The following is a 57,671-nucleotide window of genomic DNA, read 5'->3' as shown; positions in this document are numbered from 1 at the left end:
ATGTCTATTCGAATATAACGATGGTCGGTAGAAAGGCCGAAACCCGCAGCAAAAACCAAATCGAGTACATCTGTACTATTACTTATAACAACATGACCATCATTATTATAATCAGCATCAGTTAACGCTACTTTAGCAAATTTTAGACTTTCTGTAGTAGCAAGCTCAAAAGGCGCCGCTTGAATTGACGTGACAAAGCTAACAAGTATAGCCCCCAATAAAGAGATTCCAGTTTTCAATATAATTCCCTAATTTTAATTATAACCACTATAAAAGTTTAAAATTAAGCCCACTCGTAAAGTTAACTTACTTATAGCAGTTATTATCATTGAAAATTTGCCAAAAAAAAACCCCTGCATAAATGCAGGGGTTCAAATTAATTAACTAACTAATTAATATTATTTAACTTCTAATACTGTTGTATCAGTACCACTGTTAGTCAAGTTAACAGTCTGACTTGTAGCTAGAATATTATCTAACTCAGCTTCAATTTCAATTGTAGCTGAAGTACGAGTCTTACCGGTTAAAGTAACAAGGTCAGTAGCTTTAATAGTAACCATTTCACCAGCTGGGACTACACCAGTAGCCTTAGTTCCAGCAGTTGCAGTCACACCGGCTTCACTTACGAATGAAGTTGTGTAGCTTGCATCTTGAGAACCAGAGTTAACAATGTATAGACGCTGGTTATATGAAGCGAAAGTAGTTAGATAAGGAACTACAATAGCTGTTGTATCATAAACAATTGAACCAATAGTTTCAGTTGCAGAGAAATCAGCAGCAGTACCGATGGTGTATGATAAGCCGTCAAGCATAGCTGAGTAGCTACCTTTAAGAGCAACATCAGCAGCAGTAGCATCACCAGTTGTTACGTCAAGAGTTTCACCTTGAACATAATCAACTGTAACAGTTCCGTCAGTGTTTATTGTAGGAGTACCAGCAACAACAACTAGATCACCATCTGCGTCATAACCCCATTGATCAGCACCGTAAGTCCAAGTACCGAAAGTAAAGTTTCCAGAGAAAGTAACTTCAGTTGCAGCATTGTCAATGTTAGCAGCTGTCCAAGCAGCACCAGCTGAGTTAACTAATCCAGCTGTAATTAGGTCGTCAGTATCAGTTGCACCCATAACGCCAGTGTAAGTAGGACCAGTGAACTGTTTGAAGTCTTCTGCAACTAACGCTGTAAGAGCAACTTTAGTAGCGAAAGTACCAGTCATACCGTCAGAAACTTCTGCCAAATCGCCAGAATCAGTCGCCAAACCAGTACCTGCGTCAACCGCGTCCTGCGCAGTTTCATACAACGTATACTTGATAGTTGCTTTAGCAGTAGAACTTAGGTCAAAAGTTGAAGTTAGCACTAAATCGTGAGTTTGAGCTAAGTTAGCACCAGCTGCAACTTCATAAATAGCGAAAGATTCACCGTCACCACCAGCTGACAAAGTAGCTGTTACGTTAACACCACCTGCTAATGAGGTAATGGTATTAAACTCACCGTTAGTAAGATCATAACGTACATACTTGCTTGTACCGTTTCCGATAGAAAAACCAAGATCAGTCGTAACAGTCTGACCAGTTAGCGTGTACATACCAGAAGTAACAGTTAAGCTTTGTGAAGCAACTTCAAGCTCTGGATAAACTGGATCAACCAAAGTATCGTCTGCAAGTACATTTGTTGAGAAAGCTGTAGCAACGGCTACGGCTAGTAATTTTTTGTTTAACATTTATAAACTCCTGCAAGAGTAATTAACTATAGTTTTTTAATTTGTATGGCCAATGCCACCAAGTCCTCGGTGATCATTCACCACACGACCCCTAATAAGCTACAACACAAGATTGTAGTAATCAACATTTTTATATTATTTTTATCAGTATTAACACCAACTTAGCTTCAAAAAATTATATTTAATTACTAAAGGTTAATATTGAAGACCTCAATATAGAGCAATTACACTAGCTACACAATATTTAAAATAACACCTAAGGCCTATTTCGCCCCTTTTTTTATACCATTGGCATAGTTAAAGGTATTGGCCTTAATATTCAGGTATCAACTAGTATTCGCCACACATGCCCATAATTAATTAATTAATTCATATGGCTGATTAAGCCCCTCACTAAGTCTAATTTTATATTGATGAGATTCTCGATTCATTTTAAGTCTTAGTATAAAACGCTGCCCCCCCAATAATGAGTAGTAATCATCATTTACAGTTGCAATGCTAGGTTCCACTTCAATAATTGTTGCCGCAGCAGTAAACCATTGGTTTTTTAGTCTATTAGAAAAAACTTTATCGAATGAATTAGGCCATAATACTTTCCACAATAGTTTGGGCACTGCATTAAGATTTAACGTCTCACCTCTGCGTGTACTGCAACTGTTAATAAAGTTTGAGTATCGATTTAATACGTATGGCCAACTATGTACCCGCCATAATTCATTGCAGGATTGTAATAGGAAATTTCGAGCTTGCTGGATATGCGGACTGTTTTGATATTGGCTAGCTTCAGCTCCTGAAGCTCTGCGTACATTATCTGGGTCTGCATAATCGGCTAAGGTATCGGCCATTTTATTCTGTTCTGAAAGAGTAAAACCCTTAGACTTAAACCATCTTTTTAACCAAGTTTGATCAGGAGAATTAATAGCAATTAAGCCAGCAGTATTTTGAATACTATATTTTAATCCAGGTTCTTCTTGATATTCATGCCCGTCTGTACGAATTTCGTCGCCTATCGGTAAAAAGGACAACCCAAATTCTTGTTGTTCAATTTCGGGCACGAATTTACCTGGACTCACCCCCGCAACTGTATGGCGTTGAGTGGCCAGTAAATAAATCAGTTCGCTACGCTTGGCAAACATTTGCGCATGCTGTTGCCAACTATCTTTAGAGTCTTGCGCTAATTGAATTCGACTTTGCAATAAACTTGAGGCCACGCCCATTAGTATTACCAAAACCAAAGCCACAACTAATACAGCTAATAAAGCCGCGCCTTTTTGCTGCTTATATATAGTAGAAGTAAAGTTAGGCCAAACCATTAGAATTCGTACTGCCCAAATAATAGTAGCTCAGGCGGCATATCAGCTATTTCTGGCCTACTCGGCTGTGCAATAACAAAAACTTGTTCACCAGTTTTAATTCTAACCGCTCGTGGCAATCTAGAATCTTCAGGCGCAAAACTTGTTTGCCAGCTGCCCTCTTGTAAATACTCAAAATAAGTGGGTTGTGAAAAGCGTTTTACTTTTACTGGCTGTGCAGTAAATTCACTTAGATAACTTAATGTCCACAGGTTTTGTTCGGCTTGTATAAACCATGTTAAAGACTGAGGAATGTGTTTAGCATCGTGCGGCACATTGTTACTAATAAATTCAAAACGATTATCTGTGCCATGAACCACCGGATTATAAGGATGATACAAAACAGCTCCGCTGACACTTTGAGCAAACCAATTTACCGGTAATTGCGCTGTGCTAGAGAGCGAATCCCGCGAACTTAGTTTTTCAAAGTTTCGCCAGGTATTAGACAAGCCTTCACTTAATAAGGTGGTGGTGATACCTAAAATAACTAACACCACTAACATTTCTATTAATGTAAAGCCTGGTGATTGTGGTTTGATTATTGTCATTCATCAAACCCTGGTGGCTCAACATAATTAGGATCACGCCACTGCCTAACTGTTTTAGTGCTAAAGGCACTGACTAGTTGTTGGTTTTTAAGGATCTCACCTTGCACAGAAAATAGGGTAACTATCCAAGCGGGCTGACGACGATAGTTTTCTTGATCAGATTGCCTTATGGGTTGCGACGACCAGTTTATAACATACTCTCCCACCACAACCTGACCTTGCTGAACGTCCTTTAAAGGCTCTAACTCTAGATGCACTAAAAACTGCGAAAACACTTCGGGCAAAGCAACCGCAGCATCTATTTTATTGGTTGACTTAGTTGCCGTGCCAAACCAGCCCCACACAGCGGTAAAAACTAAGCTTAATACCACCAAGGCCACTATGGCTTCCACCAATGAAAAACCGCGCTTATTGGTTTTCACTAAGTACTACCTCACAATAAGGCGCCAAAACCTCAAATTTGGTCACCCTTTGATTTTGATTAATACTCAGCTCCCCTCCCATACAAAAGCCATTGGCTAAAATTTCTATTGGTTGCTCAAAAACAATATCTATGTGCGCCAAATCAAGCTGACTAGCATTAGTTATAGTTAACGCTTCACCCTTACGGTTAACTTGCAAAGGTAACATGGCTAACTTGCTGCTAATTGCCATGCGTGTTGCAGCAGCATCGCGCGAGCTTAACCAAGTATTAACATTGGGTGCAACAAAAGAGGCCACTAGGCCTAACAAAACCAAAGTGACCAACAGTTCAACCATAGAAAAACCAAAGCTTAGTGGTTTAGTTGTTTGGAACATAACCTATATCAGCATTTAAGTTTTCGCCGCCTTCGGCTCCATCAGCACCTAAGCTATATAAATAAAAACCTTGCTCAGCGCTTGAGTCTAAACGATACACATAGTCTTTATTCCAAGGATCTTTTGGCAGTTTTTCATCTAAATAAGGCCCATCCCAAAAACCCGACACATCTGCGGGAGCACTACTTAAACTGGCTAAATCTTTTGGATACTGCCCTACGTCTAGGCGGTAGGTTTGCAACGCCATTTTTAACATTTTAATTTGCGTTTCGGCCGTACGCACTTTAGCACTGTCTACTTTGCCAAAAAACTGTGGCCCCACTAAACCGGCCAACAAACCTAAAATTACTAACACCACTAGCAGCTCAATCATTGAAAAGCCCGCTTGACGATTTTTTTTCATAATTCCTCTTAAATTAATTTTTTATTTTTTGATTTATATATATTGTTTTTTATCTATTTACTTCGCCATTACTGTTTTATTTGACGTTCCTGTACTTTTTGTCATTCCAGCTTTTTCCGTCATTCCTGCGAAGGCAGGAATCCACTGTTTATTCACCTACACCAAACACAACAGCCCATAAGTATGGTTCCCTGCTAACTACATGCAGGGATGACGATAGACTTGTGATATTCAAAATCAACTTCCCTTTGTCACTCCTGCTTTATTTCCGTCATTCCTGTTCTTTTTTGTCATTCCTGCGAAGGCAGGAATCCACTGTTTATGCACCTACCCCAAACATAACAGCCCAAAAGCATGGTTCCCTGCTTACTACATGCAGGGATGACGATAGACTTGTGATATTCAAAATCAACTTCCCTTCGTCATTCCTGCGAAGGCAGGAATCCAATTTACACTGCTCACAGTAAATCCAGATACAAATCATTCCATTGTGGGTTGTTCTTTTCAATCAATGCGACTTTCCAAGCTCGCTTCCATTTTTTTATTTGTTTCTCTCGCAGAATCGCTTCTGACATATCTGTATGTTGCTCAAAATATACTAAAGAATGAATTGAATATTTTTGGCTGAAACCTTTAACTAAATTGTTCTTATGTTCCCAAACTCTTTTAATTAAATCACTGGTTACACCTGTGTACAAAGTGCCGTTCTTTTTACTAGCAAGTATATAAACGACTGGAGCTTTCAATTTATTAATCCTTTATTTGAAATAAACTACTAATAATCATAGTTCCATGGGCCTAACTGTCATATATAGCATCTAGATCATGCGGCCTTTTTCGGCACTACTATTTTTTTATCATTCCTGATTTTTTTTGCCATTTCTGCTTTTTTTTGCCATTTCTGCTTTTTTCGTCATTCCTGCGAAGGCAGGAATCCACTGTTGTTTATTCACCTACACCAAACATAACAACCTAAAAGCATGGTTCCCTGCTAACTACATGCAGGGATGACGATAAGCTTGCGATATTTAAAATCAACTTCCCTGTGTCATTCTTGCTTTATTTCCGTCATTCCTGCGAAGGCAGTAATCCATTATGTATTCACCTACCCCAAACACAGCAGCCTAAAAGCATGGTTCCCTGCTAACTACATGCAGGGATGACGATAGATTTGTGATATTCAAAATCAACTTTCTTTTGTCATTCCTGTTTTTTCGTCATTCATGTTTTTTCCGTCATTCCTGCGAAGGCAGGAATCCATTATTTTCTCATTGCCTAAATCGCGATATCAGTTGACGCGGTAATGGCCAGTACTACGCCTAATATAATCACGCCTAACATGGCGCCTACTACTAAAATGGCGATAGGCTCAACTAAGGTTAACACTTGCTTCATGCGTCTTTTGCAAGACGCATCGTGCAATGCTGCAACCGACTTTAACATTTCGGCGAGTTGCCCGGTTTTATCGCCTACAGATACCAAGTTAAGAGAGGTATTTGGCACTAACCTAGCCCGCTCTAACGCTTCGGTGAATGACACTCCGGCCTCAACATCATTGATCATGGTGTGAGCGCGATTTCGGCGTTTGGTAAATTCGCAAGATTGTGCGGCTAATTTTAATGCCGCAACTAAATTCACTTTTGCAGTTAACATTGCTGAACATAATGACGCCCACCTTGCTGCGTCTTGCTCTGCTAACCACGGACCAACCACTGGCAATTCTAAAGCAAAATCCATTAACCAGCTTTGCACTTTGGGGTTGGTTAATATCACAACTAAACCAAACACTAAGGCCAATACAAAAGCTAAAATAGTATAAGGTGATTCGTTAGCATATTGCCCTGCACTTAATACTATATAAGCTAATGTTGGCAACTCTTTATCATCATTGAGCAAATGACTAAACTTAGGAACCACAGCAAAAAAGATAATTAACATTGCCCCTAAACCGGCGCTAATTAAAACCAGTGGATAGGTAAGCGCACTGCGAATGTCATTTTTAACTGATTGTTCGTAGTTTAATTGTTCAGATGCTTTATTCAGGGCCATGGCCAACTGGCCGCCTAATTCACCAGCACTTACTAGATGTTCAACATATTTAGGAAAAGGTAAGCCAGATTCGCGCAGCCCTTCAGATAGACTACTTCCCCCTTCAATGCGGCTAGCAATTTTCATAAAGCCTTTAGCGAGATTAGGGTGTTCTTTATTTTTTGAAAGTGCTCGCACTGCGTCAATCAGAGCTACGCCTGAGGCACTTAAAGTAGCGAGCTCTTGTAATGGAATGACCAAGTCGGCCACTACCACTTTTTTGCCTTTACCTTGGTGTTCTTCTAGCTGGTTTACCGCAAAAGCTTCAATGCGTTTATCTGCTAATAATCTAACCGCTTCTTGATGACTTAAGGCATCAATTTCACCTTCTACTCTTTGTTTAGATGAAAGCTCAATGCCTGAATATTTGTACTTCACGTTTCTGGCTCTTCTATACTACATACCCTTAATACTTCTTCTACGCTTGTTATGCCTTTGGCCGCTTTAATCAGACCGTCGTCTAGTAACGAGCGATAACCATTTTTTCTGGCCATCTCTCTAATTTCGGCTACAGGTGCCTGTTGGGTAATTAAGTCGCGCATACTAGCTGTAACTTCAATCATTTCGTAAACCCCAACTCGACCTTTAAAACCGCGGCCATGGCAATGACTGCAGCCTACGGGTTTACGCCAATTACCTTGGGTATGTTGTTTGGTAATAAAGGTTGGGGCGTCGGTAGGCTGGCTGCATTTGCTACAAAGTTTTCTAACTAAACGCTGAGCTTGCACACCTTGTATAGTGGCAGCCACCAAATAAGGAGCCACGCCTATATCACTTAATCGAGGAAACACAGAACAAGCATCGTTAGTGTGTAGGGTAGACAAAACCAAATGCCCAGTTAAAGACGATTGCACTGCAATATCAGCGGTTTCTTTGTCTCGTATTTCCCCCACCATAATCACATCGGGATCTTGTCTCAAGAATGTACGAAGGGCTTTAGCAAAGGTATAACCAATATCGGCCCTGGCTTGAACTTGGGTTATGCCCTCTAATTGGTATTCAACAGGATCTTCTACCGTAACTATTTTTTCAGCACCGGTTTTTATATCGGCTAATAAACCATACAAAGTGGTAGATTTACCCGAACCAGTCGGCCCTGTCACTAACACTATGCCATTTGTTAACTTGCCCCAGTTTCGAATTAACTTTAGGTGGTCATCTTCAAAACCTAAACCATCAATTGATAGTTCATCACGCTTTTTGGGTAACAAACGCATAACGATTGACTCACCATGCACATCTGGCGCGGTTGATACCCTTACATCATATTCACTTTGCCCAGCGCGTGCGGTAAAACGTCCGTCTTGTGGCAACCTTCGCTCTGCAATATCTAATTGTGATAACAATTTAATTCGAGAAGAAATAGCTGGAAACCTAGCCATAGGTTGTTGCATAAATTCAGACATGCGCCCGTCAACTCTAAAGCGCACTAACATATTTTTAGCACCGGCTTCTATATGAATATCCGAACTGTCTGCTTGAATGGCCCGCTCAATAATACTATTAACCAAATTCACCACAGGTGCTTCTTCGGCTAAAGCAGCAATATCGGTATTCGCCTGACCAAATAATTCTGATACCGCTCTTTCTCGCGATACATCGTCGCTAACACTTGCCGACATTGCTGGGGTTAATAAAAAACACCCAATGCTGCGCTTAGCGGCAGTATTTTTAACCACTTCTAATTCAAATAAAGCAGTGGGATCATCGGTATACACCTTCATTTTGTCGCCATCAACTAGGCAAAACACATTGTGATCTAAACACCAGTCTATGTTTAGACCTAGTTCTACACATGACATCAAAATATTGTGTGCGTCTGGACACTCAGCAACATTAGCCACTAATGGCCAATCGACTATATTAGCTATGGTTTCGAATACTGTGTCTTCACCACATAATGCCAGTCTTGAAACCGCCTGAGAAATAGAGCAGCCCAAATCTTTGGCTGTTTTTTCAACCAAATTTTTCTGGGATGGATTTAAAGGCACCTTTTCAGTTAGCGCCGCTAATAATTGTTGATCTAAAACAGAGGTTTCAGTGTGAAGTTTGCCAGTCAAATGAATGCAGATCTCTTGTTAAAATATACAAAGTGCGTGTCTTTTTATTCAATAAAAAGAAGGAATTAAACAATTAAGCTTATTAGGGTATATTACACCATAGAATTATTAAAATTGAAGTGATTTTACCTTGTCGAGTGTTTCCCTACAAAAGATGCCTAATCAATTTGATGCTTGGTTGTCCAAGTTAAATCGATTTTTTTGGCCAACTGAACAAAGTGTTGACGATAATTCAACTGCATTTTATGTATTTAAACCTTTTCCCAAAAACTTAAAGAAAAGTGAAATAAAACCCTGGGCAGAATTACAAACCAATACCTTATCACCCTTTTCAAAAGGCGATAAATATCAGTTTATTAGCCGAGAAGGTTTGCACTTGTGGGTGTCAAACACCAAGTTAAGTGGCGTTCCCGAAACTGCTGCCCAAACTCAACTCAATGATGGTGAACACTATATAAAAGGAAAGTTTCATACATACCTGCAAAATTGGCAAGGCGGTTTAATGCAAACCTGTGTTGCCGTAGAAGATACAACTATTAAATCCAACGCCGTTAAAACTATTCAATTAGACGCCCACACACCTTGGGCAGTAGAAAGAAAAATTGACACTAAAATCAAACAACCCTCCACTTGGCTGGCCTTATGTTTTTTTATTGGCTTATGTGGTTTAGCCTGGGGCATATTTGGTTATGCTACTTTGTATTTTCAATCTACATTGGCCGAACAGCAGTCGAATGCATTATCAGATTCAATTGGCGATAAACTAAGCCTACAAAATACACTAAGAAACAATCAACAAATAGTATCTCAATTACAAAATTGGCATACTGCAGCAGGTTTTTTTCCTGAATCATTTACTGCAGTTGCAGAAAAGTTAAGTCAACAGGGTGAATGGCAAGTAAACACTGTCATTTGGCAAAATAAAATCATTGAGTTGGAGTTTGTGTCTAAGCAGGTCGATATCACTTCATTAGTAGGTGAGTTAGAAAAGCTGACTCTATTGGAGCAAGTCAACATTAGACCACATAACGCAGAAAACACTTGGATATTGGAAGCAAAACTAAAGTGATAGTGAAACAAAAATTAGCTCAAAGCCAATTAGTCAAAGAATATCAAGCCAACAAACGCCTGCAATGGATGGTGGTAGGCATTGGTGTAATTTTGTTATTGTCTTTTCTTAAGCAGATATCAGTAGTTTTGAGTGACAAACAAGCTGAAATTCAAACCCAATTAAAGCACTTTGCCAAACTAAAAAGTGTGGCAAATCAAACCTTTGACTCAAACTTAATGCAATCTATTCAGGCTCAAGTTGATTCAACCTTAGACAATTTTATGTCTGTGGCATCTTCTAGTACCGCCGAAGCCCAAGGCTTGCAAGATATTGATAACAAAATAGGTAAATACGTAAAACGTAAACGCCTTAATCTAATTGGTTCTGAACAAGTGTTAGCGGGTAACCAAGAGATGTGGTCGGTCAGAATTGAAATTGCAGGTCAGGTGTCGGAACAAGACTTTGTTAAAATATTAAGCCATTTTGATGCAAGCCAAACCACTACTCGCATCGCTTCAATGCAATATTCACCTAAAACCTCTGATTCATTTAGTTTAGTTACCGACTTAATTTACAAGCGAGGCAACCATGGCTAAGCCTTTGTTAAAAGTCAGTTTATTTACACTTTTTATTATTGCTTGTTTAGCGATTTTGGTTAACTTCCAGCGCGTGACAATGGACCACAATAATGAACAAAACATACAAACAATTAAGCCAAGCCAAAATAGCATAGATTGGAAAACTACATTAGAACAGCACCCTCAATTTAAATCGACTACAAAGGTTAAACAAGCCACTGTTGTTGAAGACAAACAGCAATCTATTTTAGATGCACAATTAGTGGGTATAGTGGCAGACGAGCCAAGTTCGGTGTTACTTGCTATTCCATCTACAACCAATAATGAATTAACTCAGTTATCATTAGGCGATGGCTGGCTAGAAAACTGGACAATTGAAACCATACTGCCAGATGCTGTGATATGGATAAATAATAAAACCAAACAAACACTCACCCAATCCTTATTCGATGCTTCTACCCATAAAAATGTCGAGTCTAAAACGAAAAAAAGTGGAAAAAAATAAAACATGTTACTTGAAAATACTCCTCATAGCGGTCTGTACCGCAAGACCATCACTACTTTAGTGTTTGTGGCTAGCTTGACTGCCTGTTCAAGCTTAAAAGGCCCCGCTTACCAAGCTGCGACTCAAGACGACAAAGTGTTTAACACCCCATTAAGAGCAGCCAAAAAAGAAGCAACTAATAATGGCGCCACATTAATTGAGCAAAAAGCGGCAGCAGAAACTCATTTTGAGGTATTACCTACCCCAACCTTAAGTGTTGAACAAGCTGCAGAGCAGGCCACAGAAACTGTACTCCCTGTATTAGAAGACAAAACCATTAGCCGATTGTCTTTTAATAATATGCCAGTAGGGGCCTTTATTAATGAAGTATTTGGCAATCAGTTAGGGTTAAATTATGTAGTAGAGCCTAGCGTTAAAAATACCGCTGATTTAGTTACAATGCGATTAGCCAGTACAGTAAAACAAAAAGATTTATACGAATTAGCCACAGAAACCTTAAAGTCTTACGGCGTAACGACTTCTATTAAAAACAATGTGTTATTGTTTGATTTTTCTGAAAATGCCAGCAATGGCGACATTCCGTTTTTAGTTAGTGGCAGAACCTTACCTGAGGTGCCTTCTAATAGTCGTCCGATATTTTTTGTTTATCCGCTGCAGTCAGTTAACACACCGCAGGTGCGAGGCTGGCTATCACAAATGTTTCCGCGTAAAGAGCTAGACATTAAAGAAGATATTAATCGAAATGCCCTTATTTTTAATGGTGCACCTCGAATTATTAATCAAGCTTTAGCGGCAACTAAACTACTCGACCAACCCGCAATGCAAGGCATGTATAGCCGTATTATTCGCCCTAGCTTGAGTTCAGTTTCAGAGTTAGCAGAGAATTTAGAACAGGTTTTAAAATCTGAAGGTTACTCAGTTAGACAAGCTGACAGTGGCTCTGCAGCAATTCGGCTATTACCCCTTGAATCCGTGGGTCAACTTATCGTTTTTTCACAATCTTCTGAAGTGCTAAATCACATAATTGACTGGGCAAAAACCCTAGAAACTGAACGCCACAGCACAGTAGAGCAAGGGTTATTTAGCTATCAAGTTAGGGGCACTCAGGCAACACATATTGTGGATATTTTAAATAGCTTAGGTGTAGCAGACTATCAAAGCACTGCTAATGATGGGTCTAGTAGTGCTTCTACCTCTAATTCTCCTTCAGCTACTCCGAGAACAAATACTAGATCAGTTAACCCTAACGCCAAAGGCCGTTATGCGGTAGATGAACAACTTAATACTATTTTATACAGCGGCAGTGGCAAAGATTGGCTGCAAGTTTTACCTGTAATTAAAAAGCTAGATAAACCTGCACCATCTGTCATGGTGGAAGTGATTTTGGCAGAAGTTCAGTTAAATGATAACGAAGAAACTGGCCTAGAGTGGTTAGCTAAATCTACCTTAGGTAAATATGATTTAGCCTTTGCTTCTAGTGGCGCAGGTTTAGTGACTACTCTGTTAAATAACACCCTGGGCACTACAGTAGATACAGCGGGGCAAACCCGGGCAATATTAAATGCCTTTTACGAAAACAAAAAAGCCAATATTCGTTCTCGTCCAAGAATTATGGTTAAAAGTGGTGGTGAAGCCTCGATAGATGTTGGTAACGAAATACCTGTTATTACCCAATCGAGCCAAAGCACGTCAGATAGTAATGCGCCGGTAATAGAAACCGTAAGTTACCGAAAAACTGGGGTTATTTTAAAAATAAAACCCACTGTTCATGCTTCGGGTTTTGTGGATATTGAAATAGATCAAGAACTCAGTGAGTCAACTGGTGGCGGCCTAACCCCTACTATTTTAAATCGTAAGTTAACCACCACAGTGACCTTACGCGATGGTGGCTCAGTGTTACTAGGGGGCTTGATTTCGTCTTCAACCAGTAAAGGCCAAACAGGAGTACCTATACTCGGCCGTCTTCCTGTTATTGGTAAGTTATTTAATACAGATACCGACAGCCAAGACCGTACCGAGCTAATGATAATGATCATCCCTTATGTATTAAATTCGCCAGACGAAGCTGAAAAACTGACAGACGAGTTACAGCAAACCAGAATAGAAAATTTATCTGCAGACATAGTTCCGCAAGAAAACTAATTATCCATCAAATTTAGTTAAAAACTGGGTTTTACAAACTTATAAAATTTTTTAAAATCCAGTTTTTAATCTGCTTTGCTTTCTAGAGGTATTAAGTGAAAAAATCTATGTTTTTGGGGCTGTTAATAGCTCCTGCTCTAAGTGTTTCTAGTCAAGTTATTGGGGCTGAACAAGCACAACAGGCAAAACCAACCACTACTGCTATTAATGTGATGCAGCTAAGTGGGTTTGAATGTGCTGATGAGTTGCTGGCCTCTATTGCAATTTTAGGCAGAGGCGATGACTTTCCTAATTTTCTGGCACAAGATGTAGAAACTGAGCTAAAACGCCAAAGTAAAACCAGTAAATTACTGGCGTTAACCTGTACAGGAGAGCCTGTAATACAAATGGCTTCTGCCGAGGTGCTAGATCAAGGTGAGCAAAAACAGGTGTTATCGACTTTGTCTGTGACTTTTCCACTTAATGCTCAAGTGAAAAATGGCAAACAAAAAATAGAATTAAACCTAGAACAAAACTATTTAGTAGAAAATTTAGATAAACCTGGTCAACAAAAAGTCACAAAAAACTTTATTGTTAAAAACTAAAGCTTAATTTTAACGCGTTATTGCGCCGCTTTTGCCTAGCTCAAGCGGCGTTTTTATTTGTGCAGATAAGCTTATTAACGCAACTCACTAGCCGTAGCTATAACAATGCGGCCAATACCAAACAGCATTAATGTAACGGCCAAAAATAGGCTAATGTTGTATAGCACTCTGGGATATTTAGCTTCTTGTGGATGGGTAGGCGACTCTACTGTAACTAAGTATTTAAGTTGACGGTACGCTTCTATACGCGACTTTTCTAATGAGACTTGCGAAGAGGTAAAGGCCTGAAGGGCTAGCTCCATATTAATTTTATAATCACTAAATTTAGCCAATACTTGCGACACACTAAGGTTTCGTTCTTCTGCTGGTAAAGATTCATTACCTAGGTTTTCACTGGTTAAACGCAAACGTTCTTTTTCTAGTTGTTCGGTCAAGCTTTTGAGTTGAGATCTCGCTTGTATCACCTGCGGGGCGTTGTCACTCATGCTGTTCTTCAGTGCATTGAGCTCTGTTTGTTTAACCGCAATCTCCCCTTCAAGGCGATAGGTTATTTGCTGTAAAGCCATACCTTCTGCTTGTGGGTCGAGAAGATTATGGCGTCTTTGAAAGTTTAATAATTCGGTTTTGGCGGTTTGTAAGCGTTTTTCAACTAATTCATGCTCTACCTTCACAAAGGCCAATTGCTCTTTGGCGAGGTTATGCCCTACTTCATTAATATACCATTCTGCTCTTTTAACTATGGATTGACTCAATAATCTAGCGAAATCTGGTTCAAAGGCTTTGACTTTTAGACTAATCACTTGCGAGGTTTCGTCAATATCGATTAATACCTTACTTAAATAATACTTAAGCAAGTCTTCACGACTGGCATCGCTGGCTAAGCGGCTGAAAACATCATATTGGCTGTCACTATAGTGCTGTGAGAGCGCCAAGTTGTTTTCTAGGTAGATCACCATGTCATTAGAATAAATAAAGGCTTTAACCAGCTCAGTATCTAAATTGCTAGAGCCTACCCCAAATCCCGCCATAATCGCCATAGTGGGGTCGAGCGTGGCCATGCCGTCAGGCTCTCGTACTATTAACTTAGCCTGACTTTCAAATTGTGGGCTGGCAAGTAACACTTGGTAAAAGGTAAATAATAAAAATGGAATTAACACACATACCGAAAAAGGCTTTTTTAATTTTGCCAAGCGAGCATCGCTCATTAAGCCACTCACTTTTACTTTTAGATCTTGAGCATTAGGTAACAGCTTGCCTTTAGTTTGCGACTCACTAGACGAATGCGTGGCTAATTCTGGGCTGGCTGCTAAGGCTTGTTTTTTTAACTCTTGTAACCGGCTTTGATTCTCGTCACTGGGATTTAGATTTTTAACTCTTTGCATTAACCTAAAGGCCAAAGCTTGGTCTGTGGCCTCTAGTTCATTGACTTTTTCTAACAAAAACGTGGCGTCAGTCCATTGCCCTTGAGTCAGAGAGTCTTTGAGTTGACTAAATCTTTGTTCCAATTTCATTTGTGCCTGTTGTGTCATTTTTATAATGCCTGATATTGTTCGATCCCTTGCTCGAGATCGTTATAAAACGTTAATTCACCCTGGTGCAACACTATGGCGCTATCACAGAACTGCCTGATTTCGTCCATATTATGACTTACCATAATTACATTGGCTTTCTCGCTACGTTCAAGCAGCGCGGCTTTGGCTTTTTTACGAAACTTTGCGTCACCCACAGAGGTGACTTCATCAATTAAATACAGATCAAAGTCTATGCCTATAGAGCATGCAAAGGCCAATCTTGGTTTCATCCCACTAGAATAGCTTCTTACTGGCAAGTCGAATTTGGCACCAAGTTCAGCAAATTCTATAACGCGTTTTTCGTATTCATCTAAATCAGCAATTCCGTTTATTTTGCCAATAAAGCGGGTGTTTTCTCTGCCTGTCATTTGCGGATGAATACCAGTAGACAATGCCACCGGCCAAGAAATACTGAGGTCGGTTATCACTTTACCTTTGTTGGGATATTCACTGCCGGCCAGCAGTCTAAATAAAGTCGATTTACCTGCGCCATTAGAGCCCAAAATGCCAATATTATGGTTGGCGGGAATATCAAAATTCAGGTCTTTGAAAATATATTGATTACCCAATCTAGAAGGATAATATTTGGTGATATTGTCTAATTTTATCATCGACTAATCGCCTGCTTCCAAAACACCTGATAAATAGCTAAAGATAAAAAGCTACACACCAAGGTGACCCCGGCTAAATACTGCAAACTTACCCCATAACCACCATAAGTTGCGTACACTGCAAAACGCGATAGTTCTATAGCATGTAATATTGGGTTCCAATCGAGCAGGGGCCAGTATTGTTTAGGAAAGTCTTGCAGCGAAAAGAATACCCCAGAGATAAAAAACAATGGCCGAGAGATCAATTCTCTTAACTTGCCAATTTCGGCAATAAATAACTCAGCTATGCCAAAAAATAACCCTAAAGCCACAGCTAACACCCAGAGTAATAACAAACAACTTAAAAAAAGCAGCGGGTCGCTAATGGTTATTTCCATGTTTAAAAAATACATAATAATAATAATGCCAATAAACACGAAGACTTTAACCAAGAGTTGAAATACCGCGCCGGCTAATACCGCACTTATGGGTTGTACCTGCCTAAAGGCAAATAGCGCTTTATTCTTTTTAATGGAGCGAGCAGAATTGCTAAGGGTTTGTAAAAAGCTTTGGATCAACAAAATACCAATGGCCATAAAAGTAAAAGTAGGCATGCCATGGGTTTCGCCTCCGCCTAATCGGCCGCGAATAAAAGACAACACAAAAATAAACACAATAGGGTTTAACACTGCCCAGCTTAAGCCAAACTTATCGTTAAAGCCTGTGCGTATTTCTCGGGCAAAAAGCGCAAAGATCACATCTTTCCAAATGACCCAAGGGCTGCGCTTTGTCACTGTTGTCATAATCAGATAACTTCAGTTAGGCTAACGCAAAGTGCTAATGTTATTTAACAACATTAGCGGCTATGGCAATTTGATACACAATTTGCGTAATATCTTTTACCGCTTGTAAAACTTTAGTATCAATTTTAGGTAGCACTAAAATTTGGTCACCGGCTTGTAGTTGATGGTTTTTATCATCGCCATACCAACTGCTATCGGCATCGTAAAATACGGTTAAGCCATTGGCTTTTACTACAGCTATACGTTCGTCGTTAGCTCTTTCGCTAAAGCCCCCTGCCCATGCCACATAATCTCTAATACTGGCTTTAGGATTAAACACTATGGCTTGTGGCATTAATACTTCGCCCGATACCTGAATCAGATCTGAATTAGCGGGGATCACAATTTCATCGCCTTGCTCAAGCCTGATATTGGCCACTTTGCCATCTTCAGCCACTATCACTTTACCTAAAGGCTTAATGCTTCTGGCGCGCTCAACAAACTGGGTAACAAGTTGTGCTTCTTGGGCACGAATGCCGGCTTCGCCACTAGAAGAAGCTGGCGCGGTAAATATGCTACGCTCTAATCGATTAAGTGATTCTTCTATTAACAGCTTTTGCTGCTCGGCTACACTTTTGCGTTTGATATAAATCGCGCCGAAATTAGCTTGTTTAGGATCAATTTCAACATGGTTCAATAAATCCATTAAACGCGTGTTGGTTTTCACTGTATAAAAGGATGGGCCTAAGTAACTACCAGATAATTGCACACTGATCACTTGGGGGCGGATGTCGTCATTAAACAGCACTACATCACCGTCTACCATTTTAAAGTCATTAAACTCATCAAGAGGAATATAAACCGAAATAGGGCCGTTATTTCTGTTGCCAGTAATAGCCACATGGCTAGTTTTTTCCAGTGGACGTGAGAAGTAGATTAAATCTGAGCCGGCATTTTTACTCGGCTCTAATTCAAATCTAAAAGGATACCTAGCCGCGCCCTCTACTGTCACCATAGCGCCTTGTTCTTGCACAAAAATCACGTCTTCATCTTGAAAAGAAAACGAGCTTAATTTGCCAGACTTTAAAAAGTCGTACAAATCGTATTCAAGCACCACTTCTTTATTGCGTAATACCTGGATATTTCGGTAACTGCCACGATAAGGATCTATGCCCCCTGCCCGTTTTAAATAAAACAATACAGAATCTGAGGCCAAACCAGCGTACTGACCTGGGCGTACAGCAGGCCCTGCCACATACACACTCACAGGGGTTGAGGTTAATAAGTTAACGTAAATACTCACGTTATTCGTATAAATAGCTTTAATATTTTGCGTAACAACTTGGTTAATGCGGTTGGCTGGCACCCCTTGTACTTTTATTGGCCCAACATTGGGAATAAAAATATTGCCTTGGTTATCTACTGTTACCACCTCAGCACTATTCACCGTACCCCACATTTGCACAGATATTTTGTCTCCGGGAGCCACTAAATAAGCACTATTAAGCCCATCACTGCGTTCAGATTCAAAACCACCTTGAAATAAGTTAGCGCCAAAAGGAGGTGGTAAATCTTCTTCGCCAGCTGGCATAGGGCCGGCATTAGATGGAATGTTTATAGCTTGATTGCGCCCAGTATCTTTACCGTTAGATTGAATATATTGCGACAAATCTACTTTATTACTTGAGCTAGCTTCTCTGGCTTGTTGCATTTGACTTTCACTAAGGTTTTGCTGCGCCATAGCCAACCCAGAAACAAGCCCAAACAATAAGCATGCAGTTAATCCATAACCTTTTCTGATGATATTCATAACTTCGCCTCTTGCATCACTTCGCCTTTATATTCAGACAGGACTTGTTTGACTTTAAACCAGTTGCCCTTAGTGTTTTGGCAATAAATTTGGTGCTGAATTTTTGAAGATAATTTACGGCACACTAAGCCAGTGGCGGCAAAGTATTTTGGCCCCAAAGCCACATTTTGCCCTTGTATAGTAAAAGAGTCAGTAGGGGGATTAGTAGATAACTGTGTATTTAAGGAAGAAACGATTTGACTGTTTGGGGCAAGATAACCTTGTTCAACCAAAGGTCTAGATGCAATAGGCTGCGAAACTGTAGTACAACTTAGCAAAAAAGCGCTGGAAAGGGCGAGTAACACTATGTTTTTCATAGAATAAATATGTCATTAACTTATTTACTAAAGTCTACCCTTTGAACTGGCAAAAGCCAACCACAGCTTAACTTAATTAGCGCTAGCGGTTTGCCTTAAACTTTGCGCCAAGTACGCACTACTCTGAGTACTGTCCAGATGTTATTTAGGGTCCATGTGTATCCAATTAAGGTTAACAAGAAGCCCCAAAACATTACATATTCTGGTACGGCATAAAGCTCACCTAGAATACCCACAACAGCAAAGCTGCTGCCCAGCAGCAATATAGCGGCTAAAGAGCGACGTGATGAAAATCCCGCACGCATAAAAATATTGTGTAAGTGATGTCTATCTGGCTTTAACATAGACTTGCCTTTTTTGGCACGTCTGTACATAACGGCAGCCATATCTAATAAAGGTAAGCCAATGATCCACACTGCAGAAATTGGACGCATAGCCGCTTCTGCACCTTGAGTAAAATCAACCAACAACCACACTATAGTTAAACCAACAAACATACTGCCGCTGTCGCCTAAAAAGATCTTATTGCCTTTAAAACCACGCCAACTTAAGTTAAACGCTAAGAAAGGTACAATAGCCGCAACCACCATCATAGGTGCCATAATGGCTTGGGTATTGTTAGAAGCCATCAATAAAAATACAACAGCCAAAAGCACCACTAAGCTCATGCCGCCTGCTAATCCGTCTATGCCGTCTATCATATTAAAAGCGTTAATCACCCCAACCACACAGATTAGCGTGAAGAAATACCCTTCTAAACCAAAGCTTGCATCGCCAAAGCCAAAGATATTTCCCAAAGAAGTAATGTAGTTTTGTGCAGCCAACGCCATGATACCCGCTACACCAAACTGGCAAATTAAGCGGCCCTTGGCACTTAAATCAAACTTGTCGTCTAACATGCCTAACAACACGATAAAGGTCGCAGCGGTAAAAAATAATGAACCGTTTTTAAACCACACATCTGTCACAAAACTGGCAATAATCACGGCACCATAAATAGCCACACCACCAGTAAGGGGTACGATTCCGGCGTGCACTTTACGACCATTAGGCTCATCAACTAAACCCAGTTGATGGGCAAATGGGGTCATAACAACCAAAAGTCCTAAGGCCACAAAAAAGGCAGTAAAAACAGGTAAAAAATCCAAATGACTAAACATTAACCTTCCCAGAAGTCTTTTGTACCTTGACCATTGTTTTATATTTCATAAAGTAAAAACCAATAATGTGTTGAGCTAGTTTTATTCTTAGATGTAGTGTGATTTTTTAAAACACTTTTTTAATTTATTAAGCCGAAAATAGGCCCTAAGTAGAAAGCGCTTTAATTTAACCGCGCAATCTTACCAAACTTGGCCATTGAATGACTAGTTAATTAGTTTTTTTTATTTTTATACAAAGTGTAAATCTTATTGAATTTAAAAAAGAATCTTAACCCGAGTAAAGACTTATAACTGTAAAAATTAGTAACTCAGATTTTTACCCCAAAAAAGGTTCATTAAATGTGCATTTTTTCTGCCCTGTTTGGCTAAATATTGTTGACTAATTTAGGTAAAAATACCACACAGTCATCTAGGTTTTGTATAAGAATATCCCGCAAAGGCTGCTTGTTTTCTTGAGTTGTGCTAACGACTCTAGTATAAACAACTCGTCAAAATAACAGACACTCAGCAAAAACTGCATGTAATGGCACTAGCCTAGGCCGGTAACAAAACAGACAAAGTTTGCAAACGCTTGAATATATTAGGACTTTCAGGGGAAACCTAATTCTCAATAGCGCTTTTTAAAGTGTCAAATACTATAAAAACAAAGGTAAATTGAATGACAACTAAAACCAAAGACTTTTTAGGTCACCCAGGTGGATTAAGCACCTTGTTTGTGACAGAAATGTGGGAGCGCATGAGTTATTACGGCATGCGAGCCATGCTAGTACTTTTCATGACTGCAGCAATTCAAGAAGGCGGACTCGCCATTACTGTAGCTTCGGCCACAGCCATTTATGGCTTATATACAGGCTCGGTTTACTTAATGGGCTTACCTGGTGGTTGGATGGCCGACCGCTTAATAGGTGGACAAAAAGCCGTATGGTACGGCGGTATCATTATTATGTGTGGCCACATTGTTTTGGCTATTCCTAGTGAACATACTTTTTTCATTGGTTTGATTTTAGTGGTATTAGGTACGGGTCTACTTAAGCCTAACATCGGCGCCATGGTAGGTCAGCTATACTCTAGCGATGACCAAAGACGTGACAGTGGTTACACCTTGTACTATCTAGGTATCAACTTAGGTTCGTTAATTGGTTACGGTGTGTGTGGTTATTTGCGCATTAACATGGGCTGGCATTGGGCCTTTGGTGCCGCAGCTGTAGGTATGGCTATTGGTCTATTAACTTACCGCGCTACACTACACAAATTAGAAGGTGCTGGTGCAGAGCCTACAGTGAAACTTTCACCAAAAGCTGAAAAAATCAGCTGGACTGTGATTGGATTATTTTTACTGGGTATTGTGGCAGTAACTTACATGTTGATGAACAACATGATGACCTTTCAACCTGTTGTTGTAGCAGAAAATTTTGCCATCATAGCGACTATCTTATTCTTAGTGTACTTTGCTGCAGTGTTTTTCTTAGGTAACAACAACCCATCAGAAAAACGTCAACTAGGTGCATTATTTTTAGTCTGTATTGCCTCTATCTTTTTCTGGACAGGTTTTGAGCAAGCTGGCTCTTCATTAAACCTATTTGGTCAAGATTACACTGACCGTATGATAGGTGCATTTGAAATTCCGCCGGAGTGGTTACAATCCGCTAACTCGTTTTTCATCATCCTTTTGTCGCCTTTCTTTGCAGCTTTATGGATTAACTTAGCCAAAAGAATGATTACCCCTAGCTACGGATTAAAATGTGCCCTAGGTCTAATCATTATGGCAACCGGCTTTTTAGTGATGTTCTTTGCAGCACAAATTGCCGCATCTGGCCTTAAAGTTGCGCCTTATTGGTTAATTGCTACTTATTTCTTACACACTGTAGGTGAGTTGTGTTTAAGCCCAGTGGCATTAAGTGCGGTAAGTAAATTGTCACCTAAGCGTTTTGCTGGTCAAATGATGGGTGTTTTTGTATTAACTTACTCAATAGGAAACGTAATAGCGGGTCTATTGGCCGGTAACTTTGATCCTAACAATGTTGATCAAATGCCTAACCTTTACCTTCAGATCAGCTTGTTCACCATTTCTATTGGTATCATTATCTTCTTGTTTACTTTCAAAACTAAGAAGTGGGAAAAACTAGCTGAGAAACCTGCAAACTAGGCTCCATCAGTTAAACATTAAGCCTTGCTGTCTTAGGGCAGCAAAGCAGTAACCCAAAGCCCAATTTTATTAAATATATCATTGGGCTTTTTATTATTTGTTCTGGGCAACACCTATATGAAATTTTATTTTTCCACCAAACACATTCCACAATTACAAGGCTTAAGTTTGACCCAAAGGTTAGACGCCATGCAAATGGCAGTAAAAAAACTGACTGGCCCAGAGAAACTATTACTGAATGTATTAAAAATGTGTGTGGTTATACCGGCCTTTGTTTTAATTTTACAAGTAGCCTCGAATTGGCTAGCCATAGTGTGGGCTTTGTTAGTAACATTATTATATCCAGCCATAGTGAAACCCATTCAATATGGCCTTTGTGCTAAGTACCTAGCACAATCACATCAACATGGAGACGAATGATGCAGACAATATTGGTAACAGGTGGCGCAGGCTACATAGGTAGCCATACGGTTTTACAATTACTAGAAACCGACACCCAGGTCATAGTGTTAGACAATCTATGTAATTCTTCGCCAGAATCACTTGCGCGTGTAGAAGCCCTCACCGGAAAATCCGTGATTTTTGTGCAAGGGGATATTCGCGACCATACCATATTAGAACTGTTATTTTCCAAGCACTCCATTAATGCAGTCATCCATTTTGCAGGATTAAAAGCTGTGGGTGAGTCGGTAGAAAAACCCTTAAATTATTACAACAACAATGTATATGGCACCCTCACACTTTGCGAAGCCATGAAAAAGTTTGGGGTCAAGAATTTAGTCTTTAGTTCTTCGGCTACTGTCTATGGCGACCCAGTTTCTTTGCCTTTACGTGAAGACATGCCTACTGGCCAACCCACTAACCCATACGGTATGTCTAAGCTTATGGTGGAATTGGTACTAAGAGATCTCTATCAGTCTGACAATAGCTGGAACATAGCTTTATTACGTTACTTTAACCCTGCTGGGGCCCACCCATCTGGAAAAATTGGTGAAGATCCTAACGGCATTCCTAACAATCTAATGCCCTTTATTACCCAAGTGGCCACAGGCAAGCGTGAACAACTGTCGATTTTTGGTAACGATTACGACACCCCAGATGGCACAGGGGTACGTGACTATATTCATGTTGAAGACTTAGCAGCTGGGCATTTAAAAGCCTTAGAAAAATTACAAACTCAACCAGGCTTAGTCACCTACAACCTAGGAACAGGCCAAGGCTACAGTGTATTAGATATGGTAAAAGCCTTTGAACAACAAAGTGGTCAAAAGGTACCTTATCAATTTGTTCCAAGACGCAGTGGTGATGTGGCGGCCTGTTATGCAGATCCAACCACAGCCAAAGAAGAACTAGGCTGGCAAGCAACCCGTGGTTTAGAAGAAATGTGCCGCGATGCTTGGAATTGGCAATTTAATAACCCTAATGGTTACAAATAGCCTTTTTGAACTGCATAAAAAAACCCTGCCATTTAGCAGGGTTTTTACTTTTACAAATCCATTAATTACAAGTCGTTTAAAAACGCATCAATGTCGTCTTCAAGTGCGGCTTCTTCTGCAGACTTTTCTATTTTTCCGTCTTTGACTTTAAATTCTAAATTTTGAAAGTAGGCACTTTTTACAAAGCTGTAAGGATCCGCTGAGTTTTCTAATTGTTGTTCTTGTTGTATTACAGAGGCGCGGCTTTCAAGGGCCTTAATTCCTACTCTTAGCACACTAAAATAAAAGTTAAGTCCGTCTATTGGCAAATAAGCGCTGTCTACAAAGTCTCCTACTGAGCTACGCACATCAGAAGGGCCTCTAGCAGGGATCATTAAATAAGGGCCAGTGTTTATTCCCCATTTACCTAGTACCTCTCCAAACTCTTCTTCTTGCTTGCTGAGGCCGATTTCGCTAGCAACATCAAATACCCCTAACAAACCTACAGTACTGTTTAATAAAAACCGCCCTAGACTGACCACACTGCCTTCAACCTTACCCTGCAGCAAATTATTTAAACTGTTAGACGGCTCTTCTAAGTTTTCTGCCATATTGTACAAGCCTGTTCGCGCAGCTTGTGGCATATAATCTACATAGGCCACTGTCACTGGACGCAGAATATACTGGTCTAAAACATCATAGTTAAAATCCCACATAGCGCGGTTTAACGGCTCTAAGGGATCTTTAGGATCTTGATATTGTTGCGCCTGTTGTTGGTTGCTTGACTGACTGGCACATCCCCCCAATAGCAAAATGCTTAGGGTGATAAACAGCATACCGACTTTGTTCATTGTATTTCTCTATTAATGGTAAGGGTTAACGCTTGAGTATTATCTGCATCTAATTCAATCAGTTGTTCGCCTTGAAGCTCACCTGGGGCAAGGGCAACGTTTTCATCTTGTGAAATCCGCGCCACGATTTTAGCTTGTTTTAATTGCGATACAGTATAGTTTGCCACCATAGCATTTTGGTTTGATAACACTAAGGTTAAAGGAAACTGAGATAAAGGTTGTTTAACTACCGCAGCTGGCATTTTAATTTGTCCGTCAGCCGCCTGAGCAAACACAAACAGCATCCCTTGTTTGGGTAATTTTTCTATTAGAGCTGGGCTAATTTCTACTGTGACTTCAAGTTTAGGCGCTTGGCTAAGCCCCTTAGCTGTTCGCTCAGCTTGATTTGCATCACTGGCTAACATTGATTTACCTAACTCTGCCTGCAGCTGAGCAATACGCTCTTCTATGGCCTGATAGTTTTGGTCAGACTTAGGGATAAAGGGCAATAACCTTTGCCAATTTTCGAGGGCTAATTGTCTGTCACCTAATTCAGAGGCCACTATGGCTAATACTCCCATAGCATTAGTGTTATCTGGCTCCAAAGCTAATAGGTGCAGTAATACCCGTTTAGCCTGTAACACTTGTTGTTCTTGCCCTGTCATTAACAAGGCTTGGGCGTAACTTGCCAAAGTGCCGGTATTGTTTGGATCAAACTGCAAAGATTTTTCAAAGGCTTGTATGGCGCTATCAACACGCTTTAATGCCCCAGATACCCGACCTAGCAGCATCCAGCCCATTGGATCTTCTGGACGGCTAGCCAGCTTAGTACGCAAACCTAGAGCAAAGTTTTGTAAGTCTTGTATTTGTAGACTTTCATCCCCTTGCAGCATTCTTTTACCTAGTTCAGCTGTGTTATTTTGTGCTTCTTGCCATTGTTGAATTAGGCTAATCTGATTAGCGTAAACATAGACACTGGCCCCTAGCACTATACTCACCACCGCACCAATCATAATTGGCCAATGACTGCTATTAGTTTGGCTAGTTTCAGTCTTTTGCTCAGCTAATAAAGCCAAGGTAATTTCATCTTTTGCCAATTGTTTATCTGAGTCAGATAACAAACCTTGTTGTACTTCACTGTCTAATTCACGTAAACGATCTTTAGTGAGGTTTTGGTTATCTAAACTAAGGTTATTGTTGTTTTCTGTATGCACCAACCAAGGATAAATAACAAAGCCCAATACCACTATCAGACAAAGTGCCGCCCCCATATAAAAGCCCATCATTGGTCACGCTCCAAAAGCGCTTTAGCTTTAGCAAGCTGGGCTTGATCTAGGTCTTTAGCTTGAGATTTACGGCTGATAACAATGCCTGCAGCGGCAAGTAAAATAAAGAGTACAGGCAATGCCCATAGCCAAATAGTCATCATATTCACTGGTGGCTGATAATGAACAAAATCACCGTATCTTTGTTTCATAAAATCAATCACTTGCTCTTTATCCTTGCCGCTTTTCACTAACTCATAAACCTTACGTTTTAGATCTATGGCAATCATGGCATCAGAATCTGCAATATTTTGATTTTGGCATTTAGGGCAGCGCAGTTCTTGAGTCAACTGTAAAAACACTTGCCTTTGCTTAGGGTCTTCAAAGTCAAACTGCTGTTGTGCAGCTAAAGCCCCCAAACTCAAAAATAATAAAACTAGGCTTAAATTAAGTATTAATACGCGCTTCATTCTTGCACCAACTCTGCATATTTATTGGCGAACTTTTTATTCCAAACCCGTTGATTTAAATCGCCTATATGGTGCACTTGGATTTTGCCCTGTTGATCGATTAAAAAGGTTTCGGGCGCACCAGTTACCCCTAAATCGAGAGATAAATCACGCTTTACATCAAAAATATTAAAGGCATAAGGATTGCCTAACTGCCTTAGCTTGTCTTGCACTTCTTGCTGAACACGGGCCACAGTTTTTATGCCAAAGTCGGGATCGATATCTTGGTCGTAATACAAACCCACTATATGTTTGCCAGATTGTTGCAACTCAAGTAAATAGGGGATCTCCACGGCACAAGTTACGCACCACACTCCCCACACATTTAATAAGGTTAATTTGCCCTTAAACACCTCTTGGGTATAGATGTGTTCAGGTTGCATCAAGTCTGGCAAGGCAAAACTCGGCACAGGTTTAGCCAACAAACTCGATTGATGGCTACGAGGATCAGAAAACAAACCCTTAAATAAAAACACTATTAAGCCTAAAAATAACACTAAAGGAATCAGATAAACCCCTAACTTTTTCATCCTAACTGCTCCTGTAGTGAAGAGGTTGCTGCTTGTGACTTAGTCTCTGGGCGTTTCTTGGCGGCAAGTTTAGTCATGCGATAACGTTTATCGCTCATAGACAACAGCCCACCGAATGCCATGATAAAGGCTCCCAGCCATATCCAATTAATAAAAGGTTTAACATAGATACGAATAGACCAATCGCCATTGTCTAATTGTTCACCTAAGGCCACAAATAAATCTCGGGTAAAACCTGAGTCTATTCCCGCTTCTGTCATCACATTTCGTTGCACAGGATAAAAGCGCTTTTCAGCTTGTAAACTCGCCACTTTTTGTTGAGCTTGATATACATCAAAGCTACCCACGTCAGAGGAATAATTAGGCCCTTGTTGTTGGGTTACCCCTTTAAAAGTAAATTGATAACCGCTTAGCGCCAAGCTATCACCCGGCGCCATACGTACATTTCGCTCTACATTGTAAGCACTCACTAAGGCAATACCGATTAAACTTATGGCAAAACCTAAATGACCAGCAACCATGCCCCAATGACTAGGTGTAAGGCTTTGTAAGCTCTGCCAAATTGAGCTTCCGCTTGTGCGAATTTGTGGTGAAATACGTTGGCGAATTTCTAATATTGTGGTCACCACTATCCAAAAACTCATAACTAAACCAAGGGCCGCCATATATGAACTTTGTGCAAAACTCGCATTGACCAACAGCCCAGCACTAAGACTTAAAGCAAAAGCCAATAAAAGTTGTTTGTATAAAGCGCGAGGGTTTTGGTTTTTCCATCTAGATAAAGGGCCAATGCCCATAAACAACACAAAAGGCACAATTAAATAACTAAACATTTGATTAAAGAAGGGCGCACCTATAGAAATGGAGCCCATGCCCAATTCTTTGTGTACAAGAGGCAACAGCGTACCCAATAACACCACTATTGTGGCTGCACTTAAAAATACATTATTGCCAATTAAAAACACTTCACGAGAAAATAATTGGTATCGACCATAACCCTTTAATTGCGGGGCACGATAAGCATAAAAGCCCAACGAGCCACCAATAATGACCACTAGCAAGCCTAAAATAAACAAACCTCGGCTAGGATCACTGGCAAATGAATGCACAGAAACTAACACCCCAGAGCGCACTAAAAAGGTACCTAATAAACTTAACGAAAAGGCCGAAATTGCCAATAAAACAGTCCAAGATTTAAAGACTTTACGTTTTTCGGTAACCGCTAAGCTATGCAATAAAGCGGTGCCTACTAACCAAGGCATAAAGGACGCATTTTCTACTGGATCCCAGAACCACCAGCCGCCCCAACCTAGTTCGTAGTATGCCCACCAACTACCTAGAGCAATGCCTACAGTTAAAAACGACCATGCAGCAATAGTCCAAGGTCGCGACCATCTGGCCCAAGTTGAATCTAATTGCCCAGAAATTAACGCGGCTAAGGCAAAAGCAAAAGCCACAGAAAACCCCACATAGCCCATATACAACATAGGAGGGTGAATGATCATGCCAAAATCTTGCAACAAAGGGTTAAGATCTTTGCCGTCTATAGGATAAAAGGGTAAAAGCCGCTCAAAGGGATTAGAGGTCAGCAACATAAACAAATAAAAGCCTATGCCTACCATGCCTAATATAGCCAATACTCTAGCCACCATTTGTAGCTCAATAGCGCGACTAAACAAGGCGACCGCAACAGTCCATATTGAAAAAATCAACACCCAGAGTAAAAACGATCCTTCATGCCCTCCCCATACTGCCGTTACTTTGTAATAGATAGGCAAAGTGCTGTTAGAGGTGTTTGCCACATAAGTTAAACTAAAATCGTCGGTGACAAAACCATAGGTTAAACACCCATAAGCAAAAGCGGTAAACACAAACATACCAATGGCCAAGGGTTTTGCCATTGCCATAAGTTTGGCATCTTGTTGGTAGGCCCCCCACATAGGGCAAATCGCTAGCAAAACCCCAATCATTAAGGCTAGTACTAGGGATAAATTACCTAATTCAGCTAGCATAGTTAATATCCAGACTCTGACGCGCTGTAATCAGCTTGATTAGGTTTAACATGCTTAATGCCTTTCATTTTTTCAGCGAGTTCTGGGGGCATATATTCTTCGTCGTGTTTAGCTAATACTTCGTGAGCTTCAATATGATTGGTTTTAGTCAACACCCCTGTTGCAACTATCCCCTGCCCTTCACGAAATAAATCGGGCAAGATACCTTGGTAACTCACTGTCACTTTAGGACCTAGATCAACCAAATCAAAACTTACCGCTAAACTTTGTTGGTCGCGCTTCACTGAGCCAGGCACTACCATGCCGCCAATACGTAAACGCTGACCTACTGCAGGGATCTTGCCGGCTTTGCCTTCAATCACTTCGCTGGGGGTGTAAAACAAATCGATATTTTGATTTAGCGCATACAACATTAAGCCTATTGCGCCCGCTACTACTAAAACTATGGCAGACACCGCCATTAAGCGTTTTTGTCTTCTTGGGTTCACCCTTGTTCTCCACTTGATCGTTGGTCACTTTGTTTGGCAGCCTGAATACGCGCTTGTCTGGCCTGCTCTTGTAATACACGTTTAAGCAAACTTTGCTTGGTTAACCAGGCTTGTATCCACATCACCGCCACACTAAAAAGTGCCACGCCAAAAGACAGCCATACATATAGGGCGTATCCACCCATCTGCCAAAAACTGGCTAAATCATCAAAATGCATTAGTTGTTACCTATCTCGGGAGCTTGGTGTTTGGCTAATGCCACAACCCATGGACGTTTAAATTCACGCTCTAACATTTGATTTTGCAATCTAAATAAAAATATTGCCCCACAAGCTAAGCCCCAGCCTAAAATAGACAACAATAATGGCCATAACATTTCAGCGGGCATAGAAGGTTTGTCGAATTTCATAATAGTGGCGCCTTGATGCAAGGTGTTCCACCACTCAACTGAATAATGAATAATGGGCAAATTAATAATTCCCACCACAGCCATCACTCCAGCAGCTTTACCTGCTTGTTGTTTATCATCAAAGGATTTGTACAAAGACATCACCCCAAAAAACAAAAACAGTAAAATCAATTGAGAGGTGAGTCTTGCATCCCACTCCCACCAAGTTCCCCACATGGGCTTACCCCAAGCAGCACCCGTCACTAGTGAAACAAAAGTCACCATAGCCCCAATAGGCGCAAGGGCTATCATGGCCATAAAAGCAGTTTTTATTTGCCAAACTAACCCAATAAAAGCCGCAATAGCCATGGCCATATATAAACTTTTAGACAGCACCGCACTGGGCACATGCACATAAATAATTCGATAGGCATCGCTTTGTTGATAATCTGTTGGAGCAAAAGCCAGCCCCCATACAGTACCCACTAAGATCACGCTTAACCCTAGTCCATTAAACCAAGGCAATAAGCTTTGGCACAGCTGATATGCACGCTCAGTTTTAGCGTACGGATGTAACCACTTCCACATTAGGATTGACTCACTCTAAGTGCATAAGCAATGGCAAATGGCGCCAAAGCTAAAGAGAATAAAAACATCGCGCCTATTAATGCCAATTGAGCGCTATAAGGCAAATTCATTGATGCGGCTTCCACTGCTGAAGTAGCAAAAATTAATAAAGGAATAAAAACCGGCAATAATAACAAGGCTAACAATACCCCACCGCGGTTTAATCCAACTGTTAACCCAACCGCAATGGCACCAATTAAGCTTAACAAAGGTGTGCCTAACACTAAGGTGGCTAACAATGCCCAATACATAGGCGCAGTTAAATGCAAAAACAAGGCTAACAAAGGAGATAACACAATAAGCGGCAGAATACTGGTTAGCCAATGGGCACAGACTTTGGTTAACGCTATAGCCGCTAACGAAGTACCAGATAACATTTGTTGTTCTAAACTGCCATCCTGAAAATCGTCTCTAAATAATCTTTCTAACCCCAATAGTGATGACAATATCGCAGCCACCCATATCACCCCAGGTCCAATTTTTTGCAAAGTATTGGGCTCTGGGCCTACAGCTAAAGGAAAAAGGCTAATGACCAACACCATAAACATTAAGGGTTGCATTAATTCGGCGCGCTGGCGGTAGGCCAGTGCCAGGTCACGCTTTAACACTGAATAGAGCACACTCATACTAATCGGTACTCCAATTCTAATTCTTGGGTGGGGTAATCCATGGCCAATGCCTGATGAGAGGTCATGATCACTGCGCCAGCTTGTTGCAAAAACCTCTGAATATGCTGGGTTAACAAGCTCACCCCTTGGGTATCCAATGCGGTAAAAGGCTCGTCTAATATCCACAATTTAGCTTGGGGCTTTAACCAAAAACGCGCCAATGCAACGCGCCTTTGCTGACCGGCAGAAAGATGATTTATCGGTAAATCCTCTAAACCAACTAAGTTAAGTTGAGCTAACACCTCAAATAATTGCGCTTTGCTTACTGCAAGCTGTTGTTGCTCGGCCCAATATCCAAGGTTTTCAAGGGCGGTTAAGTTTTGATTTAATCCGAGCTTATGACCAAAGTAGACCAACTCATGATAATAATCGCTGGGGTTTTGACTGACTAAGGACTGGTTAAAGGTAACACTGCCGGTATCTGGCATAGAAAGCCCTGCTAGCACTCTAAGCAAGCTGGTTTTACCCGCACCATTTTGCCCTTTGAGGTATAACAATTGGCCCGGCTCAACGGTAAAGTTTAAATTTTCGAATAATAACCTATCACTTTTACTTACCGACAAGTTATTTATAGAAAGTACCGCCAAGCGCATCCTCGATTACAACAAAATGGGCCGATAATAATATCATAGGGTTTTGCGCTAACCTACTAACCTACACATTTAGTTGCACATAAAAATCACAATAATGATGAATGAAAACCACTGGATTTATTGCAATCTTAGTTAAGCCATAGCCAAATTAGTTTAGTTAGGCGTACACTAAACAGCACTCATATTTTTTTGTGTTAATGCCGATAACCTATTTATGTCTGATATCTCTGCTAATCATAGCCTTATAGCCAATGCGCTAACGCAATTAACTCAATTAGCGCCAAGCTCTGAGTCTGCACAACGTGCAGTAGAGGTATTAGTTAAGCATTTAGCCGGTCAGGTAATTAGTTTAAGCCAGCCTCAAACTTTATTAAATAAAACGGTATTACTTAAGCAGCCCAGTATTTCTGGGCAATTAGTTTCTGACCAAACTCATCAAGTTAAGGTGGCTTTAGATCCCGAAGCTAAGGTTTTACCTAAATTACAATTTTATTCAGCCGATAGTACGATTGATACAACCAAGATAAAAATTAGTGATAAACAATTACAACAAATCTTGGCAATTTCAGCTAAATCATTAACTACAGTAAAGCCTTTAGAACTATCCAGCCAGCCCCTTAAAGTGCCAGTTATACAGGCAACTGTAGTGCAGGCAGGATCCACAAACAAAGTAGCAGACAGTCAGCCGCAAAAAATCCAAGACCCAGCTAATTCACAGCACAAACCAGTGGTTTTAGACACACAAAGCAAACAAAGGTTAGATAAAACCACTAGACCAACTCTGAGCCTGAAGCTCTCTGCTAATCAGTCAGAACAAATTATTTCATTGCCTGTTAAAACCACCACTAAGTTTAATCTAGCTGACAAAGTGACGCTGGAGCTCACACCTAAAGGACACAATTGGCAAGTGACGGTTCGCCCGCTTCCAGTTAATTCTGAGCAAGTTAAACTAAGCCTTAACTCACAAATTCCCCCCCCAGCTCCAGCAAACTCAAATAACCAAGCTTTAAGCCCAGATAACACAAAAGCTGCACCACAAGCTATAACGGCAAAAGCTAATATACAGGCTAACCAAGTTGAGCCTTTGCTACGCATTATCTTACCCGCAACTAAGGCAGCACCAATTATTCAGGCGAGTTTGCAACAGCAAAACACCCACCCGCCAATTTCACTGCCGATTAAGGAAACCCTACAACAACTTAATAAATTGCCAACTCAGCAAAGCGACCCCATCATTAGGCAAATCCAAGCTCAGCCAATTGATGGTTTGCAATTACAAGTAAATAAAAACTCAGAGGCGCTGATTGCGCTACAAAAGGCTAACCCTGTAGCCACTATTGCCATTGACCAAGACATAGCTAAACAAATTCAATCTTTTAGATTAATAGACAGCAAACAATTAGTTAAAAATATTGAGTTGGTGCAAGGGCAAATCAATAGCACACCAATTAAACCCACTAACAACCCATTACCCAGCTCAGACAAAGCTTTGGCTACACCAGCGGCAGAACCAGGATCAGTCAAAACCCCAGACTCAGCTTTAGTAAATAACCCAAAACACAAGCCCAGCAATTTGGCAGAGTCGGCAAAGCCTTTAGCCTCGCCCATACAACAGCCAACTGTAAGCTTAAAACAAGCCGCCAGCCAATTGTTGGAACTGGTACGCAATTACTCACAAACTGAAAGCATAGTGACGCCGCGTTTTTTAACCAATCAAGTAGAACAAAAACAACTTGTTCAGCACTTGCATCGAATCGTCAATGCTAAAGCCGAAGTGCCTACCCTGCCCTTACAAGCCATAGAAAAAGTCCTAAGTGATCCGCTCATGACTAAAGGAGATATTGAGCCTTCGGTTAAACAAATTATTGAGCAATTAATTCAACAAATAAAACAATCTTTACCTCAAGGTAAAGAGCAAGATGCCAGTCAAATTCGCCAGTTGTTAACTTCGCCAGCCTTATCATTATCCTCTGCACAAATATCTACAGCCAATGCTAGTCCTGGCTTGTTAGGTGGCTTAGTCTCTTTGTTACAAATATCTCTTAGCGCAAGGTTAACTCGTAATTTATCTAGCCGAAGCCAGCAGATTACTCAAAGTATCAATAATGTATTAGCGGCAAGTGACTCTCCAGTAAAAGGCCCATTAACCAGCAAAGCTTTAAATGACTTTTCTCAAGTTGAACAAAAACATCAATTAATTAAAGAAATTGGTCGTATCTTAGCAGGACACCAAGCCAGTAAATTAACCAATGCAGAACAACTACTACAAGGCCAAGATAGCTTTTATTACACTTTGCCTTCGGCTTTTGCTGGAAAATTGAATGATATAGAACTATTAATCAAACGCGAAGAGCAGCAACAACAAGACCCCTCTGAGCAAGCACAAGGTAAAGTTTGGCAACTTACTATGAAGCTTTCAGTGGGAGAAATGGGCGAATTATTAACCAAAGCTAAATTAATTAATGAGACAGTAGAGTTACATTTTTACGCTTCAAACGACGCAGTTAAATATCAGGTTTATAACTATTTACCCCTGCTGCGCAGAAAATTGGACTCGTTAGGCATAGAAGTAAATAAAAGTGAGTGTCAGCTAGGCAAAATCCCAGATACATTGCAGCAACGTCCCTATCATGTTTTTCAAGCTAAAGCCTAAAATGCAGAGTAAGTATGACAAAAGATAAAAATACCACTCATTCAAAGCCCAAAAGTGCAGTTGGCTTAAAATACCAACAAGCACAGGCAGGAGAAACAAGCCAAGCCCCTACTATTGTGGCTAAAGGTTTTGGTGAATTAGCTGAAGAAATTGTTAATCTTGCCAGGCAAAACGGAGTATTAGTGCATGAAGATCCTTATTTAAGTGACTTTTTGGCAACCTTAGATTTAGGCCAAGAAATTCCCGATTCTTTGTACCATGTGATTGCCGAGCTCATTTCATTCTCTTATGTGTTACAAGGCAAATTCCCAGATAGTTGGGCCAAATTACACGGCAAAGTATCAACCAAAATCTAAAATGGGTTGTGTACGACAAAAGTTGAATGGGCATTACTTATATATCCCTATATTATGACTGGCTAAATAGCGATACACAGCCTAACCTAATGAGTCTTAAAGACATTCTGTTAACTATAGATAATGGAGTTTTCAATGCCTCTTTAAGTTTGTTATTCCAGCTATAATCAAAACAACATGGCTTAATTTAGTTTATTTGTTTTAAAAAGCTTGTTTAAAGGCTGTTTCTGAGTACTTTAAATAATAACCAGAATTGTTTCAGTTCTTGGTAAATCTGCCGAAAACTAAGATAGTTAACCAAAATTTGATTGCAACTAACGGCCTACTTGTATGTAGCGCGTTTAACTGCAAATAAGGGATGCCCCCTTAGCCCTTTATATATGTGTGGAGCTTTAATTCATGTTTGTCAGTAAAAGTAGATATCTCGATTTAGAACAAAAATTAGCTCGGGTAGAGGCAGAAAGGAACCGCCTAAAGACTGAAAATGAAGATCTTATATCCGAACTGACTATCACTAAGACTGCAACTGAAACTCAAGAAGAAGCCAGTCTAGATAAACAAATTTGGCCTAACCTGCTTAATTGTATTAGCCAAGTCACTAGCATCAGAGAGTCAGTCTTATCTAGCTACGAAAAGATACATGATGAATCTCAGTCCATCGATGAACTTAATCAAGTGTTAGATACAGGGCAAGAATCCATTACTGGCATTGCCGGTGGCATGGAACAAATCACGGTAAAAATGCAAAACATGTCGCAAAGCATGGCCAACCTTGAAGCCATTGCCGATAGCATTAACTCTTTTGTTGAAACCATTTCAAAAATTTCCGATCAAACCAACTTATTAGCGTTAAATGCGGCAATAGAAGCAGCACGTGCCGGCGATGCAGGTCGCGGTTTCTCTGTGGTGGCTGATGAAGTACGAAGCCTTGCCAGCAATACCAGTAAGTCTGCAGAAGAAGTAGGCGGACTCATTGCAAGGATCAAACAAGACACTGAAACAGGGGTAAAATTTGCTACTGCATTAGAAGAGTCCAATGTAGAGCTATCTAACACTATTGCAGGACTAAACACCAGTTACAGTGGTATCAACAATACAGTTGGCGCCATGAAAACCTCTATTACCGGAGCCATGGGTAGAGGCTTTTTACAAACCGTTAAACTTGATCATATTGTGTTTAAAGGTGAAGTTTATCAAATTGCACTTGGCCGCTCACAAAACACTATTGATACCTTAAGTGACCATAAACAATGTCGTTTAGGCCAATGGTATAACAGTGAACAATCAAGTGAGTACCACAAAAGTACTGCTTTTAAATCTTTAGAAAGACCTCATGCAGAAGTTCACCAGTTTGGACTTGAAGCCCTAAAACATCAGCAAAATGGTGATGTGAAAAGCTGTTTGTTAGCCCTTGAAAAGATGGAAATGTCCAGCACTCAAGTGCTAAGCATTTTAGATGAGCTAGCCAATCAAGTTTAATCCATTGGCCTGAGTCAAAGCTATTATTTACCTATAAAAAAACCCGCATTCAGCGGGTTTTTTATGTGCATTCCAGACTTAAAGCTGCTCTTCTTTAGGCTGAGCCTCGTCTTCTGCAACAGGCTTAGACAACAATAAATCACGTAAACGTTTATCTATTTCTTTAGCCATCTCAGGGTGCTCTTTTAAATAAGTAATAGAATTGGCTTTACCCTGCCCAATACGCTCACCATTGTAGCTGTACCAAGCACCGGCTTTTTCGACCATTTTATGGGTTACGCCTAAATCAATTAGCTCACCAAAGCTGTTAATGCCTTCACCGTACATAATTTGAAATTCTGCTTGCTTAAAGGGCGGCGACACTTTGTTTTTCACCACTTTAACTCGAGTTTCATTACCTACAATTTCATCTCCGGCTTTTACCGCACCTGTACGGCGAATATCTAAACGAACCGAAGCATAAAACTTAAGGGCATTACCACCAGTAGTGGTTTCAGGCGATCCAAACATTACACCAATTTTCATTCTAATTTGGTTAATGAAAATCAACATAGTATTAGATTGTTTTAAATTACCTGTTAACTTACGCATAGCTTGGCTCATCATTCGCGCTGCCAAGCCCATGTGTGAATCACCAATGTCTCCTTCAATCTCTGCCTTAGGTGTTAATGCGGCAACCGAGTCAACAACTATTACATCTACCGCACCAGAACGCGTTAACATATCGCAAATTTCTAATGCTTGTTCACCGGTATCAGGTTGAGAAACCAATAACTCTTTTACATCTACGCCAAGCTTTTTAGCATAAATAGGATCAAGGGCATGCTCAGCATCAATAAAGGCACAGACTTTGCCATTTCGCTGCGCTTCGGCAATCACTTCTAAAGTTAGCGTTGTTTTACCACTTGATTCAGGGCCGTATATTTCAACAATACGTCCTAATGGCAAACCACCCGCCCCTAAAGCAATATCTAAACCTAATGAGCCTGTTGAAATAGTTTCAACATCCATGGTTTTGTTATCGCCTAGTTTCATGATAGAGCCTTTACCAAATTGCTTTTCAATTTGACCTAAGGCGGCGCTTAACGCTCTGTTTTTGTTGTCATCCATCAGAATGTCCTTTGTGATTATCGGGCAAGGGCTTAATGCATGCCTGTTGCTATACAGTAGTTAATGCAAAGTATACTGTATGGTTATACAGTTACAAGGAAAATTTTTGATTTATTTTACTCTTTAAATCTTTTTGATTATTTATCGAGCAATGCCAAAGCATGGGTTAAAGCGTACTCAATTGCCGCTAACCTTACCGCTTCTCGGCTTCCAGCAAAGACTTGGTATTCAGAACTCAATTGGCCATCAATATAAAACCCAAACCAGACTGAACCAACTGGTTTTTCTAAGGTTCCCCCTAATGGACCAGCAATGCCACTTATCGCAACGGCTAGGTTAGCCTTTGCCTGCTCTGCTGCCCCTGCCGCCATTTCTATTACAGTTTCGTTCGACAGCTCAGTGTACTGGGCTAAGGTAGCCAACTTCACCCCTAACATACTGTGCTTGGCTTGGTTAGAGTAACTAATAAATCCTTTTTTAAAACACTCTGAGCTTCCAGAAATTCCAGTAATGGCGTATCCTACTCCCCCTCCTGTGCACGATTCAGCACAGGTGAATTGCCAACCTTTAGCTAATAATGCATTTACTAAACGTTGCGCCAATTGGGTGATAGTTTCAGTCATATAAGTCACCAGTTTTTACATGTATGCTTATTAGCATGTCACGCTAACCATTAAATAAAAACAATAAAGTAATTGTCATTATGCCATCGAGTAATTTTTCAGAGCCAAGCTCCCCTAGCCCTTCACTGCAATCTCATACGCCTATGATGCAACAGTACCTTAAGATAAAAGCTGAACATCAAGATGTTTTGTTATTTTACCGCATGGGTGATTTTTACGAATTATTTTTTGATGATGCAAAAAAAGCCTCTGAATTATTAGATATCTCTTTAACTGCCCGCGGTAAATCGGGCGGCAATGCCATACCTATGGCCGGGGTGCCTTACCACGCGGTAGAAAACTACTTAGCCCGTTTAGTTAAAATGGGCCAATCTGTGGCCATAGTGGAACAAGTTGGCGACCCCGCTACCAGCAAGGGGCCAGTCGAGCGTAAAGTACAACGAATAGTGACTCCTGGCACAGTCTCAGATGAAGCCTTACTCGAAGACAAACAAGATAATATATTGGCTGCGGTTGTCTGTAACAAACATCAATCTCAGTACTATTTTGGTTTTGCCACTTTAGACGTCAGCACAGGTCGTTTTACTATTAGCGAGCCTAAAGATACCGACGCACTTAGCGCAGAAATCCAACGAACCAATCCGGCTGAGTTACTTTACCCAGAAGACTTTGAGTTTTTGCATTTAATTGACCAACGCAAAGGATTAAGACGCCGACCACAATGGGAGTTCGATTTTGATACTGCCAATCAGCAATTAAATGAACAGTTCGGCACCAAAGAATTAACCGGTTTTGGGGTAACCTCGCATAAAATTGGCTTGTGTGCTGCGGGTTGCGTTATGCAATACGTAAAAGACACCCAAAGAAGTGCCTTGCCGCACATTCGCAATATTGTGTTAGAAAACTCAACAGATACTGTATTAATGGATGCTGCTACCAGGCGCAACCTAGAACTCACGCAAAACCTCTCTGGGGGAAAAGAGCACACCTTAGCCAGTGTGTTAGACAATACTTCTACTCCAATGGGCAGCCGACTCTTACAGCGTTGGTTACACCGGCCCCTTACAAATAGGCAAGTACTCAAGCAGCGCCAACTTAATATTCAGTCTTTATTAAATAGTGATTACCCACAATTACAAAGCGAACTTAAAAAAATTGGTGACATGCAAAGAGTCTTGGCTCGTTTAGCCCTGCGTTCAGCCAGACCCCGAGACTTTGCGCGCCTACGCCAAGCTTTTAGTTTATTGCCAGAGGTTCAAGACTTTGTTACTCAACAATCGGCTGAGTCTGCCAATACTGGTTTAATGCAATTGGCCAACGATATTGGCCACTATCCGGTATTTGCCGATCTATTAACTCGCGCCATTGAAGATGCCCCGCCTGTGTTAATTCGCGACGGGGGGGTCATAAAGCCTGGCTACAACCAAGAGTTAGATGAATTACGTGCCTTATCTAAAGGTGCCACCGATTACTTAGACGAACTCGAACAACGAGAAAAGCAACGCACAGGCATAGCCACCCTAAAAGTAGGTTACAACAAAGTTCATGGTTATTTTATTGAAGTGAGCCGCTCCTATGCCGAACAAGTACCGCCTGAATATGTTCGTCGTCAAACCCTAAAAAATAATGAAAGGTACATCATTCCCGAGCTTAAAGAGCACGAAGACAAAGTGTTAACTAGCCAAAGTAAATCTTTGGCCTTAGAAAAGCGTTTATACGATGAGCTGTTTGATATTCTGCTGCCCGAACTTGCAGCCCTAATGACCACAGCCGACGCCTTAGCCGAACTAGATGTATTAACTAACCTAGCAGAAAGGGCCGACAGCTTAAATTATCACTGCCCCAACTTAACCGAACAAAGTGGTATTCACTTTGAGCAAGGTCGTCATCCAGTGGTTGAGCATGTGATGCAAAGCCCATTTATAGCCAACCCCATAGAAGTTAACCCACACAGACGTATGTTAGTGATCACTGGGCCAAACATGGGGGGTAAATCAACTTATATGCGTCAAACCGCATTAATAGTATTAATGGCTTATATTGGTAGCTTTATTCCTGCAGAAAACGCACAAATTGGCCCAATAGACAGAATTTTCACCCGCATTGGGGCGTCTGACGATCTGGCTTCGGGTCGTTCAACCTTTATGGTAGAAATGACAGAAACCGCCAACATTCTAAACAATGCTACGGCCAATAGTTTAGTGCTTATGGATGAAATTGGTCGAGGCACCAGCACCTACGATGGCTTATCTTTAGCCTGGGCTTGTGCTCATTATTTAGCTACAAAGATCCAATCTTATACCTTGTTTGCCACTCACTACTTTGAACTAACCGCGCTGGCCGATAACCTAGCCGAATTGGCCAATGTGCATTTAGATGCAGTAGAACATCAAGAGTCCATTCGTTTTATGCATGCGGTACAAGAAGGCGCAGCCAATAAAAGTTATGGATTACAAGTGGCACAACTGGCTGGCGTACCGCGCCCAGTGATTTTACAAGCCAAACAAAAATTAAATGAGTTAGAGCGAACCAGTCAAGATCATAGCATTACAGAGGTGCCACACGAACAGCAACTCGATTTACTCGAACAGATCGACCCAGTGCGTCAAAGTTTGCAACAGATCATTCCTGACGACCTAAGTCCTAAACAAGCCTTAGCATATTTGTACGAACTAAAAAGCCTTGCCGAATCAGAGTAATTGGCATAACTAGGATGATTTTGGCATAGGCTAATTTGCGATTTTTTGCTCAACATATCGCTTTTGAATTGTCTGTAGGCGCAGAGTTGTTTATACTATTGCGCCGTCTAGTAGTGGTTTTTATCAACAGTTAAGTTGAGCTAAACGCACCGCTTTGTACAACGCCAATTCAACTCAAACGCCTTTATTAGGGTTCTCATGACAAATTATATTTTCGTCACAGGTGGTGTGGTTTCATCACTTGGAAAAGGTATTGCTGCTGCTTCTCTTGCGGCTATTTTAGAAGCACGGGGCTTAAAAGTTACCATGCTTAAACTTGACCCCTATATCAATGTTGACCCCGGCACTATGAGCCCCATTCAACACGGCGAAGTCTTTGTAACAGACGACGGCGCCGAAACCGATCTTGATTTAGGTCATTACGAACGTTTTATTCGTACTCGCATGACCAAGCGTAACAACTTTACTACGGGCCGAGTGTACGAAGAAGTCCTTAAACGCGAGCGTCGCGGTGATTATTTAGGGGCCACTATTCAGGTTATTCCACATATAACCAACGAAATTAAAAGACGCGTGATTGCCGGTGCCGAAGGGGTAGATGTTGCCATTGTAGAAGTAGGTGGCACAGTAGGTGATATAGAATCACAACCTTTTATTGAAGCAATACGTCAGCTTGGGGTAGAGGTAGGCCGTAACCGTGCCATGTTTATGCACCTTACCTTAGTACCCTATTTAGCCGCCTCGGCTGAAGTCAAAACCAAACCCACTCAGCACTCGGTAAAAGAATTGCGCTCGGTTGGGGTACAACCCGACATTTTAGTGTGTCGTTCTGAAGTGCCATTGCCTTCAAACGAACGTTCTAAAATTGCCTTGTTTACTAATGTAATAGACAAAGCGGTTATCTCTCTGCGCGACGCCGACAGCATTTATAAAATTCCCGCTATGCTAAAAGCTCAAGGCTTAGACGAATTAGTAGTTGATAGATTTGGACTTGAATGCCCAGAAGCAGATTTAACTGAGTGGGAGCAGGTGCTTTATGCTGAGTCTAACCCAACAGGTGAAATTACTGTGGGTATGGTTGGCAAATATGTTGAATTACCTGATGCTTACAAATCTGTAAACGAAGCCTTAAAACATGCGGGTTTAAAAAATAGATTAACAGTAAATATTAAACACATAGATTCGCAAGATATCGAAAGCAAAGGCGAGCAAATTTTACATAACTTAGATGCCATTTTAGTACCAGGTGGATTTGGTGAAAGAGGCATAGAAGGTAAAATTGCAGCGGCTAAATATGCCCGCGAAAATAAGGTTCCTTATTTAGGGATCTGTTTAGGTATGCAAGTTGCCATCATTGAATATGCACGCAATGTAGCGGGCATGGAAAAAGCCAATAGTACCGAGTTTGATCCAGAGTCACCTTTCCCTGTTGTGGGATTAATTACCGAATGGCTAGATGCTGAAGGCACCACTGAATCACGCGACGAAAGTTCTGATTTGGGTGGAACCATGCGTTTAGGTAGCCAGCTTTGTCACTTAATGCCAGGCAGCAAAGTACACGAGCTGTATGGCAGTAGTGAAATATACGAACGCCACAGACACAGATACGAAGTGAACAACAACTTGCGCGAGCAAATCGAAAAAGCCGGGTTAAAAGTCACTGGATTATCAACAGATAAAAAATTAGTAGAAGTCATAGAGGTGCCAGACCACCCGTGGTTTGTTGCAGGGCAATTTCACCCTGAATTTAACTCTACGCCACGCGACGGACATCCGTTATTTACCGGCTTTATTAAAGCCGCAGGCGAATACTTTAAAAATCACAATTAATTGAGAAGGCAAAAACTATGTCAAAGATCAGCAAAATCATCGCTCGCGAAATCATGGATTCACGCGGTAACCCTACGGTAGAAGCAGACGTTTATTTAGCATCGGGCCAAATGGGCCGTGCCGCCGCCCCTTCAGGTGCATCAACCGGTTCTCGCGAAGCTCTAGAATTACGTGACGGTGACAAAAGCCGTTATTTAGGTAAAGGGGTATTAAAAGCCGTTGCTGCAATTAATAACGATATTCAAGCTGCCTTAATTGGCCAAGATGCCTTAGACCAAGCCAATCTTGATAAAATTATGATTGACTTAGATGGCACAGAAAACAAAGAAAAATTTGGTGCCAATGCCATTTTAGCGGTATCTCTAGCTGCAGCCAAAGCAGCAGCAACCTTTAAAGGCATTCCACTTTATCAACATATTTCTGAGTTAAACGGTACGCCAGGTGTATACAGCATGCCTGTACCTATGATGAACATCATTAACGGCGGAGAGCACGCTGATAACAATGTTGATATTCAAGAATTTATGGTTCAGCCGGTTGGCGCTGCCAGCTTCACCGAAGCCTTACGTATGGGTGCCGAAATTTTCCACTCATTAAAGAAAGTGTTAAATGCTAAAGGCTTAAATACTGCTGTAGGTGATGAAGGTGGCTTTGCCCCTGATCTTGGTTCTAACGAAGAAGCTCTGTCTGTAATAGTAGAAGCGGTTGAAAAAGCTGGATACCAAATGGACAAAGACGTAACTTTGGCCATGGATTGTGCAGCCTCTGAATTTTATGTAGATGGCAAATACGATCTAAAAGGCGAAGGCAAAGTTTTTGATTCTGAAGGTTTTGGTGATTTCTTAGCTGATCTATCTAACAAATATCCTATTGTTTCAATCGAAGATGGTTTAGACGAAAGTGACTGGGATGGATGGGCAAGCTTAACTAAAAAGATTGGTGATAAAGTTCAACTTGTAGGTGATGATTTATTTGTTACTAATACTAAGATCCTTAAGCGTGGTATCGACAACGGCATAGGTAACTCAATTTTAATTAAGTTTAACCAAATTGGCTCATTAACCGAAACCTTAGAAGCTATTCGTATGGCCCAAGCTGCTGGTTTCACAGTGGTTATTTCGCACCGTAGTGGTGAAACTGAAGATGCCACTATTGCTGATTTAGCAGTAGGTACAGCCGCTGGTCAAATTAAAACCGGCTCTTTATGCCGTTCTGATCGCGTTGCTAAGTACAATCAATTATTGCGTATTGAGCAAGAGCTTGAAGGCAAAGTTGCCTACAATGGCCGCAAAGAAATAAAAGGGCAGTAAAGCCTTTCTACGCCTTTATGCCAGTTTTCTATAATAAAACTGCAATTTTATGGGCTTAGCGTATAAAATGGTCAGCTATTGCTGGCCATTTTACTTTTTCGCCCTTGGATAATCGCGACCATAAGATGCATATTTCAAACGCTCAACAAACTGACATTTTTTCTGACGATCAAAGTCAGTTGCATTTTGCCGAGTTGTGCAATGCTCTTTATGAGCGCGAGCTAGCCAGTTTGGCCAATCAAAAGTTCAATAATATCAGCTTACTACAACGAAAAATTGGTGGGCTTAGGCATCATATTAAGCGCGCAGCTTATAGCTTATTGCAAGCAGATACCCCCTTAGAAGTAGACTTACACAATGCCAGTTGGCAAGCTAAACAAGCGGCAAAGTGCATGGCCAACAAATCCGATGCCGACAAAACCCAAGCCTGGTTTGCCAAACACACACAAATTGGTCGTTGCATTGCTATTCATGTGAATACTTTGGGCGCCGAGCATATTGAGTTAGATAGCGTTGATAGAATTGATCTTGAGCAAAATAAATTACACGGTAATAAATTTGGCTGGTTTGCTTTAGATGGCCAGTTTCTCGAGCCTCAACGCCTAAAAGAAGACATCTTAAATGTGCAACTGTTAAAACCCAGCAAGGCCATTTTTACCGCTGCCTGCTGTGGCCATACTTGGAATCACAAAGGTAAAAGCCAACCTAGAGCTTTATCCTTACGTGAGTTGTTGTTGTCGCTGTCGATAGATTGGAAAACCTTTAAATAACAAGCTAGCGTTTAGCGTACAAACAACAACATAGTCTCAAGGTGTGAGGTTTGCGGGAACATATCCATCATGGCTGCGCGTGAGACTTTATAGCCTTTTTCAAGCAAGTATTCGGCATCGCGAGCTAAGGTAGCTGCGTCGCACGACACATATAAAATCACTTTAGGTTTAAGTTTGACTAAATTTGGCAAAAAGTCATAGGCCCCTGCTCTTGGCGGATCTAATAAAACTTTAGTTACCCCCAATGCAGTCACTGATTTAACCTTATCCTTAGTCAAATCTGCTGCAATAAACGAGGCGTTAGTTAAATTGTTTAACTTAGCGTTGTCGATGGCGGCTTGCACCATGCTTTGCTGAACTTCTACTCCCACCACTTGTTTAGCATATTTGGCTAAAGGCAAAGAAAAGTTACCTACACCACAAAATAGATCCAAAACTAGATCGTCTTTAGTGGGGGCTAACCAATCTATTGCTTGCGCCAACATTTTTTCATTCATCACAGCATTAACCTGAATAAAATCTTGCGGGTGATAATGCAGTTTAAGTCCATCTATGTGATAAAAACGTTTGTCTAACTGGTTAACATTGGCACGAGTTTCGTCAGGCATTTGCCAAATCCATTGGGCTTGGTTTTGCTTTGCCCACTCTTGCCAGATAGCCTGTTCGTTTGGGGTGATATTCGCGGTTAACCGGCACAATACAGACACACCTTTGTCGTCTTCTAACAACTCTAGGTGGCCAATTTTTTTACTCATAGACTCAGCTATGGGGGCATCCACCAAAGCTTGCTTTAAATGGCTGAAGATCTGCTGTAACCCTTGAGTTAACACTATGCAGTTTTGAATGGGAGTAATTTGGCTTGAAGACTGGCTGCGAAAGCCGAGCAATAATTTACCGGCCACTAAACGCACGGCTAAACGAGCGCGTCTTCTATAGGCTAAAGGCGCGTCAGCCAGCATTTGTATAACCTCTGGAGCCACCACTTTACGCAATTGGCCTTGCAACCACAGTTGTTTAGCTTGCCTTTGATTGTCTGTGGCTAAATGCTGAAAACTGCAGCCGCCACAATTGGCAAAATGTTCACAAGCGGGCTTGACTCTATTCTCACTGACATGCTCAATGGCAATTAGCTTAGCTTCATCAAAACGTCTATTTGATTTAAACACTTGGGCTTGCACGGTTTCGTTAGGCAATGCCCCAGCAATAAAGGTGACTTTTCCGTTATCACGGGCCACGCCTTTGCCTTCATGAGTGAGATTGTCCACACTAAAAATGCGCACAAGTCCTAAAGGCTGAGAGGCTTTTTTGCGTCCTGCATTTTTCTTAGATCTAGCCTGCTTAGAAGAAGGGGAATAAGGTTTAATCACATAACACTCGGCAATAACTGGCGACTTAAAAGGCGATTATACCACTAGCACTAAGCCTAAGTTAGTGTGAGTTAAATCTTTGCATATAGGCATTTATTTAAACTCAACCTTACTAAATATACCTTTAAGTTATATAGAATTGGCGCGCATTAGGTTGACCCTATTCGCCAACCGCGATACAAATACTCAATCAATTTTGTGAAGCAAAACTATACAAATAATGAATTTTGAAACTATGGTTATTTTATCAACTCTACTTCTGCTGGCAGCAAGACTGCACGGGTAAGTTGTAAGCCAACTATAGTTTACATAACCCGTGCCAAGCACGGGTTTTTTGTATCTGTTACCTAATTTATATCCTAATAGGCAAGGAGAAAAGCATGTCTGACAGGCTTAAAGCAAATCAAGTCAAAATTTTTGACACCACCTTAAGAGATGGCGAACAAGCCCTGCCTGCTAGCTTAAGTGTTAAAGACAAACTTAAAATAGCCTTGGCATTAGAAAGACTGGGGGTGGATATTATTGAGGCTGGCTTTCCTGTGTCGTCACCTGGTGATTTTAAATCGGTACAAACTATTGCCCGAGAGATAAAGCATGCCACTGTTTGTGGGTTATCTCGTGCTTTAACCAAAGACATAGATGCGTGCGCAGAGTCATTAAAAGTAGCTGAACAGTTTCGTATTCATACCTTTATTGCCACTTCTGATATTCATGTAAATACCAAATTGCGTAAATCTCAAGATGAAGTAGTAGAAATGGCCGTGCAAGCGGTTAAATACGCCAAGCGTTTTACCCCAGACGTGGAATTCTCTTGTGAAGATGCGGGGCGCACTCACATTGATTATTTATGTCGTATGGTAGAAGCCGCTATTCGCGCCGGCGCTACCACAGTTAATATTCCCGATACGGTAGGTTATACCACCCCCACTGAGTTTGGTGGCATTATTCAAAACTTATTTAATCGAGTGCCAAATATCGACCAAGCAGTGATATCTGTGCATTGTCACAACGATCTTGGCTTAGCGGTAGCCAACTCTTTAGCTGCGGTTGAGCAAGGTGCCAGACAAGTAGAAGCCACAGTCAACGGCTTGGGGGAGCGTGCAGGAAATTGTTCATTAGAAGAAATCGCTATGATTTTACAAACACGGCATGCACAGCTTGGATTGCATACCCAAATTAAAAGTGAAGAAATTTCGCGCACCTCAAAATTAGTCAGCAATATTTGTAATATGCCAGTGCAAGCTAACAAAGCCATAGTGGGAGCCAACGCCTTTAGCCATAGTTCGGGGATCCACCAAGACGGTGTACTAAAAGGCCAAAACACCTACGAGATCATGACGCCTGAAAGTGTCGGTATAAATAAAAACAACCTTAATCTGACTTCGCGCTCGGGTCGCCATGTAATTAAACACAGATTATTAGAGTTGGGTTACAAAGAACAAGATTTTGACTTAGAAACTGTATATGCCTCTTTTGTTAAATTGGCCGACAAAAAAGGCCAAGTATTTGACTACGACTTAGAAGCCTTATTGTTTTTTAGTCAGACTAAACAAACAGAACAACATTATAAGCTCACTTATCTACAAGCTAATTCTGGTAAAGAAATCATACCTAGTGCCACAGTACGTATGCTAGTGGGCGAAGAAGAAATTACCGAGTCTGCAACCGGCAATGGCCCAGTCGATGCGGCGTATAATGCTATTACTAAAGTAGTGGGCCACAACCAAGTTGAAGTGGTAGATTTTAAATTAGATTCAAAAGGTGAAGGCGCAGATGCTTTGGCTCAGGTATCTGTGGTGGCTGAATACAAAGGTCGCCGTTTTAACGGTTTAGGCTTGGCCACAGACATAGTAGAAGCAGGGGTTAAAGCCTTAATCTTTGTGTTAAACAACACCCATTTAGCCGATAAAATTGACCAGCAAAGACAACAAGACAAGGAACTAAAAAAGCATGGCTAAGTACAATATTGCAGTATTAGCAGGTGACGGCATTGGCCCAGAAGTAATGCAACAAGCTAAAAAGGTGCTAGCAGCTGTTAGTCAAAAATTTGCCATTCAATTTGAGCTAAATGAACTAGATGTGGGGGGGATTGCCATAGACAATCATGGTCATGCCCTGCCCCCAGCAACCTTAGCGGGTTGTGAACAAGCCGATGCGATTTTATTTGGCTCTATTGGCGGGCCTAAATGGGATGCTTTGCCCTTAGAGCAGCGTCCAGAGCGTGCCGCCTTGTTAACCTTGCGCAGCCATTTTGATTTATTTAGCAACTTACGCCCTGCCAAAATTTACGCTGGATTAGAAAACTTTTCGCCGTTACGTGCAGATATTGCCGCTAGTGGCTTTGATGTTTTAGTTGTTCGCGAGCTAACCAGTGGCATTTATTTTGGCCAACCTAAAGGCTTAGAAGGTGAAGGCGAGGAACAATACGCCTTTGATACCATGCGTTACAGCAAAAAAGAAATTCGCCGCATTGCCATAAGCGCCTTTGAGGCCGCGCAAAAACGCCGTAATAAAGTCACCTCTGTTGATAAAGCCAATGTACTAGTTTGCAGCCGCTTGTGGCGTGAAGTCACAGAAGAAGTGGCTAAAGATTACCCAGATGTGGAGCTTGAACATATTTATATAGACAACGCCACTATGCAACTGATCCGCTATCCAGGTCAGTTTGACGTGATGTTATGTTCTAACTTGTTTGGTGACATTATTTCAGATGAGTGTGCCATGATTACTGGCTCTATGGGCTTGTTACCCTCGGCCAGTATTAATCAAGACAACTTTGGCATGTATGAGCCTGCTGGGGGCAGTGCCCCAGATATTGCAGGAAAAGGGTTAGCTAACCCTATTGCTCAAATTCTGTCGGCCGCCATGTTATTGCGTTTTAGCTTAAACCAAACAGCAGCGGCTGATGCCATTGAATCTGCTGTGGTAAAAACCTTAGCCGACGGTGTGTTAACTCGAGATTTGCTCGAAGCAAACCAAGCCCATTTAGCCAAAACCACCAGTCAAGTCGGCGACTATATCGCCGCCTTAATTTAACAGAGGTAGACCCTAACTATGCCCAGCACTTTATACGACAAAATTTGGCAAGCACACATAGTGGATAATCCCGCGGCATTAGCTGCCGGCGATGAGGCGTTAATCTACATAGATAGGCATTTAATTCACGAAGTTACCTCACCTCAAGCCTTTGCCGGACTCGATGCAAAAGGCCGTAAAGTACGCTGCCCTGGCCGTACCTTTGCCACTATGGATCACAGTATTTCTACCCGTTCTTTAGCACTAGATGCTTGTGGCCCAATAAACAAATTACAATTACAAACCTTGGCCGACAATTGTCAAAAACACGGAATCGAACTGTTTCCTGTGGGCCATCAAAAACAAGGCATAGTCCATGTAATGGGGCCTGAATTAGGGCTAATTCAACCGGGCATGACAGTAGTATGTGGTGACTCACACACGGCCACCCATGGTGCCTTTGGTGCTTTAGCATTTGGCATTGGCACCTCGCAAGTTGAACATGTATTTGCCACCCAAACCCTTAAGCAAAGTAAAGCCAAAAGCATGAAGGTACAGGTAAATGGACCTGCCCCTATTGGCATTACTGCCAAAGATATTATTTTGGCCATAATTGGCAAAATTGGCCATGCTGGGGCCACGGGCCATGTAATTGAATATTGTGGTGAGGCAATTACAGCACTTAGCATGGAAGAGCGTATGACAGTGTGTAACATGAGCATAGAAGCTGGCGCCAAAGCTGGCTTAATTGCGCCAGACCAAAGTACCTATGACTATCTAGCAGGGCGTGAATATGCCCCTAAAGGTGAAGATTGGCAGCAAGCCTTAGCCTACTGGCAAACCTTGGTTTCAGATGAAGGGGCTGAGTTTGATACTGTAGTGGAATTACAAGCCGCAGATATCACCCCACAAGTCACTTGGGGCACCAATCCTGGCCAAGTTATTGGAGTCAATCAGCCCATACCTTCGCCTACTGACTTTAGCGATCCTATAGATCAAGACTCGGCCATTAAAGCCTTAAAATACATGGACTTATCACCTGGTCAAAAGTTGTCTGATTTAGCGGTAAACAATGTATTTATTGGCTCTTGCACCAATGGACGCATTGAAGATATGCGCGCAGCCGCAGCCATTGCCAAGCATGGCAAAGTGGCCGAAGGCGTTACCGCTATAGTGGTACCTGGCTCGGTGGCAGTTAAACAACAAGCCGAAGCAGAACAGCTAGACAAAATATTTATGCAAGCCGGTTTTGAATGGCGTTTACCTGGCTGCTCTATGTGTTTAGGTATGAATGACGACATTTTAAAACAAGGTGACCGCTGTGCATCCACCAGCAACCGCAACTTCGAAGGTCGTCAAGGCCGTGGCGCACGCACCCATTTAGTTAGCCCAGCTATGGCTGCTGCCGCTGCCTTGGCAGGTCGTTTTGCCGATGTGCGCGACTATCAATAGGTCCTAAGGAGAAGATTATGACAGGCATTAATATACACACAGGCACGGCCGTTCCATTAAACCAAGCCAATGTGGATACAGACCAAATTATTCCTAAACAATTTTTAACCGCAGTAACCCGCAGCGGTTATGGAAAACATTTATTTCATGATTGGCGTTACTTAGATCAACATGAGCAAGAGCTAAACCCAGAGTTTGTTTTAAACAAAGCTCAATACCAAGGCGCCAGCATTTTACTGACCCGCGAAAACTTTGGCTGTGGCTCAAGCCGCGAACACGCTCCATGGGCATTAGACGACTACGGTTTTAAAGTGGTTATTGCCACCAGTTTTGCCGATATTTTTTACGGTAACTGCATCAACAACCAATTATTGCCAGTGCAACTTAAAAGCAGCCAAATGGATGAGTTATTTAAGCTCGTAGAAAAGGATGCAGGTGCGTTAATCAAAGTTAATCTAGCAGAGCAAAAAGTTAGTGCCGCTGATTTAAGCTTTACTTTTGAGATTGCCGAGCAGCACAAAAACAACCTATTAAAAGGCCTAGATGCCATAGGCCAAACATTAGAATTAGAGGATAAGATCACTGCTTTTGAAAACAGTTTGCCTGCTTGGCAGCAAGCTTAAGATTGAGTCGCTTTAACTAGGCATAACCGTTAACGCTATAGGCTGAGTTACTAGAATTTGCTGTAATCCATATGCACACCGCCAAAGCCGGTGTTTTAAAACACTAATAGCATTATGTTACACCTGCTGCAAAGGCAGGTGTATGCTTTGTGCCATTGGGAGTCATCTCCTAATTAATCAAATAACGGCTCTAGTTAGCAGATAGCGGTCATTGGGCTTGGCTTAAATTTAAAAGCACGCTTCGCGCATCATCCTTGATGTTTTTCACACAGAATCCCTTCTGTGTGACTTACTTCTTTTCAACAGCCAAAAGAAGTAAGCAAGAAAGGCCGCTCGCCGCTTAAAGTTCTTAACCGCAAAAAATGGCTTATTTTAAGGTCGTGAAATATCGCTCCCTTCGGATTTCACTCAAATGGCTTCCCCGCCATTTGCCCTTAAAATAAGCCATTTTTTGCTGAAACTTTAAAGGCGGTAAGTCTATGGCTTCGCCACCAAAGCTTAATGCAGAGCGACTTTGCTTTTTTCTTTTGATTTTCCCTCGACTCTAGGCTCGCCACTTATTTACTGCTTTTTGCAGGGCAATCGCCGGGATGGGCGAATGAGTAATAGTCCGCCTGAAGCGATTTATTACGACCTGCAAAAAGCAGTAAATAAGTGGATGAAGAGCATTGCGTCGAGCGGCCTTTTTTCCTTAGTTTTTGTGGCTGTAGACAAAAAGTAAGTCGCACAGAAGGGATTCTGTGTGAAAAACAATCAAGGATGATTGCGCGAAGCGTGCTTTTAACAGCGGTATTTTTGATATTATTTATCGTCATTTCACAGATGCTGAAGGGGGTTCTCGCCTTCGCGAGAACGACGGGTCTAAAAGTTAATTGGGCAGTGTCTGCTTTCTCAGTGAACTTGTCATACACCTTAGCCAAGACGTTTGACCACTTCTCACTCATTGCAGAATCGTTAATTAAACAGAGCAAAAACTAACCTTTAGTAGAATAAGGGTCTTCTGCCAACAAATAAGCTCGTAGGTCAGCCTTATGGGGTTGTGCATGCAACCAGTCACGCATTTCTTTAACTTTTTTATAAGCGTCTTCGCCAAATCTATCGCGGTAGATATCGCTTAAGTTTTCTTTGGCACTAATTTGACGAATTTTGCGTTGCCAAGAGTCGGTGACTAAAGCGTTTAAACTGCCAGCTAAGCCTTCTTGAATCAGTAACTCCCATTCACCTTTATCTAGCCATAACCCGCCAATAGCAGAGCTATAATCTAGCCTATGGGTGTTGCTAGCTGAAATTTTAAACTTACGCATAATAGTGTGGGTAACTGGGCACAAAATGGCTTCTTTTTTATCAAGTGCTTGTACTTCTTCAAAGTGGATATTTTTGGCAAATTTATATTCAGCATGCCGTTCACGCCAAGTTGCATAATCTTCAATTAAGATCCAATCTCCCCCGCAGTTTGAGCAGGTGTGGGCTTTAAATAAACCATCAATAAAACTTGGGGTGAGTGTTCCATCTTTGCATGCTGTACATTTCATTTTTTTATTCCTTATTCTGCCCAACTTAATTGGCTTTAATCAGCCTAACACCACTGAGGCATAGATAGATATTCAAATACTAGTTTATATGCTGTTTTTCTGGTTAGCTCAAATTTAACCCTATCTGGCTTTTGTCTAAACAGCGAATTAATCAAAAACTATGCTGCCACTAACCCAAACCACCCTAGTTCGGATTGTTACTAAACAAGAAAAATCAAGTGAGATACCAATTGGCTTTGCTATTAGTTAACATAAATAAAAAACCATACTAAGAGAAAACTATGCAAAAAGGTAACAACCAACTCGCCAACGCTGCGCCAAAGTGGCTGATCATTATTGCCAGCTTATTAGTGATCTGGAATTTACTTGGGGTGATGGCCTTTATTATGCAAATGACCATGACAGCAGAACAAATTGCTATGTTGCCAGATAACGAACAACTGCTTTATCAAAATATGCCAACTTGGGTCACCCTAGCCTTTGCTTGTGCTGTATTTGGTGGCACCTTAGGTTGTATCGCCCTAGTGTTAAGAAAAACCATAGCTTTACCTATTTTGGTTATTTCGCTGCTAGGTGTGTTGGTACAAATGACCTACACAATCTTTATTTCAAATAGTATTGAGGTGTATGGCCCAGGTGGCATGGTGATGCCTATTTTGGTTTTTGTCATCGCCCTATATTTAGTTTGGCAAGCACACAAGGCTAAAGTAAAAGGTTGGTTGTCTTAAGGTCTTGGCGATTATTAAGCTACGCTTTGAGCATAGAAAGCATTCTTTTAATAATTGATTATTATCAATTGACTATTGACTGCAGATTAGATTTTTCATTAACTGGTAAAAAGGACTCTTCAATATTAGGACTACATGCTGCAATTAATTGATATCGATGCCATTCAACCTGGCATGTACGTTGTAAAAGTCACCAAACAAACGGGGCAGTTTACCCTTAAACAGGCGGGCAAAGTAAAACGTCCGCAAGATATTCAATTGCTAGCCACTAAAGGCATTTTGCAAGTGCAAGTTGATTTAAGTAAAAGTGACCATTTGCAAGAAAACCAGCAGCAAGATAATCCACCCCCCATTTATGTTAATGAGGCTGGTTATAGTTACAACCAACAATTAGACCTTTCTTTAAAACTTCGCGACCAAGTAAAAAGTGTGCAAGGCAAACTTATTCAGCGAGTAGCCAATGGAAAAATACATAATCTTGATGAGATCAGCCAAATCACAGACGAGTTAGTTACCTTAGCCTTTGATTGTAACGACGCCATTTTTATTTCTACCATGCTAAAAGATAGCGACCAGTATTTGATTGAACATGGCGTAAATTGTGCCCTATTGCTGGTGATTTTTGGTCGGGCCTTAGGTTTACCCAAATCAGAATTAAAACAATTAGGCATGGGCGGTTTATTAATGGATATTGGCATGTCGAAACTGCCACTATTAATGCTGTTAAAACCCGATACTCTGTCTGAGCAAGAAAGAGCGCGCATGCAACGCCATGTAGATATGGCTTTAAGCCTGCTTGAGTCTATGGAGGGGGTTAGCGACATCACACGCACTGTAGTTGAACAACATCATGAACGCATAGATGGATCAGGTTACCCTAAAGGATTGCAAGCGACAGACATTTCGATATACGGAAAAATGGCGGCAATAGTTGATTGTTATGACTCATTAACCACCTTACGCCCTTACCGCGACGCATTAAAACCCGACATTGCGTTAAAACAGTTGTCTAAAGAAGAATTGGGCTTAGATAAAACCTTGTTAGCTAAATTCATTCAATGCATTGGCGCTAATCCAGTTGGTTCATTGGTAAAACTTGCCAGCGGCAAACTGGCCATGGTGATGCGACTAAATCCAAGCCAGCCTCTATATCCAGTGGTGATGGTGTTTTATAATTTAACGACTCAACTCGATGAAGTGGCACAAATCGATTTATCTAAAGAGCATGATGAAATAGTAGGCACAGTCGCCCCAGAAGATTACGGCATTGGATTGGCTAGCTTTTTAACTCAAGCGGCATTTAAAAGTTAGCACTTAGATTTAATTACCAATCGGTAAGCGCCGCCATAGAAAATGATTGGCCAGCATAATTTAAAATAACATGCTGGGGATCAATGCGAATAATTTCGACACTGCCTTCAATTTTGTCACCTTCTATCATTCTTGTGCCATTGACTCTTACCCATCTTTCACTCGCATCTGAGGCATACATATGCGCCGAGAATGCCATGCTAGGTAACCTAGTCATAACCCAGGCTGGCAGTTGATCTATTCTTGGTACCTTAGTTTCAAGTGTATCTTTATCTTGCTGAGCAGCGGTTGGTTCGGTTTTTGGCTCGGTGTCTATTGAGTTTATAGCTTGTTCAAAGCGCGCTAATAACTCTGGCGAAATATTCGCTTCAGTTTCGGGTATGATTTCATCAAGCACCTCTAATGCTTGCGCCTCAGTTATTTCATTTTGCACCACAGCAGATAACTCGTTTTGCTGAGTTAGCGTACTTATGGGTTGGGCAGAGTCATTGTTAGTTGTTGTTATAGGCAAAGACTCAACAGCCGTTTGAGAAGACTCTAAATCTGATACTTCTACCTCAACCGCATGTGTTTTTTCTGGCTGAGTGGGAGTTTGTTGGCTGGTTGGTTTATCTACTAAGGTTTTGTTCTGGTATTGAGCAAATAAGCCTGAACTTTTAACAGCAGATAATTGCGTCAGCCCCCAACCTAATCCCAAACCTAAGACTGCCAAAACAACATAACTAACATAGCGATGAAAATAAAAAAGGTATGGCGAAGGTAAGTCTTGTACCGAAGGCAAAAACACATGAGCTTGAGCGGCATTGGCCCCTGACTCACTTGCCTTAGCACTAACCTGAATATTTTGATTTAACATTCTTTGCGTAGGTGAACTAAGGCTAGTTGCAGAGGATATTTCGACACTTTGTTGTGGGTCTATTTGTACTTCTGTTACTCCCATTTCGCGCAAGCCCTGGATCATCTCAACACTCGAGACTAATCCCGATTTTTGAATAGATACTGGCCCTTGTTGTTGGGTGATTTTTACTATCACCATTCCTAGTTTGAGATTATCTATGCTTAGCAACTCATGCATAAAATTGCCCCAAACCGTACCCTAAAAATACACATAGAGTAAAGACTGCCGCTAACTTAAGCTGCCGACCTTTAGTTAAGCGTTGTTTCACTACATCCGCACCTAATATTTGCTCTGCCGCAGCCACCAAAATATGCTCTGGTACCACCGCCATCTGTTTACAATAAGTTAAGGTTAAGGCGCGGTCGGCTAACAAGTTGATCACTCGGGGAATGCCTGCAGAAATACTAAATAAAGTGCGCAGACTGGCGTTAGAAAATACCCGACTATCGCCATTCACCACACTTAGTCTATGCCCCACATAAGCGCTTACTTCTTTGGCCGTTAGCGGTAACAAATGATATCGCGCAGTAATTCGCTGGGCTAGTTGGCGTAATTCGTTTCGTTTTAATAATAACTGTAACTCTGGTTGGCCTATCAACACTACCTTTAATAGTTTTTCACGATTGGTTTCTAAATTAGTCAGCAAACGTAATTGTTCTAAAACTTCAGGCATTAAATGCTGGGCTTCGTCGACAATTAATACAGTATTAACCCCAAACTCATGATTAGTGGCCAATTTAGCTAAAATAAGATCACTTAACACTTTTAAACTGGGTTGTGAGCTGGGTGTAGCAATGCCTAGTTCGTCACAAATACTAGCCAGCAACTCCAATGCAGAAAGCGTTGGATTTAAGATCATGGCCACTTGAGTATTGTCGGGCAATTGTTGCAATAGCTTACGCGAAACCGTGGTTTTACCGGTGCCCACTTCACCGGTTAACATCACAAAGCCGCCACTTTCTCGCAAGCCAAACACCAATTGCGCTAATGCCTCTTTGTGTCGAGGGCTCATATATAAAAAATCTGGGTTAGGCGCGATAGAGAAAGGATTATCTGACAATCCAAAATAACTCAAATACATAAGTGGGCCACTTGTTTCCTAGGGAATAAAATAAAGCCAAGATAAACTAACCAGTTAGCATTATGTTGTCAAAGACTAGCTGCAAAGTTTTGCAAACTGTGTGCTTCTGCATTGCCAATAGGTAAGGCATAATACTGATATGAAACACTATTTAGTAGGCGGCGCAGTGCGCGACAAATTACTTAATCGACCGGTAAAAGACCGCGATTGGGTAGTGGTTGGCGCCACCCCCAAACATATGCTTGAACAAGGGTATCAGTCGGTTGGCGCTGATTTCCCGGTTTTTTTACACCCTAAAACCCAAGAAGAATATGCATTAGCCCGAACCGAGCGTAAAACCGCTAAAGGCTATAATGGTTTTGAGTGTGATGCTTCACAACACATTACCCTAGAGCAAGACTTACTACGCCGTGACCTTACTATAAATGCTATGGCCATGGACGAACACGGCAAGATTATCGATCCTTACCATGGCCAAAAAGACCTAGCCAACAAAGTGCTTAGACACGTATCTGATGCCTTTGTAGAAGACCCACTAAGAGTGCTTAGGGTGGCAAGATTTGCTGCTAGATATCACCATTTAGGGTTTAGCATTGCCCCCGAAACTATGGCGTTAATGCAAACTTTAGTAGAGCAAGACGAGCTAAGTGCACTTAGTGCAGAACGTGTTTGGCAAGAAACCGCCCGCAGTATTTTAGAACACAATCCTGAGGTGTATTTTGAAATATTAAAGACTTGCGGCGCTTTAAAAGTGTGGTTTGCAGAGCTTGATGAAGTTTGGGATACACACACTGCCATAGTACTAAAACAAGCTGTATCTCTGTCTAGCCAACTTCCCATACGATTTGCCTGTTTAGTGCATGCTTTAGTTCCAGACATACAAACACAGCAAAAAACTGGGCTAGATAAGATACGGCAACTTTGCCTAAGACTAAAAACGCCCAATGATTGCCGAGAATTAGCCACTATGGTTGGCCAATATCAACACAAAGTAGCGCAAGCAGTTAGCTTAACTCCACAGGCCATTTTATCTTTGTTTGACCACTGTGACATTTGGCGCAAACCTGAACGCTTCAACGATTTTTTACTCGCCTGTAAAGCCATATCAACCGCATCCAATAAAGATAATTCCTACCCTAACTCAGATTTTATTTGGCAAGCTTATTTGGCTGCCAATCAGGTAGCAGTAAAAGCTATAGTCGAGCAGGGTTATAAAGGCAAAGACATTAGAGAACAACTAAACCAACAGCGTATTGCTGCTATT

The 57,671-nt window shown here is 41.3% G+C and carries 54 protein-coding genes (2 of these 54 running past the window's edge); 22 read left to right on the top strand and 32 right to left on the bottom strand.

Annotated elements, in window-relative coordinates; all coding sequences use genetic code 11:
- The 10 genes from ACVCDT_RS04940 to ACVCDT_RS04895 form a co-directional block, all read right to left on the bottom strand.
- Nucleotides 1-239, bottom strand: partial view of a hypothetical protein gene (locus ACVCDT_RS04940; protein ID WP_447131638.1) — the 5' portion only. Its footprint begins 1,153 nt before the window's first position; only the first 239 of its 1,392 coding nucleotides appear in the window; the start codon lies at nucleotides 237-239; its stop codon lies beyond the left edge, outside the window.
- A 159-nt stretch (nucleotides 240-398) separates the two neighbouring features.
- A complete protein-coding gene (locus ACVCDT_RS04935; RefSeq protein ID WP_447131637.1) occupies nucleotides 399-1,721 on the bottom strand; it encodes a Slr4 family S-layer protein in 1,323 nt (440 codons plus the stop codon).
- Nucleotides 1,722-2,077: 356 nt separating this feature from the next.
- Nucleotides 2,078-3,034 carry a hypothetical protein gene (locus ACVCDT_RS04930; RefSeq protein WP_447131636.1) on the bottom strand — a complete coding sequence of 319 codons (957 nt, stop codon included), beginning with the start codon at nucleotides 3,032-3,034 and terminating at the stop codon, nucleotides 2,078-2,080.
- A complete protein-coding gene (locus ACVCDT_RS04925; protein ID WP_447131635.1) occupies nucleotides 3,034-3,621 on the bottom strand; it encodes a PulJ/GspJ family protein in 588 nt (195 codons plus the stop codon). The genes ACVCDT_RS04930 and ACVCDT_RS04925 overlap by 1 nt, the downstream gene beginning before the upstream one ends.
- Nucleotides 3,618-4,043 (bottom strand): prepilin-type N-terminal cleavage/methylation domain-containing protein, encoded by a 426-nt coding sequence (locus tag ACVCDT_RS04920; RefSeq protein ID WP_447131634.1) that lies wholly within the window; start codon nucleotides 4,041-4,043, stop codon nucleotides 3,618-3,620. Before ACVCDT_RS04920 ends, ACVCDT_RS04925 begins: the two co-directional genes overlap by 4 nt.
- Nucleotides 4,030-4,419 carry a prepilin-type N-terminal cleavage/methylation domain-containing protein gene (locus ACVCDT_RS04915; protein WP_447131633.1) on the bottom strand — a complete coding sequence of 130 codons (390 nt, stop codon included), beginning with the start codon at nucleotides 4,417-4,419 and terminating at the stop codon, nucleotides 4,030-4,032. The genes ACVCDT_RS04920 and ACVCDT_RS04915 overlap by 14 nt, the downstream gene beginning before the upstream one ends.
- The gene (gene gspG / locus ACVCDT_RS04910) at nucleotides 4,403-4,822 is read right to left on the bottom strand and encodes a type II secretion system major pseudopilin GspG (protein WP_447131632.1); all 420 of its coding nucleotides are present in this window, start codon (nucleotides 4,820-4,822) and stop codon (nucleotides 4,403-4,405) included. Before gspG ends, ACVCDT_RS04915 begins: the two co-directional genes overlap by 17 nt.
- Nucleotides 4,823-5,280: 458 nt before the next feature.
- The gene (locus ACVCDT_RS04905) at nucleotides 5,281-5,568 is read right to left on the bottom strand and encodes a GIY-YIG nuclease family protein (protein WP_447131631.1); all 288 of its coding nucleotides are present in this window, start codon (nucleotides 5,566-5,568) and stop codon (nucleotides 5,281-5,283) included.
- Nucleotides 5,569-6,097: 529 nt separating this feature from the next.
- Nucleotides 6,098-7,288: a type II secretion system F family protein gene (locus ACVCDT_RS04900; protein WP_447131630.1), complete on the bottom strand. Its 1,191-nt coding sequence runs from the start codon at nucleotides 7,286-7,288 to the stop codon at nucleotides 6,098-6,100.
- Nucleotides 7,285-8,970, bottom strand: a complete 1,686-nt coding sequence (locus ACVCDT_RS04895) for a GspE/PulE family protein (protein WP_447131629.1) — start codon at nucleotides 8,968-8,970, stop codon at nucleotides 7,285-7,287. The genes ACVCDT_RS04900 and ACVCDT_RS04895 overlap by 4 nt, the downstream gene beginning before the upstream one ends.
- Nucleotides 8,971-9,100: 130 nt before the next feature.
- Between ACVCDT_RS04895 and ACVCDT_RS04890 the strand changes: the two genes are divergently transcribed.
- The 5 genes from ACVCDT_RS04890 to ACVCDT_RS04870 all read left to right on the top strand — a co-directional run bounded on the left by ACVCDT_RS04890 (nucleotide 9,101) and on the right by ACVCDT_RS04870 (nucleotide 13,830).
- Entirely contained in the window at nucleotides 9,101-10,039 is a 939-nt protein-coding gene (locus ACVCDT_RS04890) for a hypothetical protein (RefSeq protein ID WP_447131628.1), read from the top strand.
- 2 nt (nucleotides 10,040-10,041) lie between these two features.
- Complete coding sequence (locus ACVCDT_RS04885) at nucleotides 10,042-10,617, top strand: hypothetical protein (RefSeq protein ID WP_447131627.1); 576 nt, start codon at nucleotides 10,042-10,044, stop codon at nucleotides 10,615-10,617.
- Complete coding sequence (locus tag ACVCDT_RS04880; protein ID WP_447131626.1) at nucleotides 10,610-11,104, top strand: hypothetical protein; 495 nt, start codon at nucleotides 10,610-10,612, stop codon at nucleotides 11,102-11,104. The genes ACVCDT_RS04885 and ACVCDT_RS04880 overlap by 8 nt, the downstream gene beginning before the upstream one ends.
- Before the next feature lie 3 nt (nucleotides 11,105-11,107).
- Nucleotides 11,108-13,246 carry a secretin GspD/PilQ domain-containing protein gene (locus tag ACVCDT_RS04875; RefSeq protein WP_447131625.1) on the top strand — a complete coding sequence of 713 codons (2,139 nt, stop codon included), beginning with the start codon at nucleotides 11,108-11,110 and terminating at the stop codon, nucleotides 13,244-13,246.
- A 95-nt stretch (nucleotides 13,247-13,341) separates the two neighbouring features.
- A complete protein-coding gene (locus ACVCDT_RS04870; protein WP_447131624.1) occupies nucleotides 13,342-13,830 on the top strand; it encodes a hypothetical protein in 489 nt (162 codons plus the stop codon).
- A gap of 74 nt (nucleotides 13,831-13,904) precedes the next feature.
- Here ACVCDT_RS04870 and ACVCDT_RS04865 read toward each other — a convergent pair whose 3' ends face one another.
- The 6 genes from ACVCDT_RS04865 to wecA all read right to left on the bottom strand — a co-directional run bounded on the left by ACVCDT_RS04865 (nucleotide 13,905) and on the right by wecA (nucleotide 20,099).
- Nucleotides 13,905-15,359 (bottom strand): KpsE/RkpR family capsule polysaccharide export protein, encoded by a 1,455-nt coding sequence (locus ACVCDT_RS04865; RefSeq protein WP_447131623.1) that lies wholly within the window; start codon nucleotides 15,357-15,359, stop codon nucleotides 13,905-13,907.
- Between the two features lie 2 nt (nucleotides 15,360-15,361).
- On the bottom strand, nucleotides 15,362-16,012 hold the full coding sequence (locus ACVCDT_RS04860; protein ID WP_447131622.1) for an ABC transporter ATP-binding protein: 651 nt from the start codon (nucleotides 16,010-16,012) through the stop codon (nucleotides 15,362-15,364).
- On the bottom strand, nucleotides 16,009-16,794 hold the full coding sequence (locus ACVCDT_RS04855; RefSeq protein WP_447131621.1) for an ABC transporter permease: 786 nt from the start codon (nucleotides 16,792-16,794) through the stop codon (nucleotides 16,009-16,011). The genes ACVCDT_RS04860 and ACVCDT_RS04855 overlap by 4 nt, the downstream gene beginning before the upstream one ends.
- Nucleotides 16,795-16,834: 40 nt before the next feature.
- On the bottom strand, nucleotides 16,835-18,583 hold the full coding sequence (locus tag ACVCDT_RS04850; RefSeq protein ID WP_447131620.1) for a polysaccharide biosynthesis/export family protein: 1,749 nt from the start codon (nucleotides 18,581-18,583) through the stop codon (nucleotides 16,835-16,837).
- Nucleotides 18,580-18,939 (bottom strand): hypothetical protein, encoded by a 360-nt coding sequence (locus ACVCDT_RS04845; RefSeq protein ID WP_447131619.1) that lies wholly within the window; start codon nucleotides 18,937-18,939, stop codon nucleotides 18,580-18,582. Before ACVCDT_RS04845 ends, ACVCDT_RS04850 begins: the two co-directional genes overlap by 4 nt.
- Before the next feature lie 95 nt (nucleotides 18,940-19,034).
- A complete protein-coding gene (gene wecA, locus ACVCDT_RS04840) occupies nucleotides 19,035-20,099 on the bottom strand; it encodes a UDP-N-acetylglucosamine--undecaprenyl-phosphate N-acetylglucosaminephosphotransferase (protein ID WP_447131618.1) in 1,065 nt (354 codons plus the stop codon).
- 658 nt (nucleotides 20,100-20,757) lie between these two features.
- Between wecA and ACVCDT_RS04835 the strand changes: the two genes are divergently transcribed.
- The 3 genes from ACVCDT_RS04835 (at nucleotide 20,758) to galE (ending at nucleotide 23,681) form a co-directional block, all read left to right on the top strand.
- On the top strand, nucleotides 20,758-22,245 hold the full coding sequence (locus tag ACVCDT_RS04835) for a peptide MFS transporter (RefSeq protein ID WP_447131617.1): 1,488 nt from the start codon (nucleotides 20,758-20,760) through the stop codon (nucleotides 22,243-22,245).
- Nucleotides 22,246-22,362: 117 nt separating this feature from the next.
- A complete protein-coding gene (locus tag ACVCDT_RS04830; RefSeq protein ID WP_447131616.1) occupies nucleotides 22,363-22,665 on the top strand; it encodes a DUF6170 family protein in 303 nt (100 codons plus the stop codon).
- Nucleotides 22,665-23,681: a UDP-glucose 4-epimerase GalE gene (galE, locus tag ACVCDT_RS04825; RefSeq protein WP_447131681.1), complete on the top strand. Its 1,017-nt coding sequence runs from the start codon at nucleotides 22,665-22,667 to the stop codon at nucleotides 23,679-23,681. Before ACVCDT_RS04830 ends, galE begins: the two co-directional genes overlap by 1 nt.
- A gap of 65 nt (nucleotides 23,682-23,746) precedes the next feature.
- Here galE and ACVCDT_RS04820 read toward each other — a convergent pair whose 3' ends face one another.
- Genes ACVCDT_RS04820 through ccmA form a run of 10 tightly spaced genes read right to left on the bottom strand, consistent with a single transcriptional unit; the run spans nucleotide 23,747 to nucleotide 31,564 of the window.
- A complete protein-coding gene (locus ACVCDT_RS04820; RefSeq protein WP_447131615.1) occupies nucleotides 23,747-24,511 on the bottom strand; it encodes an MlaA family lipoprotein in 765 nt (254 codons plus the stop codon).
- A complete protein-coding gene (ccmI, locus tag ACVCDT_RS04815; protein ID WP_447131614.1) occupies nucleotides 24,508-25,776 on the bottom strand; it encodes a c-type cytochrome biogenesis protein CcmI in 1,269 nt (422 codons plus the stop codon). The genes ACVCDT_RS04820 and ccmI overlap by 4 nt, the downstream gene beginning before the upstream one ends.
- The gene (locus ACVCDT_RS04810) at nucleotides 25,773-26,225 is read right to left on the bottom strand and encodes a cytochrome c-type biogenesis protein (RefSeq protein ID WP_447131613.1); all 453 of its coding nucleotides are present in this window, start codon (nucleotides 26,223-26,225) and stop codon (nucleotides 25,773-25,775) included. The genes ccmI and ACVCDT_RS04810 overlap by 4 nt, the downstream gene beginning before the upstream one ends.
- On the bottom strand, nucleotides 26,222-26,794 hold the full coding sequence (locus tag ACVCDT_RS04805; protein WP_447131612.1) for a DsbE family thiol:disulfide interchange protein: 573 nt from the start codon (nucleotides 26,792-26,794) through the stop codon (nucleotides 26,222-26,224). Before ACVCDT_RS04805 ends, ACVCDT_RS04810 begins: the two co-directional genes overlap by 4 nt.
- On the bottom strand, nucleotides 26,791-28,806 hold the full coding sequence (locus tag ACVCDT_RS04800; RefSeq protein WP_447131611.1) for a heme lyase CcmF/NrfE family subunit: 2,016 nt from the start codon (nucleotides 28,804-28,806) through the stop codon (nucleotides 26,791-26,793). Before ACVCDT_RS04800 ends, ACVCDT_RS04805 begins: the two co-directional genes overlap by 4 nt.
- A 2-nt stretch (nucleotides 28,807-28,808) precedes the next feature.
- Nucleotides 28,809-29,294 (bottom strand): cytochrome c maturation protein CcmE, encoded by a 486-nt coding sequence (ccmE, locus tag ACVCDT_RS04795; protein ID WP_447131610.1) that lies wholly within the window; start codon nucleotides 29,292-29,294, stop codon nucleotides 28,809-28,811.
- Nucleotides 29,291-29,512: a heme exporter protein CcmD gene (ccmD, locus tag ACVCDT_RS04790; protein WP_447131609.1), complete on the bottom strand. Its 222-nt coding sequence runs from the start codon at nucleotides 29,510-29,512 to the stop codon at nucleotides 29,291-29,293. Before ccmD ends, ccmE begins: the two co-directional genes overlap by 4 nt.
- Nucleotides 29,512-30,270, bottom strand: a complete 759-nt coding sequence (locus ACVCDT_RS04785; RefSeq protein ID WP_447131608.1) for a heme ABC transporter permease — start codon at nucleotides 30,268-30,270, stop codon at nucleotides 29,512-29,514. The genes ccmD and ACVCDT_RS04785 overlap by 1 nt, the downstream gene beginning before the upstream one ends.
- Nucleotides 30,270-30,935 carry a heme exporter protein CcmB gene (gene ccmB, locus ACVCDT_RS04780; protein WP_447131607.1) on the bottom strand — a complete coding sequence of 222 codons (666 nt, stop codon included), beginning with the start codon at nucleotides 30,933-30,935 and terminating at the stop codon, nucleotides 30,270-30,272. Before ccmB ends, ACVCDT_RS04785 begins: the two co-directional genes overlap by 1 nt.
- Complete coding sequence (gene ccmA, locus ACVCDT_RS04775; protein WP_447131606.1) at nucleotides 30,932-31,564, bottom strand: cytochrome c biogenesis heme-transporting ATPase CcmA; 633 nt, start codon at nucleotides 31,562-31,564, stop codon at nucleotides 30,932-30,934. Before ccmA ends, ccmB begins: the two co-directional genes overlap by 4 nt.
- A 220-nt stretch (nucleotides 31,565-31,784) precedes the next feature.
- Here ccmA and fliK point away from each other — a divergent pair, with 220 nt between their 5' ends.
- From fliK to ACVCDT_RS04760, 3 genes are all read left to right on the top strand, one after another.
- Nucleotides 31,785-34,223 (top strand): flagellar hook-length control protein FliK, encoded by a 2,439-nt coding sequence (gene fliK, locus ACVCDT_RS04770; protein ID WP_447131605.1) that lies wholly within the window; start codon nucleotides 31,785-31,787, stop codon nucleotides 34,221-34,223.
- Between the two features lie 14 nt (nucleotides 34,224-34,237).
- Complete coding sequence (locus ACVCDT_RS04765) at nucleotides 34,238-34,579, top strand: EscU/YscU/HrcU family type III secretion system export apparatus switch protein (RefSeq protein ID WP_447131604.1); 342 nt, start codon at nucleotides 34,238-34,240, stop codon at nucleotides 34,577-34,579.
- A 399-nt stretch (nucleotides 34,580-34,978) separates the two neighbouring features.
- On the top strand, nucleotides 34,979-36,058 hold the full coding sequence (locus ACVCDT_RS04760; RefSeq protein WP_447131603.1) for a methyl-accepting chemotaxis protein: 1,080 nt from the start codon (nucleotides 34,979-34,981) through the stop codon (nucleotides 36,056-36,058).
- A gap of 78 nt (nucleotides 36,059-36,136) precedes the next feature.
- Here the strand turns inward: ACVCDT_RS04760 and recA are convergent, their stop codons facing one another.
- Together recA and ACVCDT_RS04750 are read right to left on the bottom strand one after the other, a co-directional pair.
- Nucleotides 36,137-37,174 (bottom strand): recombinase RecA, encoded by a 1,038-nt coding sequence (recA, locus tag ACVCDT_RS04755; protein ID WP_447131680.1) that lies wholly within the window; start codon nucleotides 37,172-37,174, stop codon nucleotides 36,137-36,139.
- A 131-nt stretch (nucleotides 37,175-37,305) separates the two neighbouring features.
- Complete coding sequence (locus tag ACVCDT_RS04750) at nucleotides 37,306-37,791, bottom strand: nicotinamide-nucleotide amidohydrolase family protein (protein ID WP_447131602.1); 486 nt, start codon at nucleotides 37,789-37,791, stop codon at nucleotides 37,306-37,308.
- An 80-nt stretch (nucleotides 37,792-37,871) separates the two neighbouring features.
- Between ACVCDT_RS04750 and mutS the strand changes: the two genes are divergently transcribed.
- From mutS to ACVCDT_RS04730, 4 genes are all read left to right on the top strand, one after another.
- The gene (mutS, locus tag ACVCDT_RS04745; protein ID WP_447131601.1) at nucleotides 37,872-40,490 is read left to right on the top strand and encodes a DNA mismatch repair protein MutS; all 2,619 of its coding nucleotides are present in this window, start codon (nucleotides 37,872-37,874) and stop codon (nucleotides 40,488-40,490) included.
- A 198-nt stretch (nucleotides 40,491-40,688) separates the two neighbouring features.
- Complete coding sequence (gene pyrG, locus ACVCDT_RS04740; RefSeq protein ID WP_447131600.1) at nucleotides 40,689-42,320, top strand: CTP synthase; 1,632 nt, start codon at nucleotides 40,689-40,691, stop codon at nucleotides 42,318-42,320.
- Nucleotides 42,321-42,337: 17 nt separating this feature from the next.
- On the top strand, nucleotides 42,338-43,630 hold the full coding sequence (gene eno / locus ACVCDT_RS04735; RefSeq protein WP_447131599.1) for a phosphopyruvate hydratase: 1,293 nt from the start codon (nucleotides 42,338-42,340) through the stop codon (nucleotides 43,628-43,630).
- Between the two features lie 125 nt (nucleotides 43,631-43,755).
- A complete protein-coding gene (locus ACVCDT_RS04730) occupies nucleotides 43,756-44,400 on the top strand; it encodes a hypothetical protein (protein WP_447131598.1) in 645 nt (214 codons plus the stop codon).
- Between the two features lie 11 nt (nucleotides 44,401-44,411).
- Here the strand turns inward: ACVCDT_RS04730 and rlmD are convergent, their stop codons facing one another.
- A complete protein-coding gene (gene rlmD / locus ACVCDT_RS04725; RefSeq protein ID WP_447131597.1) occupies nucleotides 44,412-45,767 on the bottom strand; it encodes a 23S rRNA (uracil(1939)-C(5))-methyltransferase RlmD in 1,356 nt (451 codons plus the stop codon).
- A 380-nt stretch (nucleotides 45,768-46,147) separates the two neighbouring features.
- Here rlmD and leuA point away from each other — a divergent pair, with 380 nt between their 5' ends.
- Genes leuA through leuD form a run of 4 tightly spaced genes read left to right on the top strand, consistent with a single transcriptional unit; the run spans nucleotide 46,148 to nucleotide 50,857 of the window.
- Nucleotides 46,148-47,725, top strand: a complete 1,578-nt coding sequence (leuA, locus tag ACVCDT_RS04720; protein WP_447131596.1) for a 2-isopropylmalate synthase — start codon at nucleotides 46,148-46,150, stop codon at nucleotides 47,723-47,725.
- Nucleotides 47,718-48,803, top strand: coding sequence for a 3-isopropylmalate dehydrogenase (gene leuB, locus ACVCDT_RS04715; protein ID WP_447131595.1), 1,086 nt, complete (start codon nucleotides 47,718-47,720; stop codon nucleotides 48,801-48,803). Before leuA ends, leuB begins: the two co-directional genes overlap by 8 nt.
- A gap of 18 nt (nucleotides 48,804-48,821) precedes the next feature.
- On the top strand, nucleotides 48,822-50,234 hold the full coding sequence (leuC, locus tag ACVCDT_RS04710; RefSeq protein WP_447131594.1) for a 3-isopropylmalate dehydratase large subunit: 1,413 nt from the start codon (nucleotides 48,822-48,824) through the stop codon (nucleotides 50,232-50,234).
- A 17-nt stretch (nucleotides 50,235-50,251) separates the two neighbouring features.
- Complete coding sequence (leuD, locus tag ACVCDT_RS04705) at nucleotides 50,252-50,857, top strand: 3-isopropylmalate dehydratase small subunit (protein WP_447131593.1); 606 nt, start codon at nucleotides 50,252-50,254, stop codon at nucleotides 50,855-50,857.
- Between the two features lie 974 nt (nucleotides 50,858-51,831).
- Here leuD and ACVCDT_RS04700 read toward each other — a convergent pair.
- A complete protein-coding gene (locus ACVCDT_RS04700) occupies nucleotides 51,832-52,389 on the bottom strand; it encodes a zf-TFIIB domain-containing protein (protein WP_447131592.1) in 558 nt (185 codons plus the stop codon).
- Between the two features lie 281 nt (nucleotides 52,390-52,670).
- On the opposite strand from ACVCDT_RS04700, the gene ACVCDT_RS04695 reads away from it, so the two are divergent.
- Together ACVCDT_RS04695 and ACVCDT_RS04690 are read left to right on the top strand one after the other, a co-directional pair.
- Nucleotides 52,671-53,117, top strand: coding sequence for a hypothetical protein (locus tag ACVCDT_RS04695; RefSeq protein WP_447131591.1), 447 nt, complete (start codon nucleotides 52,671-52,673; stop codon nucleotides 53,115-53,117).
- 135 nt (nucleotides 53,118-53,252) lie between these two features.
- A complete protein-coding gene (locus tag ACVCDT_RS04690) occupies nucleotides 53,253-54,428 on the top strand; it encodes a cyclic di-GMP phosphodiesterase (RefSeq protein ID WP_447131590.1) in 1,176 nt (391 codons plus the stop codon).
- Nucleotides 54,429-54,441: 13 nt separating this feature from the next.
- Here ACVCDT_RS04690 and ACVCDT_RS04685 read toward each other — a convergent pair whose 3' ends face one another.
- Nucleotides 54,442-55,503 (bottom strand): general secretion pathway protein GspB, encoded by a 1,062-nt coding sequence (locus ACVCDT_RS04685; RefSeq protein WP_447131589.1) that lies wholly within the window; start codon nucleotides 55,501-55,503, stop codon nucleotides 54,442-54,444.
- Nucleotides 55,496-56,407, bottom strand: a complete 912-nt coding sequence (locus ACVCDT_RS04680; protein ID WP_447131588.1) for an ExeA family protein — start codon at nucleotides 56,405-56,407, stop codon at nucleotides 55,496-55,498. The genes ACVCDT_RS04685 and ACVCDT_RS04680 overlap by 8 nt, the downstream gene beginning before the upstream one ends.
- 139 nt (nucleotides 56,408-56,546) lie before the next feature.
- Here ACVCDT_RS04680 and ACVCDT_RS04675 point away from each other — a divergent pair, with 139 nt between their 5' ends.
- Nucleotides 56,547-57,671 carry the 5' portion of a multifunctional CCA addition/repair protein gene (locus ACVCDT_RS04675; protein ID WP_447131587.1) on the top strand. Its footprint extends 36 nt past the window's final position, so the window shows 1,125 of its 1,161 coding nt (coding positions 1-1,125); the start codon lies at nucleotides 56,547-56,549; its stop codon lies off the right edge, out of view.

It is taken from the genome of Paraglaciecola aestuariivivens, assembly GCF_052983255.1.
The sequence above is the reverse complement of the archived record's forward strand: the minus strand, read 5'-3'. Positions and strand labels throughout refer to the sequence as shown.

Excerpts from the sequence above, each read along its gene's own strand:
- ACVCDT_RS04935 (WP_447131637.1), bottom strand. The coding sequence starts at position 1,721 with ATGTTAAACAAAAAATTACTAGCCGTAGCCGTTGCTACAGCTTTCTCA.
- ACVCDT_RS04930 (WP_447131636.1), bottom strand. The coding sequence starts at position 3,034 with ATGGTTTGGCCTAACTTTACTTCTACTATATATAAGCAGCAAAAAGGC.
- ACVCDT_RS04925 (WP_447131635.1), bottom strand. The coding sequence starts at position 3,621 with ATGACAATAATCAAACCACAATCACCAGGCTTTACATTAATAGAAATG.
- ACVCDT_RS04915 (WP_447131633.1), bottom strand. The coding sequence starts at position 4,419 with ATGTTCCAAACAACTAAACCACTAAGCTTTGGTTTTTCTATGGTTGAA.
- gspG (WP_447131632.1), bottom strand. The coding sequence starts at position 4,822 with ATGAAAAAAAATCGTCAAGCGGGCTTTTCAATGATTGAGCTGCTAGTG.
- ACVCDT_RS04880 (WP_447131626.1), top strand. The coding sequence starts at position 10,610 with ATGGCTAAGCCTTTGTTAAAAGTCAGTTTATTTACACTTTTTATTATT.
- ACVCDT_RS04875 (WP_447131625.1), top strand. The coding sequence starts at position 11,108 with ATGTTACTTGAAAATACTCCTCATAGCGGTCTGTACCGCAAGACCATC.
- ACVCDT_RS04865 (WP_447131623.1), bottom strand. The coding sequence starts at position 15,359 with ATGACACAACAGGCACAAATGAAATTGGAACAAAGATTTAGTCAACTC.
- ACVCDT_RS04860 (WP_447131622.1), bottom strand. The coding sequence starts at position 16,012 with ATGATAAAATTAGACAATATCACCAAATATTATCCTTCTAGATTGGGT.
- ACVCDT_RS04855 (WP_447131621.1), bottom strand. The coding sequence starts at position 16,794 with ATGACAACAGTGACAAAGCGCAGCCCTTGGGTCATTTGGAAAGATGTG.
- ACVCDT_RS04850 (WP_447131620.1), bottom strand. The coding sequence starts at position 18,583 with ATGAATATCATCAGAAAAGGTTATGGATTAACTGCATGCTTATTGTTT.
- ACVCDT_RS04845 (WP_447131619.1), bottom strand. The coding sequence starts at position 18,939 with ATGAAAAACATAGTGTTACTCGCCCTTTCCAGCGCTTTTTTGCTAAGT.
- wecA (WP_447131618.1), bottom strand. The coding sequence starts at position 20,099 with ATGTTTAGTCATTTGGATTTTTTACCTGTTTTTACTGCCTTTTTTGTG.
- ACVCDT_RS04835 (WP_447131617.1), top strand. The coding sequence starts at position 20,758 with ATGACAACTAAAACCAAAGACTTTTTAGGTCACCCAGGTGGATTAAGC.
- ACVCDT_RS04830 (WP_447131616.1), top strand. The coding sequence starts at position 22,363 with ATGAAATTTTATTTTTCCACCAAACACATTCCACAATTACAAGGCTTA.
- galE (WP_447131681.1), top strand. The coding sequence starts at position 22,665 with ATGCAGACAATATTGGTAACAGGTGGCGCAGGCTACATAGGTAGCCAT.
- ACVCDT_RS04820 (WP_447131615.1), bottom strand. The coding sequence starts at position 24,511 with ATGAACAAAGTCGGTATGCTGTTTATCACCCTAAGCATTTTGCTATTG.
- ccmI (WP_447131614.1), bottom strand. The coding sequence starts at position 25,776 with ATGATGGGCTTTTATATGGGGGCGGCACTTTGTCTGATAGTGGTATTG.
- ACVCDT_RS04810 (WP_447131613.1), bottom strand. The coding sequence starts at position 26,225 with ATGAAGCGCGTATTAATACTTAATTTAAGCCTAGTTTTATTATTTTTG.
- ACVCDT_RS04805 (WP_447131612.1), bottom strand. The coding sequence starts at position 26,794 with ATGAAAAAGTTAGGGGTTTATCTGATTCCTTTAGTGTTATTTTTAGGC.
- ACVCDT_RS04800 (WP_447131611.1), bottom strand. The coding sequence starts at position 28,806 with ATGCTAGCTGAATTAGGTAATTTATCCCTAGTACTAGCCTTAATGATT.
- ccmD (WP_447131609.1), bottom strand. The coding sequence starts at position 29,512 with ATGCATTTTGATGATTTAGCCAGTTTTTGGCAGATGGGTGGATACGCC.
- ACVCDT_RS04785 (WP_447131608.1), bottom strand. The coding sequence starts at position 30,270 with ATGTGGAAGTGGTTACATCCGTACGCTAAAACTGAGCGTGCATATCAG.
- ccmB (WP_447131607.1), bottom strand. The coding sequence starts at position 30,935 with ATGAGTGTGCTCTATTCAGTGTTAAAGCGTGACCTGGCACTGGCCTAC.
- fliK (WP_447131605.1), top strand. The coding sequence starts at position 31,785 with ATGTCTGATATCTCTGCTAATCATAGCCTTATAGCCAATGCGCTAACG.
- ACVCDT_RS04765 (WP_447131604.1), top strand. The coding sequence starts at position 34,238 with ATGACAAAAGATAAAAATACCACTCATTCAAAGCCCAAAAGTGCAGTT.
- ACVCDT_RS04760 (WP_447131603.1), top strand. The coding sequence starts at position 34,979 with ATGTTTGTCAGTAAAAGTAGATATCTCGATTTAGAACAAAAATTAGCT.
- ACVCDT_RS04750 (WP_447131602.1), bottom strand. The coding sequence starts at position 37,791 with ATGACTGAAACTATCACCCAATTGGCGCAACGTTTAGTAAATGCATTA.
- mutS (WP_447131601.1), top strand. The coding sequence starts at position 37,872 with ATGCCATCGAGTAATTTTTCAGAGCCAAGCTCCCCTAGCCCTTCACTG.
- pyrG (WP_447131600.1), top strand. The coding sequence starts at position 40,689 with ATGACAAATTATATTTTCGTCACAGGTGGTGTGGTTTCATCACTTGGA.
- eno (WP_447131599.1), top strand. The coding sequence starts at position 42,338 with ATGTCAAAGATCAGCAAAATCATCGCTCGCGAAATCATGGATTCACGC.
- ACVCDT_RS04730 (WP_447131598.1), top strand. The coding sequence starts at position 43,756 with ATGCATATTTCAAACGCTCAACAAACTGACATTTTTTCTGACGATCAA.
- leuA (WP_447131596.1), top strand. The coding sequence starts at position 46,148 with ATGTCTGACAGGCTTAAAGCAAATCAAGTCAAAATTTTTGACACCACC.
- leuB (WP_447131595.1), top strand. The coding sequence starts at position 47,718 with ATGGCTAAGTACAATATTGCAGTATTAGCAGGTGACGGCATTGGCCCA.
- leuC (WP_447131594.1), top strand. The coding sequence starts at position 48,822 with ATGCCCAGCACTTTATACGACAAAATTTGGCAAGCACACATAGTGGAT.
- leuD (WP_447131593.1), top strand. The coding sequence starts at position 50,252 with ATGACAGGCATTAATATACACACAGGCACGGCCGTTCCATTAAACCAA.
- ACVCDT_RS04700 (WP_447131592.1), bottom strand. The coding sequence starts at position 52,389 with ATGAAATGTACAGCATGCAAAGATGGAACACTCACCCCAAGTTTTATT.
- ACVCDT_RS04695 (WP_447131591.1), top strand. The coding sequence starts at position 52,671 with ATGCAAAAAGGTAACAACCAACTCGCCAACGCTGCGCCAAAGTGGCTG.
- ACVCDT_RS04690 (WP_447131590.1), top strand. The coding sequence starts at position 53,253 with ATGCTGCAATTAATTGATATCGATGCCATTCAACCTGGCATGTACGTT.
- ACVCDT_RS04685 (WP_447131589.1), bottom strand. The coding sequence starts at position 55,503 with ATGCATGAGTTGCTAAGCATAGATAATCTCAAACTAGGAATGGTGATA.
- ACVCDT_RS04680 (WP_447131588.1), bottom strand. The coding sequence starts at position 56,407 with ATGTATTTGAGTTATTTTGGATTGTCAGATAATCCTTTCTCTATCGCG.